The organism is Yimella sp. RIT 621, assembly GCF_004146205.1.
Lineage (GTDB): Bacteria > Actinomycetota > Actinomycetes > Actinomycetales > Dermatophilaceae > Yimella > Yimella lutea.
In genome coordinates, this window is sequence record NZ_SEIP01000018.1 from 1 (window position 1) to 49,846 (window position 49,846).

The 49,846-nt window shown below is 67.2% G+C and carries 52 protein-coding genes and 4 pseudogenes; 36 read left to right on the plus strand and 20 right to left on the minus strand.

What is annotated here, in order from left to right:
- The 3 genes from EU513_RS14265 to EU513_RS14275 all read left to right on the plus strand — a co-directional run.
- Positions 1–582: C40 family peptidase (locus EU513_RS14265; protein WP_129627124.1), on the plus strand; the 582-nt coding region annotated here is incomplete at its 5' end.
- A gap of 53 nt (positions 583–635) precedes the next feature.
- Entirely contained in the window at positions 636–1,844 is a 1,209-nt protein-coding gene (locus tag EU513_RS14270; protein ID WP_129627127.1) for a peptidoglycan DD-metalloendopeptidase family protein, read from the plus strand.
- A gap of 491 nt (positions 1,845–2,335) precedes the next feature.
- Entirely contained in the window at positions 2,336–4,888 is a 2,553-nt protein-coding gene (locus EU513_RS14275) for a replicative DNA helicase (protein ID WP_370447365.1), read from the plus strand.
- Between the two features lie 157 nt (positions 4,889–5,045).
- On the opposite strand, the gene EU513_RS14280 is transcribed toward EU513_RS14275, so the two are convergent.
- Positions 5,046–5,348: a hypothetical protein gene (locus EU513_RS14280; protein ID WP_115924042.1), complete on the minus strand. Its 303-nt coding sequence runs from the start codon at positions 5,346–5,348 to the stop codon at positions 5,046–5,048.
- Between the two features lie 75 nt (positions 5,349–5,423).
- Between EU513_RS14280 and EU513_RS14285 the strand changes: the two genes are divergently transcribed.
- The 4 genes and pseudogenes from EU513_RS14285 to EU513_RS16200 form a co-directional block, all read left to right on the plus strand.
- Complete coding sequence (locus EU513_RS14285) at positions 5,424–5,957, plus strand: orotate phosphoribosyltransferase (protein ID WP_129627130.1); 534 nt, start codon at positions 5,424–5,426, stop codon at positions 5,955–5,957.
- Positions 5,958–6,005: 48 nt separating this feature from the next.
- Positions 6,006–6,779 carry a bifunctional 2-polyprenyl-6-hydroxyphenol methylase/3-demethylubiquinol 3-O-methyltransferase UbiG gene (locus EU513_RS14290; RefSeq protein WP_129627133.1) on the plus strand — a complete coding sequence of 258 codons (774 nt, stop codon included), beginning with the start codon at positions 6,006–6,008 and terminating at the stop codon, positions 6,777–6,779.
- 10 nt (positions 6,780–6,789) lie between these two features.
- Entirely contained in the window at positions 6,790–7,365 is a 576-nt protein-coding gene (locus EU513_RS16195; RefSeq protein WP_205744793.1) for a hypothetical protein, read from the plus strand.
- Between the two features lie 15 nt (positions 7,366–7,380).
- Positions 7,381–7,926: pseudogene (locus EU513_RS16200) on the plus strand (sterol desaturase family protein); the annotation flags it as partial.
- A gap of 44 nt (positions 7,927–7,970) precedes the next feature.
- Here EU513_RS16200 and EU513_RS14300 read toward each other — a convergent pair.
- Genes EU513_RS14300 through EU513_RS14310 form a run of 3 tightly spaced genes read right to left on the minus strand, consistent with a single transcriptional unit; the run spans position 7,971 to position 10,477 of the window.
- Positions 7,971–8,612, minus strand: a complete 642-nt coding sequence (locus tag EU513_RS14300) for a DUF305 domain-containing protein (protein WP_129627136.1) — start codon at positions 8,610–8,612, stop codon at positions 7,971–7,973.
- Positions 8,613–8,666: 54 nt separating this feature from the next.
- On the minus strand, positions 8,667–9,770 hold the full coding sequence (locus EU513_RS14305) for an ATP-binding protein (RefSeq protein WP_129627139.1): 1,104 nt from the start codon (positions 9,768–9,770) through the stop codon (positions 8,667–8,669).
- Complete coding sequence (locus tag EU513_RS14310) at positions 9,767–10,477, minus strand: response regulator transcription factor (protein WP_129627142.1); 711 nt, start codon at positions 10,475–10,477, stop codon at positions 9,767–9,769. The genes EU513_RS14305 and EU513_RS14310 overlap by 4 nt, the downstream gene beginning before the upstream one ends.
- 157 nt (positions 10,478–10,634) lie before the next feature.
- Here EU513_RS14310 and EU513_RS14315 point away from each other — a divergent pair, with 157 nt between their 5' ends.
- From EU513_RS14315 to EU513_RS14350, 8 genes are all read left to right on the plus strand, one after another.
- Positions 10,635–12,845, plus strand: a complete 2,211-nt coding sequence (locus EU513_RS14315) for a heavy metal translocating P-type ATPase (RefSeq protein WP_240796074.1) — start codon at positions 10,635–10,637, stop codon at positions 12,843–12,845.
- Between the two features lie 40 nt (positions 12,846–12,885).
- Entirely contained in the window at positions 12,886–13,719 is an 834-nt protein-coding gene (locus tag EU513_RS14320) for an SDR family NAD(P)-dependent oxidoreductase (protein ID WP_205744795.1), read from the plus strand.
- A gap of 129 nt (positions 13,720–13,848) precedes the next feature.
- Positions 13,849–14,688: a chromosome condensation regulator gene (locus EU513_RS14325; protein ID WP_129627148.1), complete on the plus strand. Its 840-nt coding sequence runs from the start codon at positions 13,849–13,851 to the stop codon at positions 14,686–14,688.
- Positions 14,689–14,829: 141 nt separating this feature from the next.
- On the plus strand, positions 14,830–15,306 hold the full coding sequence (locus EU513_RS14330; RefSeq protein WP_205744797.1) for a MerR family transcriptional regulator: 477 nt from the start codon (positions 14,830–14,832) through the stop codon (positions 15,304–15,306).
- Positions 15,303–16,295 (plus strand): aldo/keto reductase, encoded by a 993-nt coding sequence (locus EU513_RS14335; protein ID WP_239702819.1) that lies wholly within the window; start codon positions 15,303–15,305, stop codon positions 16,293–16,295. The genes EU513_RS14330 and EU513_RS14335 overlap by 4 nt, the downstream gene beginning before the upstream one ends.
- Positions 16,295–16,783, plus strand: coding sequence for a cysteine hydrolase family protein (locus tag EU513_RS14340; RefSeq protein ID WP_129627151.1), 489 nt, complete (start codon positions 16,295–16,297; stop codon positions 16,781–16,783). Before EU513_RS14335 ends, EU513_RS14340 begins: the two co-directional genes overlap by 1 nt.
- Positions 16,784–16,851: 68 nt before the next feature.
- Positions 16,852–17,184, plus strand: a complete 333-nt coding sequence (locus tag EU513_RS14345) for a VOC family protein (RefSeq protein ID WP_129627154.1) — start codon at positions 16,852–16,854, stop codon at positions 17,182–17,184.
- Positions 17,185–17,231: 47 nt separating this feature from the next.
- The gene (locus EU513_RS14350) at positions 17,232–17,813 is read left to right on the plus strand and encodes a TIGR03086 family metal-binding protein (RefSeq protein WP_129627157.1); all 582 of its coding nucleotides are present in this window, start codon (positions 17,232–17,234) and stop codon (positions 17,811–17,813) included.
- A 45-nt stretch (positions 17,814–17,858) separates the two neighbouring features.
- On the opposite strand, the gene EU513_RS16205 is transcribed toward EU513_RS14350, so the two are convergent.
- Positions 17,859–19,028 carry a peptidoglycan-binding protein gene (locus EU513_RS16205; protein ID WP_205744798.1) on the minus strand — a complete coding sequence of 390 codons (1,170 nt, stop codon included), beginning with the start codon at positions 19,026–19,028 and terminating at the stop codon, positions 17,859–17,861.
- Positions 19,029–19,186: 158 nt separating this feature from the next.
- On the opposite strand from EU513_RS16205, the gene EU513_RS14360 reads away from it, so the two are divergent.
- The gene (locus EU513_RS14360; RefSeq protein ID WP_240796075.1) at positions 19,187–20,530 is read left to right on the plus strand and encodes an ISL3 family transposase; all 1,344 of its coding nucleotides are present in this window, start codon (positions 19,187–19,189) and stop codon (positions 20,528–20,530) included.
- A gap of 173 nt (positions 20,531–20,703) precedes the next feature.
- On the opposite strand, the gene EU513_RS14365 is transcribed toward EU513_RS14360, so the two are convergent.
- The 4 genes from EU513_RS14365 to EU513_RS14380 form a co-directional block, all read right to left on the minus strand.
- Positions 20,704–21,228, minus strand: coding sequence for a hypothetical protein (locus EU513_RS14365; protein WP_129627159.1), 525 nt, complete (start codon positions 21,226–21,228; stop codon positions 20,704–20,706).
- A 122-nt stretch (positions 21,229–21,350) separates the two neighbouring features.
- A complete protein-coding gene (locus EU513_RS14370; RefSeq protein ID WP_129627162.1) occupies positions 21,351–21,548 on the minus strand; it encodes a hypothetical protein in 198 nt (65 codons plus the stop codon).
- A 112-nt stretch (positions 21,549–21,660) separates the two neighbouring features.
- On the minus strand, positions 21,661–23,835 hold the full coding sequence (locus EU513_RS14375) for a heavy metal translocating P-type ATPase (protein ID WP_205744799.1): 2,175 nt from the start codon (positions 23,833–23,835) through the stop codon (positions 21,661–21,663).
- A gap of 32 nt (positions 23,836–23,867) precedes the next feature.
- Positions 23,868–24,464, minus strand: coding sequence for an MFS transporter (locus EU513_RS14380; RefSeq protein WP_168990299.1), 597 nt, complete (start codon positions 24,462–24,464; stop codon positions 23,868–23,870).
- 825 nt (positions 24,465–25,289) lie between these two features.
- On the opposite strand from EU513_RS14380, the pseudogene EU513_RS14385 reads away from it, so the two are divergent.
- Positions 25,290–25,705 (plus strand): annotated as a pseudogene (locus EU513_RS14385) (DUF305 domain-containing protein).
- 67 nt (positions 25,706–25,772) lie between these two features.
- On the plus strand, positions 25,773–26,339 hold the full coding sequence (locus tag EU513_RS14390; protein WP_129627168.1) for a DUF411 domain-containing protein: 567 nt from the start codon (positions 25,773–25,775) through the stop codon (positions 26,337–26,339).
- A gap of 464 nt (positions 26,340–26,803) precedes the next feature.
- On the opposite strand, the gene EU513_RS14395 is transcribed toward EU513_RS14390, so the two are convergent.
- The 6 genes from EU513_RS14395 to EU513_RS14420 form a co-directional block, all read right to left on the minus strand.
- The gene (locus EU513_RS14395) at positions 26,804–29,161 is read right to left on the minus strand and encodes a heavy metal translocating P-type ATPase (protein ID WP_129627172.1); all 2,358 of its coding nucleotides are present in this window, start codon (positions 29,159–29,161) and stop codon (positions 26,804–26,806) included.
- Between the two features lie 172 nt (positions 29,162–29,333).
- Positions 29,334–29,435, minus strand: a complete 102-nt coding sequence (locus EU513_RS16690; protein ID WP_115921514.1) for a heavy-metal-associated domain-containing protein — start codon at positions 29,433–29,435, stop codon at positions 29,334–29,336.
- 92 nt (positions 29,436–29,527) lie between these two features.
- Complete coding sequence (locus EU513_RS14405; RefSeq protein ID WP_129627175.1) at positions 29,528–29,806, minus strand: hypothetical protein; 279 nt, start codon at positions 29,804–29,806, stop codon at positions 29,528–29,530.
- A 121-nt stretch (positions 29,807–29,927) separates the two neighbouring features.
- Positions 29,928–30,839 (minus strand): F510_1955 family glycosylhydrolase, encoded by a 912-nt coding sequence (locus EU513_RS14410; RefSeq protein ID WP_115921513.1) that lies wholly within the window; start codon positions 30,837–30,839, stop codon positions 29,928–29,930.
- Positions 30,839–32,341 carry a multicopper oxidase family protein gene (locus EU513_RS14415; protein WP_168990300.1) on the minus strand — a complete coding sequence of 501 codons (1,503 nt, stop codon included), beginning with the start codon at positions 32,339–32,341 and terminating at the stop codon, positions 30,839–30,841. The genes EU513_RS14410 and EU513_RS14415 overlap by 1 nt, the downstream gene beginning before the upstream one ends.
- A 25-nt stretch (positions 32,342–32,366) precedes the next feature.
- Complete coding sequence (locus EU513_RS14420) at positions 32,367–32,606, minus strand: SHOCT domain-containing protein (protein WP_129627181.1); 240 nt, start codon at positions 32,604–32,606, stop codon at positions 32,367–32,369.
- A 163-nt stretch (positions 32,607–32,769) separates the two neighbouring features.
- Between EU513_RS14420 and EU513_RS14425 the strand changes: the two genes are divergently transcribed.
- From EU513_RS14425 to EU513_RS14440, 4 genes are all read left to right on the plus strand, one after another.
- Positions 32,770–33,492, plus strand: a complete 723-nt coding sequence (locus EU513_RS14425; protein WP_205744800.1) for a response regulator transcription factor — start codon at positions 32,770–32,772, stop codon at positions 33,490–33,492.
- Entirely contained in the window at positions 33,492–34,610 is a 1,119-nt protein-coding gene (locus tag EU513_RS14430; protein ID WP_129627184.1) for a cell wall metabolism sensor histidine kinase WalK, read from the plus strand. Before EU513_RS14425 ends, EU513_RS14430 begins: the two co-directional genes overlap by 1 nt.
- Positions 34,611–34,742: 132 nt before the next feature.
- The gene (locus tag EU513_RS14435) at positions 34,743–35,024 is read left to right on the plus strand and encodes a transposase (protein ID WP_129627187.1); all 282 of its coding nucleotides are present in this window, start codon (positions 34,743–34,745) and stop codon (positions 35,022–35,024) included.
- A gap of 41 nt (positions 35,025–35,065) precedes the next feature.
- The gene (locus EU513_RS14440) at positions 35,066–35,677 is read left to right on the plus strand and encodes an IS3 family transposase (RefSeq protein ID WP_239702932.1); all 612 of its coding nucleotides are present in this window, start codon (positions 35,066–35,068) and stop codon (positions 35,675–35,677) included.
- A gap of 601 nt (positions 35,678–36,278) precedes the next feature.
- Here EU513_RS14440 and istB read toward each other — a convergent pair.
- A complete protein-coding gene (gene istB, locus EU513_RS14445; RefSeq protein ID WP_129627193.1) occupies positions 36,279–37,094 on the minus strand; it encodes an IS21-like element helper ATPase IstB in 816 nt (271 codons plus the stop codon).
- The gene (istA, locus tag EU513_RS14450; RefSeq protein ID WP_129627254.1) at positions 37,094–38,359 is read right to left on the minus strand and encodes an IS21 family transposase; all 1,266 of its coding nucleotides are present in this window, start codon (positions 38,357–38,359) and stop codon (positions 37,094–37,096) included. The genes istB and istA overlap by 1 nt, the downstream gene beginning before the upstream one ends.
- Before the next feature lie 126 nt (positions 38,360–38,485).
- Here istA and EU513_RS14455 point away from each other — a divergent pair, with 126 nt between their 5' ends.
- The 5 genes from EU513_RS14455 (at position 38,486) to EU513_RS14475 (ending at position 41,791) form a co-directional block, all read left to right on the plus strand.
- Complete coding sequence (locus EU513_RS14455; RefSeq protein ID WP_129627196.1) at positions 38,486–39,757, plus strand: IS256 family transposase; 1,272 nt, start codon at positions 38,486–38,488, stop codon at positions 39,755–39,757.
- Positions 39,758–40,183: 426 nt separating this feature from the next.
- Positions 40,184–40,537 (plus strand): VOC family protein, encoded by a 354-nt coding sequence (locus EU513_RS14460; RefSeq protein WP_129627199.1) that lies wholly within the window; start codon positions 40,184–40,186, stop codon positions 40,535–40,537.
- 11 nt (positions 40,538–40,548) lie between these two features.
- A complete protein-coding gene (locus tag EU513_RS14465; RefSeq protein WP_129627202.1) occupies positions 40,549–40,887 on the plus strand; it encodes a helix-turn-helix transcriptional regulator in 339 nt (112 codons plus the stop codon).
- Positions 40,884–41,336, plus strand: a complete 453-nt coding sequence (locus EU513_RS14470; RefSeq protein WP_129627205.1) for an SRPBCC domain-containing protein — start codon at positions 40,884–40,886, stop codon at positions 41,334–41,336. Before EU513_RS14465 ends, EU513_RS14470 begins: the two co-directional genes overlap by 4 nt.
- A 77-nt stretch (positions 41,337–41,413) precedes the next feature.
- Complete coding sequence (locus EU513_RS14475) at positions 41,414–41,791, plus strand: DUF3052 family protein (RefSeq protein WP_129627208.1); 378 nt, start codon at positions 41,414–41,416, stop codon at positions 41,789–41,791.
- Between the two features lie 159 nt (positions 41,792–41,950).
- Here EU513_RS14475 and EU513_RS14480 read toward each other — a convergent pair whose 3' ends face one another.
- Complete coding sequence (locus EU513_RS14480; RefSeq protein ID WP_047312964.1) at positions 41,951–42,526, minus strand: TetR/AcrR family transcriptional regulator; 576 nt, start codon at positions 42,524–42,526, stop codon at positions 41,951–41,953.
- Between the two features lie 71 nt (positions 42,527–42,597).
- On the opposite strand from EU513_RS14480, the gene EU513_RS14485 reads away from it, so the two are divergent.
- A complete protein-coding gene (locus EU513_RS14485; RefSeq protein ID WP_129627211.1) occupies positions 42,598–43,005 on the plus strand; it encodes a VOC family protein in 408 nt (135 codons plus the stop codon).
- A gap of 89 nt (positions 43,006–43,094) precedes the next feature.
- Positions 43,095–43,355 (plus strand): annotated as a pseudogene (locus EU513_RS16480) (recombinase family protein); the annotation flags it as partial.
- A gap of 128 nt (positions 43,356–43,483) precedes the next feature.
- On the opposite strand, the gene EU513_RS16485 reads toward EU513_RS16480, so the two are convergent.
- Positions 43,484–43,921: a hypothetical protein gene (locus tag EU513_RS16485; protein ID WP_168990298.1), complete on the minus strand. Its 438-nt coding sequence runs from the start codon at positions 43,919–43,921 to the stop codon at positions 43,484–43,486.
- Between the two features lie 217 nt (positions 43,922–44,138).
- Between EU513_RS16485 and EU513_RS14495 the strand changes: the two genes are divergently transcribed.
- From EU513_RS14495 to EU513_RS16595, 5 genes are all read left to right on the plus strand, one after another.
- Positions 44,139–44,873 carry an ABC transporter ATP-binding protein gene (locus EU513_RS14495; protein ID WP_129627214.1) on the plus strand — a complete coding sequence of 245 codons (735 nt, stop codon included), beginning with the start codon at positions 44,139–44,141 and terminating at the stop codon, positions 44,871–44,873.
- A 187-nt stretch (positions 44,874–45,060) separates the two neighbouring features.
- Positions 45,061–45,678, plus strand: coding sequence for a hypothetical protein (locus EU513_RS14500; RefSeq protein ID WP_129627217.1), 618 nt, complete (start codon positions 45,061–45,063; stop codon positions 45,676–45,678).
- A 30-nt stretch (positions 45,679–45,708) separates the two neighbouring features.
- Positions 45,709–46,056, plus strand: a complete 348-nt coding sequence (locus EU513_RS14505; protein ID WP_129627220.1) for a hypothetical protein — start codon at positions 45,709–45,711, stop codon at positions 46,054–46,056.
- 41 nt (positions 46,057–46,097) lie between these two features.
- A complete protein-coding gene (locus EU513_RS14510) occupies positions 46,098–46,283 on the plus strand; it encodes a hypothetical protein (protein WP_129627223.1) in 186 nt (61 codons plus the stop codon).
- Between the two features lie 105 nt (positions 46,284–46,388).
- Positions 46,389–47,099 carry a LuxR C-terminal-related transcriptional regulator gene (locus tag EU513_RS16595; RefSeq protein WP_275578142.1) on the plus strand — a complete coding sequence of 237 codons (711 nt, stop codon included), beginning with the start codon at positions 46,389–46,391 and terminating at the stop codon, positions 47,097–47,099.
- 265 nt (positions 47,100–47,364) lie between these two features.
- Here the strand turns inward: EU513_RS16595 and EU513_RS14520 are convergent.
- Positions 47,365–48,366, minus strand: a pseudogene (locus EU513_RS14520) (ISL3 family transposase); the annotation flags it as partial.
- A 69-nt stretch (positions 48,367–48,435) separates the two neighbouring features.
- Between EU513_RS14520 and EU513_RS14525 the strand changes: the two are divergent.
- Positions 48,436–49,224, plus strand: a complete 789-nt coding sequence (locus EU513_RS14525; RefSeq protein WP_205744802.1) for a hypothetical protein — start codon at positions 48,436–48,438, stop codon at positions 49,222–49,224.
- An 11-nt stretch (positions 49,225–49,235) separates the two neighbouring features.
- On the plus strand, positions 49,236–49,846 hold a 611-nt coding region (locus EU513_RS14530), incomplete at its 3' end, for an ATP-binding protein (RefSeq protein ID WP_129627226.1).

The window sequence follows — 49,846 nt, forward strand, 5'->3', positions numbered from 1 at the left end:
ACCGTCCGCTTCGGCTCGACCGGTGCCGTGGTCGTCGAACTGCAAAAGCGCCTGGGTGGGAACGTTCTTGCCGACGGTGTCTTCGGCCCGGCAACGTTGGCCTCGGTCCGTGCGCTGCAGACGTCCAAGGGTCTGCCGGTCACCGGAGTCGTCGACGACGCGACCTGGGCGGCCATCGGTGGATTCCCCTGCGACATCGCACACCCCCCGACCACCCCCGAACCGCCGGCCGACGGCACGGTGGGCCAGCGCATCATCGACACCGCCAAGCAGTACCTCGGCATCCCGTACGTGTGGGGCGGAGCGACTCCTTCCGGCGGTTTCGACTGCTCGGGCCTGACGCAGTACGTGTATGCCAAAGTCGGTCTGTCGATCCCGCGCGTGGCCAGCGCGCAGCAGCGCTTCCTGACCAAGGTCAGCACGCCGCAGCCGGGTGACCTCGTCTTCTTCGGTTCGCCTGCTTACCACGTCGGTATCTGGGTGTCCGAAGGAAGGATGATCGCGGCTCCGTACCCGGGCCAGGTCGTTCGTCTGCAGCCGATCTACAACACCCCCACCGGTTTCGGCCGCTTCGTCAGCTGACGAGCCCCCCCGACTGCGAACCGTCGCGCCCGACCCCCGAAAGGCTGAACATCTTGCTCCGCACTTCCCCCGCACCCCGCCACTTGAAGCGACGCCCCAACCCGGCGGCCGGTGCCATCACCTCGCCCCGCCTGATGGCCGGAGTCGGTGTCGCCGTCACCGTCCCCACCGGTGCAGCTACGGTGCTGGCGCCAGCAGCAGAAGCGGCCGCTCCGACCGCTGCACCCGCGGCAACACCCAAGGCAGCACCCAAGGCAGCACCGTCGGTGATTCGCACGCCTGCGGCGCAGAACATCGTCTGGCTGTCGTTCGGTTCGGAGGGTGAGCTGGTCAAGACGCTGCAGCAGCGCCTGGGTGGGCTGGTCGTCGACGGATCGTTCGGACCGGCGACGCAGAGCCGTCTGATGTCCTACCAGGCGTCCAAGAATTTGTATGTGGACGGACGCGTCGGCCCGGTTACGTGGGCGGCGCTCGGTGGTTTTCCGGGCAAGGCCGGCGAGGGCAAGGTCTGCCGTGTCTCCACGCTGCGTTTCGGCAGCACGGGCGAACTGGTTCGCACCGCGCAGCAGCGCCTGGGTGGGCTGTCCGTCGACGGTTCGTTCGGTCCCGCCACGCTGGCCCGGGTGCGTGCCTACCAGGCGTCCAAGTCACTGCCTGTGACCGGCACCGTGGACTCGGCCACCTGGCGTGCACTCGACGGCTTCCCGTGTGTGGGTACCGGCGGTCCGACGACCGGGACCGGGGCAACGACCACTCCCGGCACCACGACTACGGACACGACCGGTCCGGTCACCCCGTCCGTCGGCGACCCGAGCGGCCCGTACCGCATGCCGTGGGCCAAGGGGGGCACGTTCAAGATCACCCAGGGTCCCGGTGGATCCTGGTCGCACCACACCTCCTACAACCGTCACGGCATCGATTTCGGCATGCCGGTCGGCACCCCGATCGTGGCCTCGCGTGCCGGCGTGGTGCAGGACACCGGGTACACCTCCATGGGCGGCGGCATGTACGTCCGGATCAAGGACGCCTCCGGCGCGTGCCAGGTGTACTTCCACCTGTCGGCGTACCGCGTCGTGGCCGGTCAGCCGATCGCGCAGGGACAGCCCATCGCGACGTCGGGTAACACCGGCAACTCCTCCGGTCCGCACCTGCACTTCGGCCTGATCGACTGCAACACCTGGCGCTCGCACTCGCTTCCGAACTCGGTGGAGCGTGGCACGAACTACACCAGTGGCGTCTTCGTCACCAGCACCAACGGCTGATTCCAGCCCCGGGTCACGGCCCGCACGACCAGCTATCCGGTCGTGCGGGCCGATTCGTGTTCGCGCCCTCAGAGGGGGGAACGGATTGTGTCTCACCCAGTGGTACAGCTGTGAACAATCTGTTTCTGCAGGTCAGTGCCGCCTCTCCACGTTATGCACAGGGTTGTCCACAGCCTGTGAGCAATGCTCCACAGCCGGTCACACACGTTGTCCCCAGGTTGCGCACAGGGCGGTGAGCCGACTGTTTGGCGGGTCGGTGAACCGCGTCGTACGGTTCCCTGTCAGTCCGGTGTCGAACAGCGCATGAGGTAGTTGTCGGTGGTGGCTGGTGCAGTGGTGTCGGGAGATCAGACCAGCAGGAAGCAGGGCATGTCGTGGACGATCTGAACCCGGCGTACGCCGACTCGGGTGGCTCCGACCACTCCGGCGGCAACGCGCCCGGCCTCGTTCCGCCGCAGGACCGGCACGCCGAGCAGTCGGTGATCGGCGGCATGCTGATCAGCAAGGACGCCATCGCCGACTCGGCGGAGGTCGTCAACGGCCGCGACTTCTACTTCCCGGCACACGAGATGATCTACGAAGCGGTCATCGACCTGTACGGACGCGGTGAACCGGCCGACGCGATCACCGTCGCCGACGAACTCGCCAAGCGTGGCGAGTTGCAGCGGGTCGGCGGCCAGCCCTACCTGCACGAGCTGATCCAGTCGGTGCCCACCGCGGCGAACGCCGGGTACTACGCGCAGATCGTCGCCGAGCGGGCGGTGCTGCGCCGACTGGTGGAGGCCGGCACCCGCATCGTGCAGATGGGACAGTCCGACGGCGGGGGAGACGTCGTCGACGTCATCAATGCGGCGCAGGCGGAGATCTTCGGGGTCACCGCCGGCAAGGACACCGAGGACTACGTGCGCCTGGGCGAGGTGGTCGAGCAGACCGCCGACGAGATCGAGGCCGCGTCCTCGCACGGCGGTCAGATGACCGGTGTGCCCACCGGCTTCCACGACCTCGACACCTTGACCAACGGTCTGCACCCGGGCCAGATGATCGTGATCGCCGCTCGGCCGGCTGTCGGCAAATCGACAATCGGTCTCGACATCGCGCGCGCTGCGTCGATCAAGAACAACATGACCTCGGTCATCTTCAGTCTGGAGATGAGCAAGGTGGAGATCTCGATGCGTCTGCTGTCGGCCGAGGCCGAGATCCAGTTGCAGCACATGCGCAAGGGCACGATGCGCGACGAGGACTGGGCCAAGCTCGCCAAGACGATGGGCCGCATCTCCGACGCTCCTTTGTTCATCGACGATTCACCGAACATGTCGCTGATGGAGATCCGGTCCAAGTGCCGCCGGTTGAAGGAGCGCAACAACCTCAAGCTCGTCGTCATCGACTACTTGCAACTGATGACGTCCGGCAAGAAGGTCGAATCGCGTCAGCAGGAGGTGTCGGAGTTCTCGCGTGCGCTGAAGCTGCTTGCCAAGGAACTCGAGGTACCGGTCATCGCGATCTCGCAGCTGAACCGTGGACCGGAGCAGCGCACCGACAAGCGTCCGCAGATGAGCGACCTTCGCGAATCGGGTTGTCTGACGGCCGACTCCCGCATCCTGCGCGCCGACACCGGGGCTGAGATCTCCATCGGTGAGTTGGCTGCATCGGGAGAGAAGGACGTCCCGGTCTGGGCCCTGGACGACCGGCAGCGTTTGGTCACTCGGACGATGACGCATGCGTTCTGCAGCGGTGTGAAGCCGGTCTTCCGCTTGACGTTGGCGTCCGGAAAAACGTTGCGGCTCACCGAGAACCACCCCCTCATGTCGTACGACGGGTGGCGCGCGCTGGGTGACCTCAAGGAAGGCGACCGGGTCGCCGTCCCGCGGCACGTGCCGGCGCCGGAGAGGTTCGAACCGTGGGACGACAATGCTCGGGTCATTCTGCTCGCGCATCTCATCGGCGACGGGTCCTTCGTGGAGGGTCAACCGCTGCGGTACGCGTCCATCGACGAGGCGAACCTGGAAGTGGTTTCTCAAGCGGCGCTGTCCGCTTTTGGGATCGTCTCGGTGCGGGACGAGTGCGCGGCTGCTCGCTGCACAGCCTTGCGACTTCGCGCGCCGTATCGGCTCGGTCATGGAAAGCGGAACCCGATCGCCGAATGGCTCGACGGACTCGGACTGTTCGGGCTTCGTAGCCACGAGAAATTCGTGCCCGAGTCGATGTTCCATGCTTCGAAGCGTCAGATCGCGTTGTTCATCAACCACATCTGGGCGACCGACGGATCGGTGACCGTCAACAAGTCGAAGTCGGGTGGGCGCATCTATTACGCCTCGACTTCGCGCCGGCTCGTGGACGACCTGAGCCAGTTGCTGCTGCGGTTCGGCATCTCGACGCGTACGCGGGCGACCCGCAAGGGCCACTACCGCGACGGGTACACGATCGAGGTCTCCGGATCGGACAGTCAGCGCCGATTCCTCCAGGAGATCGGGGTGCACGGTGCGCGGTCGGTTCAGGCGGCCGAGCTGCTCGGGATCATTCGTGAGAAGCAGAGCAACACCAACGTCGACACCGTGCCGGTGCAGGTCTGGGACACCGTCAAGCAGGTCATGTCTGATCAGGGGATGGCGCACCGTGAGTTCGCCGCGGCCATGGACTCGCAGTTCTGCGGGTCGACCATGTGGAAGCGCGCCCCGAGCCGCGAGCGCCTGGGCCGCGTTGCGGCAGTGCTGGATTCGGCAGACCTCGAACTGTTCGCGATCAACGACGTCATGTGGGACACCGTGAAGTCGGTCGAACTCGACGGTCTGGAGGAGACGTTCGACGCGACCGTGCTCGGCGCCCACAACTTCGTGGCGAACGGAATCAGCGTCCACAACTCCATCGAGCAGGACGCCGACATGGTCATCCTGTTGCACCGTGAAGACCAGACGAACAAGGAGTCCGAGCGCGTCGGCGAGGCGGACGTCATCGTGGCCAAGCACCGTAACGGCCCGACCGACACGATCACGGTGGCGTTCCAGGGCCACTACTCGCGATTCAAGGACATGGCGCAGAACTTCTGAGTTGTTGGTGGCCTGCCTGCCTTAGTGCCTTCACCGTGCCTCCGTCCGAAGGCGTTTGTGCAGGTCAGAGCGCTGATTCCCTCGAGAACTGCGCGATCAGCCCCTCACTTGGGTACCAGGGCAGGTACCCATCCCGCGGTCCGCTCGTCCGGCGTCGTCAGTCCGGCTCCGTGTAGCTGACAAGCTTGCCGGCGGCCTCGGCGTACGCAATCTCATCGCGAGTCGACTCGCCGACATACCCGCCGGGATTGACGATCAAGACCCTGTCGGCCAGGTCGATCTTGTGCCGGTGCAGGGCATCCAGCAGATCCTTCTGTTCCGGGCCAGGCACCTCGTCCATCTCGACCGGCGCGAGCACGATGGCTCCCCGGAGGCTCAGGTCACGACTCGCGGCGCGCATCTCGCTCGCGAACCTCGCCGATCCGCAGAGGCAGACGATCTCAGGACGAGTGGTGGTCATCGCGTCCAACGGCCGAGGCCCGCCGAGCCGGCGCTGGAAAGCGTGAGCCCAGGCGCCGTGCCGGATGATCAAGACATGCCTAACGACGTCCGAACCCTCGCAGCCGACATCGACGCCACCTGCCGAATTCGTGGGACCTTCACCCTGCGCAGCGGAATCGTCACCGACGAGTACTTCGACAAGTACCGATTCGAGGGCGACCCTCACCTGCTGCGTCGGGTCGCCGAGGCGATGGTGCCGCTCCTTCCCGCCGACACGCAGGTGCTGGGCGGGTTGGAGTTGGCCGGAGTTCCGATCGCGACGATGATCAGCTCCCTGACAGGGCTGCCCGCGGTGTTCGTCCGGAAGGAGGCCAAGACGTACGGCACCTGCAAGCTGGCCGAGGGCGGCGACTTCAGCGGCCGCACCGTCACGTTGATCGAGGACATCGTCACCACCGGTGGAGCCGCTCGAAACGCCGCAGTTGCGCTGCGCGAGCTCGGTGCAACCGTCCACACGGTGGTCTGCGCGATCGACCGCTCCGAGCCCGCGCAGAACGTGCTCGGCGACATCGGACTGACCACGATCTCGGTCATGACGAAGGCAGACCTCGACGAGGCCGAAGCCTGAACGAACGTGAGGCTCGGCCAGCTGAACCGCGTCCGACATGATGTGGCGATGACTCACAGCACCGCCGATTCAGGCGACTCGAGCCGGACGTGGGAGCAGCTCTCCACCGGGTTCGAGCAGGCCCGGGCCCGCGAGGACTCGCTCGATCGACTCGTCGAGTGGCCGGCGCAGCGCGAGTTGCTCGGCGACGTGACCGGTCTGGCGGTGCTCGACGCCGGCTGCGGCAACGGCGCGAAGATAGCGCAGTTGGCCAACGAGGGCGCCGCCGCGTGCGTCGGCGTCGACATCAGCGGCAACTTCATCGCGCCGCCGCCGGGTGTTGAGTTCATCCAGGGCGACCTGTCCGACCTGTCGGTGCTGCCGGGCCTGGCCGGCCGGCGATTCGACCGCGTCCTGTTCCTGCAGTCGTTCGGCTACGCCACCGATCCGGTGCACGCGCTACGGGTGGCCGCCTCGATGCTCACCGACGACGGCTTCATCCTGCTGACTCGCACCCAGCCCGTCCGATACGCGATCGAGCGGGCCGAACAGAACGGCACCTCCCTCGGGCAGGAGTACTTCGCCACCGAGAGCTTCGCCTACCGACACGCGAACTGGGACGAGAACGTCACGCTGACCAAGCGTCCGTACACGATGTCCGACCTGCTCAATACGTTCAGCGCCGCGGGGCTGTGGATCGAAACGACCGTCGAACCGCAGCTGTCCGCGGAGGTCGCGCAGCGCTACCCGCACAAGCAGGCCGTGCTGAACAAGTACCTCGGCATCCTGATGTTCAAGCTGCGCCCGTTGCCGCGGGTGTCCGGCTTGCGAACCAACGACTGAGGACGGACGCATGAAGCTGGACCTGACCGTGCTTGCCATCCCGGGTTTCATCGGGGCGATGGCCGCCGAATATGCCTGGCAGAGAACGCATCCCGTCGCGCCCGGCACCCGCGCAGGCGACTACGAGTTCAAGGACACGATGGCCAGCCTGTCGATGGGTGTCGGCAGCCTGGTCGCGCCGTACGTCTCGAACGCGCTCATCGCGCGGCCCCTCGGACGGCGCGGCAAGGCGGCCAAGACGGTGATGGCGCTCGCGATCGGCGCGACGGCCGTGACGGCCGCGGTCGACGTCGTCCGCAAACTGCGCAGCGACGACTTCGGCGAGGCCGGCGTGGCCGACTGGGACACCCGCGCCCTCCAGCAGCCGGCACCCACGACGGACGCACCTCCGGTGAAACCCGTGCTGCACCGCATCACCGGTGCGATCGGCGCCGTTGCGGTGGCATCGACGGCACTCGTCGTCGCCACCGAATGGGGCGCGCGCACGACCGGTCAGAAGCTGTTCGACGTCAGCCCGCTCGACCTCGGCGACAGCGCCGTCGTCGCGACGCTGGCCGTGCTCGGGTGGGACTTCATCTACTACTGAAACCACCGCTTCGACCACGAGGTGCGGTGGATGTGGGCGATGCACGAGGTGCATCACTCGAGCGAGCGCTACAACCTGTCGACCGCGCTACGGCAGCCGTGGGGCGAGACGATCACCCTCTACGTGCCGTACAGCCTGCTCGCCCTGGTGGGCGTGCGCCCGAGCCACATCATGAACGCGCGCGCGATCAACCTGATCTACCAGTTCTGGATCCACACCGAGGCGGTGCGTTCGATCGGCCTGCTCGAACGGGTGCTCAACACCCCGTCGCACCACCGCGTGCACCACGGCACCAACAGCGAATACCTCGACCGCAACCACGGCAGCATCCTCATCGTCTGGGACAAGCTGTTCGGCACCTTCGAGGCCGAGAACGCGCAGCCCGTCTACGGACTCACCACCAACATCGACACCTTCAACCCGCTGCGCATCGCCGGTCACGAGTGGGCCGACATGTTCGCCGATGTCAGCTCCGCCGACAACTGGGCCGACCGCTGGTCGTACCTGCTGCGCGGGCCGGGCTGGGCCTACGACAAGCGCAAGGCGCGACTGGCTGCCTAGGTCACGAAGGTGGTTGCCTGCTGGTCGGATCCATCCGCAAGAGCTCAGGCCGCGGGGGTCTTCAGCAAGTCCTGCATCGTGCGGATCTCGGCGTTCTGAGCCTTGATGATCGAGTCGGCAAGGCTGCTGACCTCCGGGTTGTCGGTGGTCTTCTTGACGTCGGACGACATCGTGACCGCGCCTTGGTGGTGCTTGACCATCATCGTCAGCCACATCCGGTCGAACGCCGGGCCTGTCGCCTTGCCGAGCATGTCCATGTCCTGCTGCGACATCATTCCGGTCATGTCGCCCGTGCCGCTCATGCCGCTCATGCTGCTCATGTCGTGGCCCGAGTGATCGCCGCCGGTCGGCACGGTCGCGCCCCACGACTGCAGCCACCCGGTCATCGTGTTGATCTCGGGATCCTGTGCCTTCTTGATGGCGGCCGCGAGGCGGGTGACGTCGGCCGAGACGCCCTGCCGGTTGAGCGCCATGTCGGCCATCTGCACCGCCTGGCGGTGGTGCGGGATCATCTGCTGCGCGAACCTGATGTCACCTTGCCTGCCGGCTGCAGTCGCCGGTGACGTGGCCGAGGACATCATCGATCCGTGCCCCGCGGAGTGGCTGCTGTCGTCGCTTCCGCATGCTGTGAGCGTGAGTGCGAGCACAGCGGCGCCGGCGAGGGTGATCGTCGAAAGGTGTTTCATACCAACAAGACTCGTCCACCGATCTGACGTGCGGGTCGAGGTTCTATGGAGCTTTCATGGAGTTGGCAGGGTGATCCGAAAGCGTGCGCCCGTGCCGAACCCGTTGCTGTGCGCCGTGATCGACCCGCCGTGCGCGAGCACCACCGAACGACAGATCGCGAGGCCGATGCCCGCGCCTCCGTGGTCTCGGTCGCGCGCGGTGTCGGTGCGGTAGAACCGTTCGAAAACGTGCGCCAGGTGGTCCTCGCCGATGCCGTCGCCGTCGTCGGCCATCTCGATCGACACTGCCTGGGGCTCGGGTCGGACGGTGACCCGGATTCGTCCGCCGTCCGCTGTGTGTCGCTCCGCGTTGTCGAGCAGGTTCGTCAGCACCTGCTGCAGGCGCAGGCGATCGCCGCGTAGCGTCGTCCCGGACGGCGCGGACACGTCCAGCGTGAGGCCGCGCGCTCTGAGGTGTTCTTGGCGAGGGCCAGTGACCGAAGCGAGCAGCTCGGCGACGTCGATCGGGTTGCGTTCGAGGGTGATCGCGGATTCGTCCGCCCGCGAGATTGCGTTGATATCTCTCGTGAGCCGGTCGAGACGGGTCACCTGTTCGCGCAGCACGGCCGTGAGTTCGTGACCGCTCGTCACGTCGTCGTCGGCCGCGTCGAGGTAGACCTGAATCGTGGCGAGCGGTGTGCGTAACTCGTGGCCGAGATCGGAGAGCATCTGCTGGCGCACCTGCTCGGTGCTGGCGAGCTGGGCCGACATTCGATTGAACGCTGTGCCGACCGCAGCAAGCTCGCTCAGGCGGGTCGGCTGCGCGACCGTTGCCCCGTAGTGGCCGTCCGCGAGACGCGTGGCGGCTGAGGCGAGGTCCTGCAGTGGGCCGGTCAGTCGTCGGCCAAGGACGACGGTGACCAGGCCGGCGGCAGCGATGGCTGCGAGGAGTGCGGCCCCCAAGGTGAGGAGCCCCGCGGACCGGAATGCCTCCTCGACGTGGTCGAAGGTGGACCCCGAGGTGTCGGATCCGGCGAGATGCAGATGTTCATGGAACAGGGGCGGGCCGATCACCGCGGCGGCCACCGTGGCGACGACCGCAGTGACACACAGGACAACGGCCTGAGCGATCAGCAGCCAGGTCACCAGGCTTCGAGATCGGCTGCCGACAGTCCTCATGATCCGCTGCCCGCTCGGTAACCGACGCCGCGCACCGTTTCGATGAAGCGTGGATTGGACGCGTCGTCGCCCAGCTTTCGACGCAGGTGCGCGATGTGGGTGTCGACGAGGTGCTCATCGCCCACCCAGTCCACGCCCCAGATGGCTTCGATGAGCGCTCGGCGGTCGAACGCACGTCGTGGTTGGCCCAAGAACGTTGCGAGCAAGTCAAATTCGGTGCGAGTGAGTTGGATCTGCGAGTCGGCGAGGCGTACCTCGCGCGCGTGAGTGTCGACGGTGAGGTCGCCCAGTCGCAGCGTTGCCGCGACTTGTGTGGATGCACCGCGCGGACGACGCAGGAGCACACCCACTCGTGCGACCAGTTCGCGGACGCTGAAAGGCTTGGTCATGTAGTCGTCGGCGCCCACCGAGAGGCCGATCAGGGTGTCGGTCTCGTCGTCCCGAGCGGTGACCATCAAGACCATGCATTCCGAGAAGGTGCGCACCCGACGACATACCTCGACGCCGTCCAGGCCGGGCAGCCCGAGATCGAGAACGATGACATCGGGCACCCAGTCGCGCGCGGCCGAGACGGCGTCGGTGCCGGTGTGTTCCACGCGCACCCGATGCCCTGCGCGATCGAGGTAATTGGCGATCATGCCGGCCAGGGCCTTTTCGTCGTCAACGACGAGAACCCGCGTCCGGTGGTCATTCGGGGGCGCCTTCATCGGGCCAGTCTCGACCACGGTCGGGTCCGTGGGGGAAGGACCGTGCCGAAGCGATCGACACGTCACACGATCTTCGTGAAATCTCCATGGTTCTCGGGAATGGTGTCGAGCGGTCGTTGGTTGCACGAGGCATGACCAAATACCCCCAGGGGGTATTATGCGAGAGGATGACATGAGTACGGAACCGCAGAACGCCGGCCATGAACACCACGGCGCCGTCAGTGCCGAGCAGTCGAGCCAAGAACACGCCGGTCACGCTGGGCATGCCGACCACGCTGGGCATGGTGGCCATGGCGGCCACGGCGGCCACGGCGGTCACGGCGGTCACGGCGGTCACGGCGGTCACGGCGGTCACGGCGGTCACGGCGACCATGTCGCGATGTTCCGGAGGCTCTTCTGGGGCTCGCTCGTCGTTGCGATTCCCACCGTTCTCCTGTCGCGGATGTTCGCCGACCTCGTCGGCTACGACCTGCCGCACAACGCCCTGATCGACGCCGCCCCGCCGGTGCTCGGCACCGTCCTCTATGTGTGGTTCGGGCGGCCGTTCCTGACCGGTGCCGTCGGCGAGGTCAAGGCGCGTCAGCCCGGCATGATGCTGCTCGTCGCGCTGGCGATCACGGTCGCGTTCGTTGCGTCGTGGGGCGCGACTCTCGGGCTGCTGCCGCACCATCTCGACTTCTGGTGGGAGCTCGCGCTGCTGGTCGTGATCATGCTGCTGGGTCACTGGATCGAGATGCGGTCGCTGGCCCGCACGACGTCGGCTCTCGACTCGCTCGCGGCGTTGCTGCCCGACGAGGCCGAGCGTGTCGACGGCGACGAGATCTCCACCGTTTCGCCGTCCGACCTGCGGGCCGGCGACATCGTCGTCGTCCGCCCGGGCGGCAGCGTGCCGGCCGACGGACGCGTCGTGCAGGGTTCGGCGGCGATGGACGAAGCGATGATCACCGGTGAGTCGCGCACCGTGCGCCGCGAGGTCGGCGACGCGGTGGTGGCCGGCACGATCGCGACCGACTCCGGTCTGCGGGTCGAGGTGACGGCGACGGGCGACCGGACGACGCTCGCCGGCATCCAGAAGTTGGTGGCCGACGCACAGGCGTCGGGTTCGCGGGCGCAGCGGCTGGCCGACACGGCTGCCGGTTGGCTGTTCTGGTTCGCGCTCGGCTCGGCCCTGATCACCTTCGTGGTGTGGGCCCTCGTTGGCCTGCCCGACGACGGCGTCGTGCGCACGATCACCGTGCTCGTCATCGCCTGCCCGCACGCTCTCGGCCTGGCCATTCCGTTGGTGATCTCGATCGCCACCGAGCGCGCCGCGCGCGCCGGCGTGCTGGTGAAGGACCGCCTCGCGATGGAGTCGATGCGTTCGGTCGACACCGTCCTCTTCGACAAGACCGGCACGCTCACCAAGGGCCAGCCGACGGTCACCGCTGTGCAGCCCGCCGACTTGCAACCGCTCTCCGCCGACGACCTGTTGGCGCTGGCTGCGGCGGCCGAGGCCGACTCCGAACACCCACTCGCCCACGCGATCGTGCGGGCCGCCGAGCAGCACGAGCTCACCGTGCCGAAGGCCGACGGTTTCACCTCCCACCCCGCAGTCGGAGTGTCGGCGGACGTCGACGGACGCACCGTCCGCGTCGGTGGGCCGGCCCTGCTCGATCAGATCGGCGGCGACGAACTCGCCGTCGCGGACGACTGGCGCGAGGAGGGCGCGATCATCCTGCACGTCGTCGTCGACGGTGCGGTGGCCGGTGCGTTGCGCCTGGCCGACGAGATCCGCGAAGAGTCGCGCACCGCGGTGCAAGCGCTGCACGAGCGCAGTGTGCAGGTCGTCATGATCACCGGCGACGCCGAGGCGGTCGCGCACTCCGTGGGCGCCGAGCTCGGCATCGACCGAGTCTTCGCCGGCGTCCGCCCCGAGGACAAGGCGTCGAAGGTGGCCGAGTTGCAGGGCGAGGGACGGAAGGTCGCCATGGTCGGCGACGGCGTCAACGACGCGCCCGCACTGGCCACGGCCGACGTCGGCATCGCGATCGGTGCCGGCACCGACGTGGCGATCGGTTCGGCGGGCATCATCCTGGCGTCCGACGATCCGCGCTCGGTGCTGTCGGTGATCGAGCTGTCGCGTGCGACGTACCGCAAGAGCGTGCAGAACCTCGCGTGGGGCGCCGGTTACAACCTGGTCGCCGTGCCGCTCGCGGCCGGTGTGCTCGCGCCCATCGGTTTCGTGATGCCGATGTCGGTCGGGGCATTGCTGATGTCGGCCTCGACGGTCGTGGTCGCGCTCAACGCTCAGCTGCTGCGCAGGCTCGACCTGCGCCCCGGCTCGACGGCGCCCCAGAAGCACCAGCCGGAGGCGGCCGCGCGGCACTAGGTTGATCGGAGTCCGCACCCGCCCGGCTCGAGGAGTTCGCGTGACCACCACCGCAGTCGTCACCGGAGCGTCGTCCGGGATGGGTCTGTTCGCCGCTGTCGAGTTGGCCAAGCGCGGCCTCGACGTCGTCGGCACGGTGCGTGACACCGCCCGCGCGAGCGCTCTGCTCGAGGCCGCCGACGAAGCCGGGGTGTCGGTGAGCATCGCCGAACTCGAGGTCACCGACCCCGCCGCGGGCGACCGCCTCGCGGCCATCGCCGCCGAACACGACGGCATCGACGTGCTGATCAACAACGCCGGACGCGGCTGCGTCGGCACCGCCGAAGACCTCACGATGGACGAGATCGAAGCCCAACTCGCGGTCAACTACCTCGGCCCGGTGCGCCTCACCAAGGCGGTGCTGCCCGCCATGCGCGAGCGCGGACAGGGGCGCATCCTCACCGTCACCAGCGTCGGCGGCGTGGTGGGTCAGCCGTTCGCCGACGCCTACTGCGGGGCGAAGTTCGCGGTCGAGGGCTTCATGCAGTCGCTCGCCGTCGTCGCCCGCGAGGTCGGCGTCTGGGTGAGCGTCGTCGAACCGGCCGCGGTCGCCAGCTCGTTCGTCGACAACGCCGCCCGCACCGCGAGCGAGGGGCCGTACGCCGCGCTGCTCGACGCCTACCTGGCCCGCACCAAGGTGTCGTTCGCCGCCGCACAGCAGGCCGCCGACGCCGGACGCGCCATCGCCGACGCCGCGACCTCCGACACCTACCGCTTCCGCTGGCAGACCTCCGAGGCCGCCGAACGGTTCGCCAGCATCTCGCTCGCCGACCTCGACGGCAGCCGCGTGCAGGGCGTGACCGCCGGGTGGATCGCACCGAGCGGCTCGGCCTGACACTCGCCGACCTCGACCGCTGCCCTCCTGACCGAATCCGCGCGACAGATGGTCGCTTGTGCCGGTCGAAAGCGACCATCTGTCGCGCCGATTCGAGGGGTGGCTGCGGCCGGCTGACAGGATCGAGTGGTGACCACCATCGCCGTCGGATGCCGCCACTCGGTCGGCGTGCGCCGCGACGGAACCGTGCTGGCCGTCGGGCACGGGGGAGCCGGTGAGCTCGACGTCGGCGACTGGACCACCGTGCAAGCCGTCGCCGCCGGCAACGTGCACACCTTCCGCAACACCGGGCGGTCGCACACCGTCGGGCTGATCGCCGACGGCACGGTGCGCGCCACCGGTTGGAACGGCGACGGCCAGTGCGATGTGGGTTTCTGGTCGAACGTCGTCGGTGTCGCGGCCGGATGGCGGCGCACGCTCGCGGTGCTGGCCGACGGCACCGTCCGAGCCACCGGACGCCGCGACGAAGGCGCATGCGATGTCGACGACTGGGCCGACATCGTGGCTGCGTCGTGCGGCGACTGGCATTCGGTGGGGCTACGGTCCGACGGCTCGGCGGTCGCCGTCGGCGCCGACCGCCGCGGACAGTGCGCGGTCGAGACGTGGCGCGACCTGGCCGCAGTGGCAGCCGGCTACCTGCACACCCTCGGACTCACTCGAGCCGGTCGCGTGGTGGCCGCGGGCGCTCCGTCGGCCGGTTTGCGCGAGGTGCACGAGTGGCGCGACGTCACCGCGATCGCAGCCGGCAGCCACCACTGCGTCGCACTCACATCGTCCGGACGCGTCGTCGCGGCCGGTGACAACAGCGCCGGGCAGTGCGACGTCGGCGACTGGACCGGCATCGTCGCGATCGCCGCCGGATCGCAGCACACCATCGGCCGGCGCAGCGACGGCACCGCGCTCGCGGCCGGCTGCGGAGATGACGGCCGGTGCGACGTGGCGGGGTGGACCGACCTGCGCCTGCCCTGACCCGCCCGCCCTCCTCACCGAATCCGCGCGACAGATGGTCGTTTGCGCCGGGCACAAGCGGCCACCTGTCGCGCCGAATCCAGGGTATGGGCGCTGCAGGTTACTTGCGCTGGAGTGCACTCCAGCACGTACGTTCGACGCATGGAGCTCGTCGAGGCAACCGAAGACCGAGAGATCGGCATCGCGGAGATGGCGCAGATGTCGGGTCTGACCCCGGACACGCTGCGCTGGTACGAGAAGGAAGGCATGCTGCCGCCGGTCGGTCGCGGCGTCGACGGACGGCGCGCCTACAGCGGTCGTGACCGTGACCTCGTCCGGTTGCTGGCCGCACTGCGTGCGACCGGTATGCCGACCTCGCTGATGAAGGAGTTCGTCGCGTTGATCGCCGAGGGCGCTGCGAGTCACGGCCGTCGCATCGACGTCCTGCAGGAGTCGCGCGAACGCCTGGAATCGCGCCGCCGCGAGATCGACGAAGCGCTGGCCGCTCTCGACGCCAAGGTCGACCACTATCGGCAGCTGATCGACGCCGGCCTCGACTGCGACAACCGTCCCGTTGCGGCGTCGGTGCGCCGACTCCAACGCTCCACCGACCGCACACTCACCAAGGAGATCTCTTGAACACCAGGCGAATTCCCGCCTTGAGTCGCGACACGGCTGCGATCGGTCTCGGCTGCATGGGCATGTCGTGGGCCTACAACACGCCCGAGTCGGCCGACCCGCGCGCGGCCGCCGTCGTGATCCACGGCGCGCTCGACCGCGGGATCACCCTGCTCGACACCAGCGACGCCTACGCGGCCGGCCACAACGAGCAACTCGTCGGGCAAGCAATCGCCGGACGCCGCGACGAGGCGATCGTCGCGACCAAGGGTGGGCTCGTCTCCAGTTACGTCGACGGCAAGCCGCACCTCGAGCGCAACGGCCGACCCGACCATCTGCGCGCCGCGATCGATGCCAGCCTGGAGCGCCTCGGCGTCGACCGGATCGACCTCTATTACCTGCACCGGGTCGACCGCTCCGTTCCGCTCGAGGAGAGCTGGGGTGCTCTTGCCGACGCGGAGGCGTCCGGGAAGGTGGCGGCGATCGGTCTGAGCGAGGTCACGGTCGAGCAGGCCGACCTGGCCCACCGGCTCCACCCGGTGGCGGCGGTCCAGTCGGAGCTGTCGCTCTGGACCCGCGACGCGCTGGGTGAGGGCACGAACTCCGACGGCGCGAGCAGCGGCGATGTCGTCTCGTGGTGTGCCGATCACGACGCTGTCTTCGTGCCGTTCTCCCCACTCGGACGCGGCTTCCTCACGGGCAAGCTCGACGTGAATACGTTGCCCGACAACGATTTTCGAGCAGGTCTGCCGCGCTTCTCGGGTGACAGCGCGCGCCAGAACGAGCGCATCGTCGAGGTCGTACGGGACGTCGCGCGCCGGCACTCCTGCAGCCCGGCGACGATCGCGCTCGCGTGGGTGTTGGCGCAGGGCGAACACGTGATCCCGATCCCCGGCACGACGAAGCTCGGCCGACTCGACGAAAACCTGGCCGCGGCCGCGATCGACCTGACGGAGCAAGACCTGCAGTCGCTGGACAACCTGCCGGCAGCAACGGGATCGCGCTACTGATGGGCGCTACGGCGCTGCTCGAGGTCGACTTCCAAGGCTGGATCGTCGACCTCGCGCACGACCGCACAGTGACGAAACGGGCAAGAGCCACCAGGGACCATTGGCGAGCACAGGGCGCGTCGGTGTTCTGCCTGCGCTACCTCGATGCTGGTGACGGACCGAGGGCCGATCCGACGAGTCGCGACGCCGCGTTCGACCCGGCGCTGGCGCCCGAGCCCGGCGACATCGTGCTCAGCAAGGCGACGCGCAACGCGTTCGACAACCCTGACCTGCATGCCAACCTGCAACTGCGCGCCGTCCGCAATGTCGTCATCGACGGACTGCTCACCGACCACGGCGTTTTCGTCGCCGCAATCTCGGCTCATCGACTCGGTTACGACGTGACCGTGGTGGGTGATGCGTGCGCGTCGTCGACCCTCCGCGATCACGATCGTGCGCTGGCGGCGATGCGCGCCGAGGGCATCCGAGTCGCTCCGGCCGCGCGCTGACCGAATCCGCGCGGATTCGAGGATGCGTCGGCTGACCGCGCGCCGGTCGACGGTGGGAGCATCGACGGATGGAAGCCGACCTCTTCGCCGGTGTCGCCGTGAGTGACCGCGACCGTGCCGTCGAGTGGTTCGACCGGTTGCTGGGCGAGGTCGAGTCGTTCGAGCCGAACAGCGACGAATGGGTCTGGACCATCGCCGAACATAGGCACCTCTACGTCGACGTCCGCCCCGAGCAGGCGGGGCACTCGATGGTCACCCTGTTCGTCGACGACCTCGACCGGTTCGTGCAGGAAGCAACCGCGCGCGGTGTCGAGCCGGAGTCGCAGGAGATGTACGACAACGGGGTGCGCAAGACCATCTACCGCGACCCCGACGGCAACGAGATCGGCGTCGGCGGCTGAACCGCGAGGCCTGTTGCGATCGTGCTCGCTGTGGGAGCGTGGGCGTCATGGACACTCGGCCCGACCTGCTCCCGTCCGCCCACCGCCTCACCGGTCTGCTCGACGGAGTCACCGATGATCACCTCGCGCGGCCCACGCCGTGCGAAGGGCGCACCGTCTCCCAGTTGCTCGCCCACATCGACGGCCTCACCGCGGCTTTCCGTGCCGCCGCCGACAAGGACTTCGGTCCGCTCACCGACACCAACCCGGACGCGGGCGGCTGGCCCGAGGCGCCGTCCGGCTGGCGCGAGCAGATCCCGGCCCGCGCCGACGCCCTCGCGCAGGCCTGGGTCGCGCCCGACGCATGGGACGGCATGACCAGGGCCGGCGGAGTCGAGTTGCCCGCCGAGGTCATGGGATTGGTCGCCCTCGGTGAAGTGACGCTGCACGGGTGGGATCTCGCCAAGGCCACCGGCCAGAACTTCGACGTCGACGACGCGACGCTCGCCGTCCTGTCGGGCTACGTGCAGGGCTTCGACACCGGCGGCACGCCGGGCATCTTCGGTCCGGCGGTGGAGGTCGGCGACGACGCCACCGAGTTAGACCGGGTGCTCGCGCGGGCCGGGCGCGACCCGCAGTGGCAGGCCTAGGGCTCGGAGCCGGCACGGCCCCGAGCCCCGTTGCGGCACAAGCGATCAGCCCGCCAGCATTCCGCTGACCAGCGCCTGCCAGGTGAGGGTGCCGCACACGCCGTCCGCCGTGATGTTCGGGACGTCGGCGTGCACCGCCTGCTGGAAGGCCCGCACCGCGCTCTGCGTGAGTGGGCCGTACTGCCCGTCGACCGCGAGTTCGGTGGCCGGGTTGCCCGACAGGTTGCGGAAGTTGATCTCCACCTGCACTCCCTTGACGGCCGAGCCGCGGCTGCCCGACCGGCACGTGATGATCACGTGCGACCAGGTGATCGGGCCGACGATGCCGTCGACGGCGAGACCGGCACCCTGCTGGAAGTGCCGCACCGCTGCGTCGGTCAGCGCACCGAACGAGCCGTCGGCGGTCAAGGTCGCACCGTGCGCGTTGAGCAGACGCTGCAGCGTCGGCACAGGATGACCGTTCGCGCCGCGGCGCAGCACGGGCCACGGCTGCAGGTTGCTCGGGACCACCGTCGTCGGCTGCCGCACCCACGCCTCGTGGGTGATGTTGACCATCGACGGGTGGTCGATGATGCCGATCGAGTTCCAGGTGAACAACGCGTACGCGGGTGCGTTCGGGTCGACACCTGCGGGCACGGCCACGTGCAACTGCGACGCGAGCCAACCGGTCGTGCCGTAGCCGAACAGCGACACGCAGTGGTCCTCGTTCGAGTCGGGCTGGAAGCCCGTGCCGAACCACCCGTTGCTGCCGCCGGTGGTCAGCCAGGCGGTGTCGAGCTGGTCGGCCGCGACACCGATCTTCACCGGGCCCTGGGTGATCGCGCCGCGCAGCGCTGACGCGTTCGTCCAGTCGACCGCGAGGTGAGCGCCGTCGTCGTAGACGGTGCTGCCGCGACGGAAACCGTCGTGCTGCATCCAGGTGAGTACGTCGGGCAGGTACGCACCCTCGAGCACACCGTGCGAGGTCGCCCAGCCGATCACCTCGGCGTCGGTGATGAAGATCTCCGGGTTGTGGCATGCCTTGGCGAACGCCTCCTCGGCGGTCACGCAGTCGCCGTGAACATCGTTGCCCCACATGGAAATCTGGGCCGGCACAGTGAGGAACTGCAGCGGCGCGGCCACCGGCGGCGCGAACGCCCGGGCGGCGGCGAGCACGTGCCGCGGGGTCGGGAGAGCACCGCGTCGGCGGGCGGGTGCGGCGGTCTGGTCGGACATCGTGAATCCCCTTTCGGTGCCTCGTGATCGAGGCACGACTGGCTCTTCGCCGTTGAGCGTGGGTGAGTAGGCGGCGCGCCGAGTGGGGTGCGGTGGGTGTGGGTCGAGGTCCTTGAGGATCAGAGGACTTCTACCTCCCTGACCGCAAGGACCTCGACATGGATGAGCCTACGTTCTGCTGCGGCGCTGCCGGCGGCTACTGCGACCGGTGTGACCTGCTCGTTGATCTGCCCGGGTTGCACGTGATCGGCGTTGAGCACGACACCGCCGGCCGGGTGGTCGTGACGGTCGAGTCAGCACCAGGACCGGTCGGGTGCCCGGCATGCGGGGTGGTCGCGATCGGGCACGGCCGGGACGTGGTGACCTTGGTCGACGCACCCTGTTTCGGGCGACCGGTCCGGGTGCGGTGGCGTAAGCGACGCTGGCGATGCCTGGAACCTTCCTGTCCCCGCACGGTGTTCGTCGAACAGGACGACCGGGTTGCGGCGCCACGGGCCAAGCTGACCACGCGTGCGTGTTGGTGGGCGATCGCTCAGATCCGACGTGAGCACGCCAGTGTCAACGGGATCCGCCGGCAGCTCGGCACCGGGTGGCGCACGGGGTGGCGCACCGTGTGGGAATCGATCCGGCCCCTGCTGCAAGCAGCTGCCGACGACCCGGCCCGATTCGACGGCGTCACGATCCTGGGTGTTGACGAGCATGTCTGGCACCACGTCAGCACCAAGCCAGTCGAGCACGGCGGCCGTGGCCCGAAAGAACTGACCGGGATGGTCGACCTGACCCCGGATGCCAACGGGCACAACCGAACTCGCCTGCTCGACCTCGTCCCGGGGCGGTCCGGGAAGGTGTACACCGACTGGCTCACCGACCGCGGCGAAGACTTTCGTGACCGAGTGCAGGTCGCGACGTTGGACCCGTTCCACGGGTACAAGAACGCGATCGATGATCGTCTCGAGGACGCCCGCGCGGTGCTGGACGCGTTCCACGTCGTCAAGCTCGCCACCCACATGGTCGATGAGGTCCGCCGCCGGGTTCAGCAGCAACTCCACGGGCACCGAGGCCGTCGTGACGACCCGTTGTACCGGATCCGGAACATCCTGCGAGCCGGGCAGGAGAACCTGACCGACCGGCAACGCGCACGTCTCGCCGCGGCGTTCACCGCGCACGAGGCGCACGTCGAGGTTGAACTCGCGTGGCAGTGCGCGCAGCAGGTCCGATCCGTGTACCACCAGCCCACGCACGCGGCCGGCCGCAAGATCGCCGAACAAGTACTGGACACCTTCACCACCTGCCCGATCGGTGAGGTCGCCCGCCTGGGCCGCACCCTGAACCAGTGGCGTACCGAGTTCCTCGGCTACTTCGACACCCATGGCGCGAGCAACGGCGGCACCGAAGCCATGAACGGGCTCATCGAACTCCACCGCCGTATCGCCCGCGGCTTCCGCAACCGCGACAACTACCGCCTGCGCATGCTCCTCATCGGCGGCGGGCTGAACCTATGACCCACGCTCAACGGCGAAGAGCCAGATTGGCTGGGCCGAGTGAGACGATGCAATTTGGTCAATCTTCAAGGCGTGTCATCGTCAGTCCTCGCTGCATCTCGACAGCTGTTGTCGAGAAGCGCCCTAAATTAGAGCAAGTCGACTTCTATCTAAGATGCGAGGGCCCGAGGGCACTAGGGTGGCAGACTTCTGGTGCTCGGACGCCGCGCGGGCAGGGGGCTACTGCCGACCGCGTCTCCTTCGGCCGGGTCTGTCGGCGGCGTCAGCAGGAGGGAGCGCCGACTGCCTTCAGCGTGGAGGTCGTCGTCGAGTTGCTGCGGTACAGCGTGGTCGAGCCGGCCTTGCGGTAGATGACCGACACGTCGGTGATGGTGGAGCGGGCCTGGCATCCGCACGAACAGCACCAAGGACTGCCCATCGTCGGAGCGCGTCCGCGCGGGACGCAACGGTGCCGGCGCCCGGCGAACCTCACCGGAGTCGAAAGCGTCCACCATGTCCGGCGTCGGCCACTGATTCAGGACGCCGACGGCGTGTGCCGGCTCGGCCAGCCACGTTGACTCGACGGCGGCTCCGCCGGTCGCGGTGACGTGCGCGTCGACGATCGTGACGGGATCGTCGGTGACGTTCGCGAGTGCCTCGCCGTAGACGATCTTCTCGGTTGTCGTGGACGGGGACGCAGGTCGTTCGACCGACGGCACTCATCGCGACGTCGTTGCCGTCACGGATCGTGTTGTGCGTGCGCCACCAGAGCAGAGCGGCTGCGACCAAGGTCGCCGCGACAGCTGCGGCGACAGCTAAGACCTGACGGCGCCGCACGCGCTCATCTACGACGCGCAACGTAGACGTTCCCGGAGCCGTTGTTGGGCTTGTCTCGGGTGCCACAGAGACGGACCGACTTGCCCCGGAAGTTGAAGTGGACTGTCACGCTGCGTGTGTACCCGCTCTCGGCCGAGACGTTCAGGCCCAAGGGGGACAGGTCGACCCCGCCGGTGTTGCGCCAGGCCCGGTAGTTGTCCATGCTCTCTTGGCTGCCCTTGAGGTACGGAGTGCACTTCCACGCCGCGGGCGCCTTGGCCGCGGTGCCGGCGCTGTTGCCGGTCGGCTTGGCGGTGCATTGCTGGTGAGCCGATTCACTCGTCGGTGTCGCGGCCCAGGAGTTTTGCGGTGCTGCGTGCCGGGGTCAGGTCGAGGCGCCGCAGGAGCTGGGCGTTCAGGGCGACTACGACGGTGGAGGCCGACATGAGGATCGCGCCGACGCTCATCGGAAGGACGAAGCCGACCGGGGCGAGAACGCCCGCAGCCAGTGGCACGGAGATGAGGTTGTACCCAGCGGCCCACCACAGGTTCTGCTTCATCTTGCGGTAGGAGGCTCGCGAGAGGTCGATGACCGAGAGCACCGAGCGCGGGTCGGAGCTGGCGAGGATCACGCCCGCGGAGCCGATGGCCACGTCGGTGCCGGCGCCGATGGCGATGCCGACGTCGGCTTGGGCCAGGGCGGGGGCGTCGTTGACGCCGTCGCCGACCATGGCGACCTTTCGCCCTTCGTCCTGCAGCTCGGTGACCTTGGCGGCCTTGTCCTGCGGGCGGACGCCGGCGAACACCCGGTCGATACCCAACTCGGTCGCGACGGTCTCGGCCACGGCCTGGGCGTCTCCGGTGATCATCACGACTTGGGCGCCTGCGGCGTGCAGGGCGTCGACGGCGTCGCGGGACTCAGCGCGGACCTCGTCGGCCAGGCGAAGGGCGCCGATGACCCCGCCGTCGGCGAGGACGTGGAGAATGATCGCTCCCTCCTCGCGCCAGGTATGGGCGACGGGCAGCTCCGCCAGGTCGTGGTGCTCGAGCAGGTAGGGGCCACCGACCTCGATCACCGTGCCGTCGACGCTCGCCCGCACCCCCACTGCCGGGGATGAGGAGAAGTCACCGGCGCGCGGGACCTCAAGCTCGCGGGCGCGAGCGGCACCGACGATGGCCCGGGCCAGCGGGTGCTCACTGTCGGCCTCGGCGGCTGCCGCCAGCGCGAGGATCTGGTCCTGGTCGTGACCGCCGTGTGCCTCGATGCCGGTGACGGTGGGCTCGCCCTTGGTGAGGGTGCCGGTCTTGTCGAAGAGGACAGTATCGACGGTGCGCATCGACTCCAGCGACAGGCGGTCCTTGACGAGCACGCCACCGCGGGCGGCCCGCTCGGTGGCGATGGAGACCACCAGCGGGATGGCCAGCCCGAGGGCGTGGGGGCAGGCGATGACGAGGACGGTGATCGTGCGCACCACCGCGATGTCGGGCAGTCCCTGCACCGACCAGACGAGGGCCGTGATCGCAGCGGCGCCGAGGGCGAACCAGAAGAGCCAGGCTGCGGCGGTGTCGGCGATGCGCTGGGCGCGGGAGGAGGAGGCCTGGGCGTCGGTCACGAGCTTCTGGATGCCGGCCAGGGCGGTGTCGTCACCGGTGGCGGTGACCTCGACGCGCAGGCTGGAGTCGGTGGCCACGGTGCCGGCGACGACGTACTCCCCCTTCTCGCGGCGCACGGTCTTGGACTCGCCGGTGACCATGGACTCGTCCATGCTGGCCGAGCCCTCGACGATCCGTCCGTCGGCGGGCACGGACGCCCCGGGGCGGACGATGGTGACGTCGCCGACCACCAAGTCGGCCGGTGCGACGGTGACGACCTCGTCGCCGTCCACCTTCTCGGCCTCATCCGGCAGGAGCGCGGCCAGGGAGTCCAGTGCGGAGGTGGTCTGGGCCAGCGAACGCATCTCGATCCAGTGGCCCAGCAGCATGATGACCACCAGGAGGGCCAGCTCCCACCAGAAGTTCAGCTCGTGGTCGAGCACGCCCAGGCTCGCGCCCCAGGAGGCGATGAAGGCCACGGTGATGGCCAGGCCGATCAGGAGCATCATCCCCGGCTGGCGAGTGCGAATCTCCGCCACGGCGCCGGTGAGGAAAGGCCGGCTGCCCCACAGGTACATGACCGTGCCGAGAGCGGGCGAGACCCACGACGCCCAGCCTCCGTCGGGCAGGTCGTAGCCGATGAGGTCGGCGAACATGTTGTTGAAGCCGACGACCGGGACCGCCAGCACAAGCATGATCCAGAACAGGCGGCGGAACTTCCCGACGTGGTCGCCGTGCCCCTCGTGTCCTTCGTGGCCGCGGTGCTCGCCGTGGCTGTGCTCAGCGTCGTGGCCTGCCTTCCGCGGCTGGTGATCACGCGGATGACGCCCGTGCACGTGGTCGGTCGCGTGGGCTTCGGGGTGGCTCTCGTGCGTGTCCCCTTCAGGCGCGAACTGGTGGTCTTGGTTGGCGCTCATGCCTGCAAACCTATACCCCCTAGGGGTATAGGTCAATGCGTGGCCACGCTCCCCGAAAGGCAGGCGTCGGGGGCGGAGCCACACGGAACTGGGTGCGCCGACCGCCCGGAGCGGGGGATGGTCAGCCCCGCGACGACGGCGGCGGCCAGGGCGGCGGTGGCGGCCACGAGGAAGGCGTTCTGGAAGCCGGAGCCATCACCGCCTACGAGGCTGGCCGCAGCCATGCTGGAGACGGTGGCGACACCGATGGAGGCCCCGAACTCGTAGAAGGTGCTCAGCAGGCCCGAGGCGACGCCGGCCTCGGCGGGCTCGATCCGGCCGAGGGCAGTGGCCGAGGCGACCACGAACAGTGCGCCGATGCCCAGGGCGCCGACCGAGACCCCTGCCACCGTGGCCGGGGTGGTGGGCCACAGTGCCGGGACGAGCAGGCCCGCGGCGGCGATGCCCATTCCGCCCACGCCGAGCCGCTTGGCCCCCATGGTTGCGATGAGCCGGCCGCCGAGGTTGGCGCCCAGCATCGTGGCGACCACGTCGAGCGGATCGAAGGGGTCAGCGATGTCAGCGTCGACATCCCCAACGGGCGACTGACCGTCCACTCCACGCCCACGGTCACCGACGAGGCCGTGCACGCAGCGATCGAGCAGGCTTGCTACACGATCGCAGCCAGCGCCTGACCGTGCCCACAGCCTTCTCGCCGCCGACATCCCACGACAGGCGACTCATAGAATGTGGGCCATGACCCCCGACCACAGCGCGCGCACGCAGTTGGTGGCACGCTTCAGCCCCATGGGGTACTGGTTCTGGGGCTGGCCACCGTGGTGGTCGCCGAAATCCTTGCCATGCACGGATTCTCCGTGGCCATCACATGCCGGGCGAGGCCCCACGCAGCAGGTGGACTCGAGCACGAGCCACCAAACGCATCAAGACCCAGCGAGCTCGGGCGCACATTCATGTCCGTCCCCCGGCTGCGACGAGCACGGCTCGATGGCCGCGATGTGCTTGTTCATGCTGCTGTGGCTGGTGACCCTCGTGCCACGGCGCGGTGGCTTCTCGTGGCGATGGCAACCCCCGTGGGTGACCTGGCTCGCTGCCCAGTCACCACCCCCAGCGGGGCACCTGTCACGCGTTTCGTTGATTCGGCTGTGCATCAGCCGAACGTCAACAGGCCTCTCGCGTCCGACCACGCCACACCGGCGTCGCCGGACGCAGTCCTGCCCGATCAACGACACCAGGCGAAGGAACCGCGATTTCGCATGCGCAAGAACACCATCACCAAGACATTGGCGCCCGCCGCGGCAGCCACCCTCATCGTCAGCGGCTGCTCCCAGGGCAGTAGCAGCCACGACTCCCACGGCGGCAGCGAGAGCGGCAGCAGCCAGGTGTCGGCACAGTTCAACGACGCCGACGTCACCTACGCCGAAGGCATGATCATGCATCACCAGCAGGCCGTGGAGATGTCCGACATCATCCTCGACAAGTCTGGGGTCAACCCCGACGTGGTGAAGATGGCCAAGCAGATCAAGAAGGCCCAAGGGCCAGAGATCAAGGAGATGCAGACCTGGCTCAAGGACTGGGGTCAGGACGACTCTGGCCAAAAGGGCCACGGTGGTGACTCCGGCTCCGGAGACGAGATGAGCCATGACGGCATGGCAGCCCCGAGGACATCAAGAAGCTCAAGGCAGCCGACGGCGAACAAGCCTCCACGCTGTTCCTCGACCAGATGATCGAGCACCACCAAGGCGCCGTGAAGATGGCCAAGGACCACCGCCGGGACGGGGAGAACCCCGACGCGGTGGAGCTGTCCAAGAACGTCATCAGCGACCAGAACGCCGAGATCAAGGAGAAGCGCACCATGCGCGACTCGCTCTGACTGCTCCCAACGGGCCCGGCCGGCTGTACGCCGGCCGGGCCCCCCACACAAAGAAGGTCCTGATCCAATGTTCACCAGTTCACCCACCCCCCAACAGATCAGCCGGCGCACCCTCCTCCTGGCCAGCATCGGGTCGGCGTCCTTGCTGACCGCCTGCGCGGACGAGGGCCCGGCACCCACCGCGAAAGAGACGTCGTTGCCCGCGAAGGTCGCCGACTACGGAGTCGACCCGGCACAACTGGTGATGACTGTGTACAAGGATGCCTCCTGCGGGTGCTGCAGCGGATGGGTCGACCATGCCGAAGAAAACGGGTTCACAATCACCACCGAGCACCCCGAAGCCCTCCACGAGGTCTGGGAACGCCATGACATCGCCTTGGACATGCAGTCCTGCCACCTGTCGCTCACCTCCGACGGAGACGTCTTCGTCGGACACGTCCCGGCACGATTCGTCCTGAAGTACCTAGCCGACCCACCGACGGGCGCACGCGGCCTGAGCGTGCCAGCCATGCCTGTCGGGACGCCCGGCATGGAGCAGGACGACGAGTTCGACCCCTACAAGGTCATGCTGCTCACCGACGGCGAACCAAGGGTCTTCGCCGACGTGAGGAAGGCATCGCAACAGCGGACGTAACATGACCGACCAAAGGTTGCCCAGGTGGAAGGAGCCAGCGCCCGCGACACTCGCAGATCGCGGGGCGCGGGGCGCTGGTGTGTGCCCACCATGCAACCGTGGTGGAGCCGAACAGCCCACGTGACGCGGCAGGCCCCGTAGAGGCCTACTTTGCACAGCCGCGGAATGCAGGACGATTCGTGCAAAGTGGGACGCGTGTCGTGTGCAGTCTTCGCTGCATCTCGACAGATGCAGCCAAGACTGCACGATGTCGTGCGGCGTACGTTGCCGAGATCGGCCCGCTCGGTGGGGTCGTGCAAGATCGCCCGCGAGTGATCTGGAGAGGTCACCTCCTATATGAGGCCAGAAGAGCGCGTTCCTCGCAGCCAGCTCGCCGTCGTGAACGACCTGCGAACAGTCGTCGGGGTGACAGTCCGGTAACGGTGCTTCTGGACTGACGCGCCAGTCCTCGAGTTTGCTGAGGGTCAGTCGATGGTTTGTGCGCGGAGGCGTAGGGCGTTGGCGATGACGCTGACGCTGGAGAGGGCCATGGCGGCTGCGGCGATGATGGGTGAGAGCAGGAGCCCGAAGACGGGGTAGAGGACGCCGGCGGCGATGGGGATGCCGAGGGCGTTGTAGACGAACGCGAAGAACAGGTTCTGTCGGATGTTGCGCATGGTTTTCTCGGAGAGTTCGCGTGCACGGACGATACCGGTGAGGTCGCCCTTGAGGAGGGTGACTCCAGCGCTCTCCATGGCGACGTCGGTGCCCGATCCCATCGCGATGCCCACGTCAGCGGCAGCCAGTGCGGGGGCATCGTTGACGCCGTCGCCAGCCATCGCGACCACGCGGCCTTCGCTCCGGAGCTTGGTGACGATGTCGCTCTTGTGGTCGGGCAGGACTTCAGCTTCGACCTGGTCGATGCCGAGCGTCTTGGCCACAGCGTGGGCGGTGACGCGGTTGTCGCCGGTGAGCATGACGATCCGGATGCCTTCCTCCCGCAGTGTCTTTAGCGCGGCGGGCGTGGTGGCCTTGATGGGGTCTGCGATCGCGAAGAGGCCTACGAGCCGGCCATCGGCTCCCATGTAGATGACGGTGGCTCCGTCGCCGCGCAGCTCATCGGCACGGTCCTTGAGGCCGGTGGTGTCGATGTGGTGGGAGTCGAGGAAGTCGGAGCTGCCGAGGACCAGGACCTGTCCTTCGACGGTGCCTATGACGCCGCGGCCGACTGGTGAGTCGAAGTCTGTGACGTCGGGGATGGGCAGGCTCCGGGCGGTGGCGGCTTCGACGATGGCCAGGGCGAGCGGATGCTCGGAGGCACGCTCGACGCCGGCGGCGAGGCGCAACAGGTCGTCCTGGGAGTGTTCGCTGGTGGTGACGATGTTGGTGACGGTGGGCCGGCCCTCGGTGAGCGTTCCAGTCTTGTCGACCACGAGTGTGTCGACCTTCTCCATACGCTCGAGGGCTTCGGCGTTCTTGATGAGCACACCCAGTCCCGCGCCGCGTCCGACGCCGACCATGATCGACATGGGAGTGGCCAGCCCGAGCGCGCAGGGGCAGGCGATGATCAGGACCGCGACGGCGACGATGAGCGCGTGCGCGAGTTTGGGGTCGGGTCCGACCAGCGCCCACACGATGAACGCGACGACGGCGATGACGATGACGGCCGGCACGAAGATGCCAGCGACTTTGTCGGCCATGCGCTGGATGGGGGCGCGGGAGCGTTGCGCGTCGGCGACCATGGCGACGATCCGGGCGAGCATGGTGTCGCGGCCGACCTTCTCGGCGCGCATGATCAGGGCGCCGCTGCCGTTGATGGTGCCGCCGATGACGGTGTCTCCGCTTGTCTTGGTCACGGGCATGGATTCCCCGGTGACCAGGGACTCGTCGACTGCTGAGCGGCCTTCCTCGACTGTCCCGTCGACAGGCACGGCCTCGCCGGGGCGGACCCGCAGCCGGTCCCCGAGTTGGACCGTGTCCAGAGAGATCTCTTCCTCGTCGCCACTGTCCGTGATGCGGCGGGCGGTCTTCGGTGTCAGATCCAGCAGGGCCTTGATGGCTCCGGAGGTCTGTTCGCGGGCACGCAGCTCGAGGACTTGCCCGAGCAGGACCAGGGTGGTGATGACGGCAGCGGCCTCGAAGTAGACATCGACGGTGCCTGCGTCGCCGCGGAAGGAGGCGGGGAAGATCCCGGGCGCGACGGTCGCGATGACGCTGAACAGCCACGCGATTCCAGTGCCCATCGCGATGAGGGTGAACATGTTCAGGTTGCGGGTGCGGACCGAGGCCCAGCCGCGCACGAAGAAGGGCCACCCGGCCCACAGCACCACCGGCGTTGCCAGGATGAGTTGGAGCCAGACGGAGGCACGCGCGGAGATCAGGTCATGCAGGAAGGGGACGAAGTGGCGGCCCATCTCGAGGATCACGATCGGGATGGTCAAGGCGGTGGCGACCCAGAAGCGGCGGGTCATGTCGGCAAGTTCCGGGCTGGGACCGGTGTCGGCGGTGACGGTGACCGGCTCGAGAGCCATCCCGCAGATCGGGCACGACCCAGGACCGGGACGGCGGATCTCGGGGTGCATCGGGCACGTCCACTCGGCAACGTCTTCGTTCACGTCTTGGTTGCGCGAGGCCGCGTCGTCGGAGTCTTGTGGGGGCGCGAGGAAGCTGGCCGGGTCGCCCTGAAAGCGGTCGCGGCAACGCTCAGAGCAGAAGTGGTATGGCGTGCCCTCGTGATCGAGGGTCAGCGCCGTGTTGGGATCGACCTGCATCCGGCACACAGGGTCGGTCACGGAATGGCTGGTCTTGGTGACGCTCTGGTGGTGCTCATGGTCGTGCTGCATGTCCAGGTTCTCCTCCGGCAGAACTCGTGCCGCCCGTTGTGGTCGCCACGGCTAGGCGTGGGTCAGTTGCGGCGGGCGGTGTAGCCGCCTCGACGACGGCGCTGACGACAGCGTCGTTCGGAGACGTGACCACTAGTAGTGATGATCAGTTCGCCGGTGGCGGCGCTGACGGTCAGGCTTGCACGCCTGGCAGTGCGGAGACCTTGTCGCGGACGCTGCTCTCGCAGTGGCCACAGGTCATTCCAGTGACGGCATACGTCTGGGTGGAGTTCATCAGGTCTGGCCTCTTCTGTAGGTGACGCCCTCCCAACAAGCATACCCCCTAGGGGTATTCCCTGATGTTGGGTCGTGGGGCGGTTGGGGTTCTCACGGCTTGTGCTCGTGGTTGGTGCCGTGGTTCATCCAGGCCATCATCACGCCCATCATGAGCAGGCAGCCCATTGCGTAGAGCAGGCCGCCGGCGCCGAGCCGGCCGGTCGTGATCAAGGTGCCCACGAGCAGCAGCATGGGCACGCACATGAGCCACATCAGCCAGTGGTGGCCGCTGCGGCGACCGGGCTCAGTGGGGGATGACTCGGTGGGGGTCGGCTCGGCGGGTGGGGTGAGGGGTGCGTAGGTCGGGTTCGGGGTGTTCTGCTGTTGCATGGCTGCTCCCTTGGTCTCGGTTGCGGTGCTCGGGGCTGTCCCCGGGTGCTTTCAGCCTGCGAGGTCGATGTGGCCCTCGGGTCGTGGTTCGGTGAAGATCTGGTCTAGGTCTATGCGGGCTTCACAAGAGCTTCTCGACGGTGGCGCCCCCGTCGGCGGTGCGCAGTACTGCGCCGTCGGCGACGAGGATGGTTTCGATCTGGCCGTCGGTGCCGCGTTGGGCGAACAGGGCCTGTGGAGCTCCGATGCGCTTGGGTTGCAGGGTCCAGGTCGCTCCGGTGTCGTTGCTGGTCGCGATCTGGCCGTTCGTGGTGGCGATCACGATGGTTTGCTCGTCGGCCCACGCAGCGAGCAGGGCCGTCGCGGGTGGGGTCAGGCCCTTCCAGGAGCGGCCGTCGTCGGTGCTGTGGAGGAGCCCGGTTTCGGTGGTGGCGAGTAGTGCTCCGGTTTGCGGTGACGCGGCCAAGGTGCGGGGGGCAGCCGGGATGGTGCGGGTGGTCCAGGTCTCGCCGTCGGTGGTGCTGCGAAGAGTGCCATCGAAGCCGACCACGCTGGTTGGGCTTGAGGTGAGGGCGTGGAAGTCGGACTCTCCGCCTCGAGAGCTGACGCGCCACGTGCGACCGGAGTCGGTGGAGGTGATGAGCCCGACCGGCTGGGGCAGGTCGACGCCTGCGCCGGGGTGCCCTGAGGCGTAGTAGGTGCCGTCCGGGGCGACGGTGAAACCCATCAGGTCGATGACCGGTCCGTTCTGTAGGAGTTCGCCGTTGGCGTGGCGGAAGAGTCCCTCGTGGGTGGCCAGGAGTAGGTCACCGGTCTTGGGGTCGCGGGCGACAGCGTGGATGTGGGTGATCGCGACCGGCGGTTGGTTGGCTGCTGATGCGGTGGAGGTTGACCCTCCTCCGGCCACGGTGGGGGTCGCGATGGACGTCGTATTGCCGGTGGGTGTGGTCGTGGCGCCACACGCGGCCAGAATCGTCGTGGTCACGAGTACGCCCCCTGCGACGAGGACGCGGCGTCGGGTGGTGGTGATCATCAGCGGTACTCCAGGGCGATCATCATGCCCGCTTCTGCGTGGTAGATGTTGTGGCAGTGGATCATCCAGTCGCCGGCGTTGTCGGCGTCGAGGTCGATCGCGAAGGACTGCATGGGCGCCATCAGCACGGTGTCCTTGCGCAGCCCCGAGGGCAGGGCGAAAGTGTGCCCGTGCAGGTGCAGCGGGTGGGTCATCATCGTCATGTTGGTGGCGTTGATCCGCAGCCGTTGCCCAGCCCTGACGGTCAGTGGCTCGTTCTCGCCGTACTTGGCGCCGTTCATGCCCCACTGGTAGGGCTTCATCGAGCCTTGCAGGGCCAGGTCGACGGTGGCGTCCGGCTCCTTGCCCGGCAGCTTGGCTGCTTCGGTCGGGCGCAACTGTGAGCCGATGAGGACCTGGCCAGCCAACTCGCTGGGGTCAGCGGCAACCGGAGGAGCAGCGCCGGCGCCGGTACGGACCACGGCCATGGCCTGGCCGCCACTGGTCTTGCCGAACGGTCGGGCCACAAGGGGGAAGGCGCCGTCAGCGAGGGTGACGATGGCGTCGTACCGCTCGCCCATCCCGATGTAGAAGGCGCCCACCTCGGTGGGCTCGACCGCGTGCCCGTCACTGTGGGTGATGGTGAGCCGGTGCCCACCAAGGGCCACGGTGAAGATGGTGTCGGAAGCCGCGTTGATGACCCGCAGCCGCACCTTCTGGCCCGGCTTGGCGGCCAGCACGTCCGGGTCGGTCGGGGGTTTGCCGTTGATCAAGAACAGCGGATAGGTGACGTCGCCGGCGTCACCCCAGGGTCCGGTCCCCATCGACATCCGACTCATCGAGCCGTGGTCCATGCCACCCATTCCGCCCATGCCGCCTCCGTTGGCGGGGCCACCGTCGGCGATCAGCTTCTTGAACACCTCGTCGGGGGTGGTGCCGGTGCCATCGATCCAGTCGTCCAGAACCACAACCCATTCGGCGTCGTAGCGGCCGGGGTCGGTGGGGTCGTCGATGATCATTGGGGCGTACAGGCCGCGGTCGAGTTGGACCCCGACGTGGGGGTGGAAGAAGTAGGTTCCCGGATCCGGGGCGGTGAACTCGTACACGAACTTGCCGCCGGTCTTGACCGGATCCTGGGTGAGGCCGGGGACGCCGTCGGCGGCGTTTGGCAGTCGGATGCCGTGCCAGTGGATCGTGGTGTCTGCGGGGAGCTGGTTGTCGAGCGTGAGGCGCAGGAAGTCACCTGCGGTCGCTCGCACCAACGGGCCGGGAAGCGCACCGTCGTAGGCCCACGTCGCCACCGTCCGCCCGCCCAGGTCAAGGCTGACCGGTCGGGCGGTCAACGTCTTCTCGAGCACCTTCTGTCCCGGTGAGGGGGAGACTGGCGTCGGGGGGCCGAAGGTGCGCGACGGGATAACCCCCGTCCCTGACGAACTGGAGGTGCAGGCGGCCAACGTTGCGGTCGAGGCCAGGCCGAGCCCGCCGAGGAGGACGTTGCGGCGGGAGAGCAGGGGCGAAGTCATGATGCCTTTCATTGGGTGGTCGCTGTCAGTGGCCATCGACGATGAGGCGGCGGCGTTGTTCGTACTCCTCCAGGCTCACCTCGCCGCGGACCAGGCTCTCCTTGAGGAGAGTGAGCGGATCCGGTCGGGCCGATTCCTGCCTGACGCGCGCGGCCGGGAGCAGGGCCCGGATCACCAGCACAATGACGACCCAGAAGGCGAGGGCGCCGCCGCCCATCACGAGCCACATCCACCAGCCCATCCCGGTCCCGTTGCCCCACATCATGAGCGCCCTCCCTTCCCGTCGTCGTGGCGCGCTGCACCGTCACGATCCACAGTGCAACTCGACCCTCAAGACCGGACCGCGGCGAGGTTGAGGTTTGACGAAGATCTACCCCGGCACCGTCAGAGAGGTCGTGGCGTGGGCGGCGGGCAGGGACACTGTCAGGGTGAGCACGACACCACCACCGGGCGCTCGAGTCCTGATCATCGAGGACGAAACAACGCTGGCCGGAATGATCGCCGCCTACGTCTCCCGCGCTGGCTACGACTCCAGTGTGGTCCGCACCGGCCCAGACGGCGTCCAAGCCGCGCGTGATCTAGCACCCGATGTCGTGATCCTGGACTTGGGCCTCCCCGGGCTGGACGGCATCGAAGTGTGCCGTCAGCTCCGCACCTTCACCGACTGCTACGTCATCGTCGTCACCGCCCGAAAGGACGAGATCGACACCCTCATCGGGTTGTCCGTCGGCGCGGACGACTACATCACCAAACCGTTCAGCGTCCGCGAACTGGTCGCACGAGTCCAAGCGGTACTTCGACGACCCCGCACCGGATCCACCACCGCCTCCGGGACCGCCCGTAGTGAACCGACCAGGGTGTTCGGTGCACTACGTGTCGACCCGGACGGCCAGCGTGTGCACATGGGCGACGTCGAGGTGGCCCTCACCCCCACCGAACGGGACCTGCTCATGGCTCTGGCGCGCCGTCCGTCGATGGCGTTCTCCCGGCGCCAGCTCATTGACGACATCTGGGGACCGGACTGGGTTGGCGACGAGCACCTCGTCGATGTTCACGTTGCTCACCTGCGCCGCAAACTCGGCGACGACCCCGAAACTGGCAGATACATCACCACGGTCCGAGGCGTGGGCTATCGGATGGGACAAGGGTGATGGCGCCAGCGCGCACCAACAGCGCTGGGCTGGCGACCCGCCTCCTGGCTGGACAGGCCATCGTGCTGGTCGCCGGTGCCCTCACTGTCGGCCTGGTCGCCGCCATGATCGGCCCACCCATCTTCCACCAGCACCTCGTCGAGTCCGGCCACCAACAGAACTCGCCTGAGCTCGTCCATATCGAGACGGCCTACCGCGATGCGTCCTTGATCTCCGTCGGGGTCGGTCTTCTGATCTCGCTGATCGCTGCCGGCGCGGTGACATGGTTCCTCAACCGACGGCTCCGCCGCCCTCTCGAACAGGTGACCACTGCTGCAATGGAACTCACCCGTGGGCACTACTCCACGCGCGTGCCGACCAGCGCCTCAGGCACCGAACTGGAGACCCTCGCAACCGCGTTCAACACGATGGCCAGCAGGCTCGAAGGAATCGAGGACACCCGTCGACGGATGCTGTCAGACCTCGCCCATGAACTCCGCACACCGATCGCGACCCTGAGCGCTTACCACGAAGGGCTCCACGACGGCATCGCCGCCCTCGGGCCAGAATCTCGCGCGGCGCTGGAGGAGCAAACCCGCCGGCTGGCGCGCCTCGCCGACGACATCGACGAGGTCTCCACAGCCGAGGAGGGCCGACTCGCGCTCGACCTCCGCCCACACCACGTCAGGGATCTTCTCTGGGCGGCCCACGAGGGCATGCGTGACGCCTTTGCCGCCAAGGGGATCAACCTCGTCGTCGAGCCACCAACCGCCACAGGGCTCGATGTCCACGTCGATCGAAACCGCATCGGACAGGTTCTGACCAATCTCCTCACCAATGCACTCCGCCACACCCCCCCAGGAGGAACCGTCATCCTGGCGGCCAACCGCCAAGGTGAAGAAGCGGCAATCTCCGTGATCGACGACGGCGACGGAATGACCCCCGAACAACTCGAGCACGCCTTCGAACGGTTCTATCGAGGTGACGCCGCCCGCACCCGCGACCGCACAGGTTCAGGTATCGGGCTGACCATCAGCAAAGCTCTCATCGACGCCCACCATGGAAGCATCTCCGCCAACAGTGACGGCCAGGGAGAAGGCACACGCCTCATACTCACCCTCCCACTCCCCGGGCGTTAGCCAATATTCAAGACTCGACTCCGGGGATCGCCTCCCCTCCGCAGCCGCACGGCCTGACTCGGCAATGACCTGTCCTGAGGTTTCCGGGCACCGATCTTGAGGGGATGATCCTCTCGGGAAGGAGTACAGGAGATGCCTGCACCGAAGTCGCCGGAGTTCCGGCAGCGCGCCGTGGAGTTAGCGCGTTTGAGGGAGAAGCCAATCGCCCAGATCGCCAAGGACCTCTCGATCAGTGAGTCATGCCTGAGGCGGTGGATGGACCAAGCCGATATCGACGCCGGCCACGGCCTGACCAAGGACGAGCGGGCCGAGCTGGTCCGGCTGCGCCGGGAGACTCGAGTCCAGGCGATGGAGATCGAGATCCTCAAGCGGGCCTCGGCGTACTTCGCGCGGGAGAACGTGCTCCCAAAATAGGGTTCCGGTTCGTCCACGAACTCGCCGCTCAGGGCTTGCCTGTGGCGGTGACGTGCCGGGTGTTGAAGGTCTCCACCTCGGGCTACTACGAGTGGCGTACCCGTGGCCCGAGCAGCCGTGACCTTGAGGACGCGCACCTGCTCGACGCGATCATCGCCGTCCACGCTGATGCCCGTGGCACGTACGGGGTCCGTCGTGTCCATGCTGAGCTCACCCTCGGTCAGGACCGCCGCTGCGGCCGGCAACGCGTGGAACGGCTCATGCGGGTCCACGGGCTGCAGGGTGTGCACCGCCGCAGGTGGCGGCACGCGAAACGCTCCGAGGCGGTGTTCGAGGACCACGTGCAACGCAAGTTCGTCGCGGACGCCCCGAACAGGTTGTGGGTCACCGACATCACCCAGCACCGCACCAGCGAGGGATGGGTCTACTGCGCGGCGGTGATCGACGTGCATTCCCGCCGCTGCGTGGGCTGGTCCATCGCTGACCACCTGCGCACCGAGCTGGTCGTCGACGCCCTCGACATGGCGCGATGGCAACGCAAACCCGTTGGGACCACGGTGCATTCGGACAGAGGAGCCCAATACACCTTGTGGTACATAACTCGACCACGCGAATGCGTCGACTCGTTGACCTGCATGAATGCTGCAACGTGACCACGATGAGAACAGTTCTCACACCGGACAAGTGTCCAATCTGTGCAATCGCAATGCCCAATGAGAGCCAAAACGAGGCCCCACTTTGATCGAATCGCCGTTTGATCAAAGTTCGCTGCATCTCGACAGCTGCTGCTGTCGAGATGCAGGAAAGATGAGCAGAATTGGAAGTCTGCTCATCTCCGACCGCTTTCAGCCCCATTTGACGCCACTATGAGAGCGGGAATGAGTGGCGACAGCAGATGAGGATGATTCTCACTGCATCTGATGGCTGGCATTCATGCACGTCAAACGCGTGCGGGCCTCTCGATCCGTGGTTATGTCAAGTTACTTTCGCGTATAGCCTGTGAACGATTTTCGATGGGACCGATTGCGGGAGTCGAGCACGGGAGGATGAGCGAGGTTGATTCCGATACCAAGCAGGCCACCCGTCGTGATCCACACCTGGCGATAGCATCCGCCGGGTGGTGATGTTTCTGGCTGGCGGCGGTACTGCTGTTCAGGAGGGCCGCGTCTGGGAGGCCGCCTTCTCCGATGTCGCAACTGTCAACGGTGGCTGAAAACTGACCCCCTCACGGCAATCGAAAACGGACCCCCTCGGTTACTGGTTTTCTTCGGTGACGGCCGCGGGGACGCGGCCGAGTTCTCGGTTCTTCAGCCGGTAGGAGTCGCCCTTGAGGGCGATGACCTCGGCGTGGTGGACGAGCCGGTCGATCATCGCGGCGGCGACGGTGTCGTCGCCGAAGACCTCGCCCCAGCGGGCGAAGTTCTTGTTCGACGTGACGATCAGGCTGGCCCGTTCGTAGCGGGATGAGACGAGTTGGAAGAACAGGTTGGCGGCTTCGGGTTCGAAGGGGATGTAGCCGACCTCGTCGATGACCAGCACGGGGTAGCGGACCAGTCGACGCAGTTCGTCTTGCAGCTTGCCGGCGTGGTGGGCCTCGGCGAGTCGGTCGACCCACTGGGACGCGGTCGCGAACAGGACCCGGTGGCCGGCTTGGCAGGCCCGGATCGCGAGTCCGGTGGCCAGGTGGGTCTTCCCGGTTCCTGGCGGTCCGAGGAGGACGACGTTCTCCTTGGCGGCGACGAAGTCCAGGGTGCCCAGGTGCGCGATGGTCTCGCGTTTCAGGTCGCGGGCGTGGTCGTAGTCGAAGTCCTCCAAGCTCTTCCTGGAGGGGAACCGGGCGGCCCGGATTCGTCCCTCGCCGCCGTGGGACTCTCGTGCTGACACTACGCGTTGCAGGCAGGCAGCGAGGAACTCCTCATGCGTCCAGGCTTCCTCGCGGGCGCGTTCGGCGAGCCGTTCGACCGACTCGCGCAGGGTCGGTGCCTTCAACGCCCGGGTCAGGTACTCCAGCTCGCTGGTGACATCGCGTCCTGTCCTCGGGGCTGTCTTCGTGGTGGTGCGCGCAGCCATCACGACACCTCCTCATCCACAAGCTCGTCAACGAGTCCGAGGATCTGGTCGTAGACACCGAGCGATCGGACCTCGACCTCCTCGCCGGTGACCGCCTCCGCGACCGGCCGCAACAAGTCGCCGCGGCCTTGCCGCAGCAACTTGGCGGCCACGGTGTGCTCGAAGTCGGTGATGGTCTGGTGCTGGGCCCATACCCGCGCATGGTCGGCCACGATCGCGCCCTCACACGTCACCCACACCCGTTCCAGGTCGGCGTGGATCTCGATCCGGCGTCCGACCACGGCCGGATGGACCGAATAGTCGTTCGAGTCGAGCCGGACGTAGTGGTCGCGTGGAAGCCGCATCGTCTTGCGCCAGCCGACCTCGGGCGGCACCGGTGGCAGCGACATCATCGCGGCGCGGTCCGCGGCGACCCGGTCACCGGGGCTGCAGCCCAGCACCCGCATCCGACGGGCGTTGGCCCGCGCGAAGAACTCAGCCAACTGAGTGTTGAAGTCCTCTGGCGAGGTGAACGTGCGACCGGAGAGGAACGACTTTTCCAGGTAGTCGTGGAGCCGCTCGAGCATTCCCTTGGCTTCAGGGTCGGCAGGCTTGCAGATGTAGACCTTGGTGCCGAGCACGCCCCGGAACGCCTGACAATCGCCGGTGAGTTCGGGTTGGCGTGCACGCCACCGACCAACCGCTCCTTCGCCGTCCCACACCAGTGTCTTCGGCACCCCCTGCAACTGGGTCGACACCAGCTGCCACCAGCCGGCGTAGAGATCCGCAGCCTCCCGGGACGGGATCAACAAGCCGCCCGACCACCGCGAATAGCCAGTCACCGTGGTCATCACCGGCAACCGCTTCGCCGTCCTGGTCTGCCCGAACCCGACCGGGAGCTCGATGTCGGGAAACCAGAAGTCGAACTGCGCCAACTCGCCCGGCTCATACGTCGTGCGCGACGCCGGGTCCGGCGGCAAGTACACCGGCCGCAGATCGCTGACCCGGGTCCGCAGGATCCGGATCGAGTGCTCCCACCCGATCCGCTCGGCTACCACCGTGGCGGGCATCGTCGGCGTGACCCGCAACAGTTCACGGATCTGCGGCTCGACCGCATCGACCAACGACCCACGCACCGCCCGCTCGTAACGCGGCGGGCCCTCATCACGCAGCGCCTTGCGCACCGTGTTCTTCGAGATCCCCATCGATCTGGCGATCACCTTGATCGGCACTCCATCCGCGCGGTGCAACCGCCGGATCTCAGCCCAGTCCTCCACTGCCAACACTCCGCATCTAGTTGAGTCCAGCAGAGTGGTGTACGAGTCGGTGGCCGTGTCGCTCATGACGTGAGCGGCGGTCACCGGTGATTCTTCGAGAGATCTTCCACAACCGCCTCGAAGAAGGAGCACACGATGACCGCCGGACCCCACGATATTGACCCTGCCCGGTTTCTGCAGGACCAGCTCACCCAGGCCTCACCGGATCTGATGAGGGACATGCTGTCCACGTTCATCAACGCACTGCTGTCGGCGCAGGCCGACAGCGTGTGTGGCGCGGAGTACGGCACCCGCGACCCGGACCGGGTCAACTCCCGTAACGGATACCGCCACCGCGAGCTGGACACCCGGGTCGGCACCATCGATGTCGCGATCCCGAAACTGCGTGAGGGCAGCATGTTCCCCGGGTGGTTGTTGGAGCGACACCGCCGCGCCGAGCAGGCCCTGACGACCGTGGTCGCGACCTGCTACCTGCTCGGGGTCAGCACCCGCCGAATGGACAAACTCGTCCAAACGTTGGGGATCACTGGCCTGTCCAAGTCACAAGTCAGCGTGATGGCCCAAGAGTTGGATGCGCAGGTCGAGGCGTTCCGCACCCGCCCGTTGGACGCCGGCCCGTATACCTTCGTCGCCGCCGACGCGCTCACGATGAAAGTGCGAGAGAACAAACGCGTGGTCAAGATCGCGGTCATGATCGCGACCGGTGTCAACGCCGACGGGTACCGCGAAATCCTTGGCGTGCATACGAGTTCGACCGAGTCCGGCCCCGGGTGGCTCAGCTTCTTCCGGGACCTGGTCGCCCGCGGCTTGACCAGCGCCGGCCCCGTCGGGCTGGTTACCTCCGACGCGCACGCCGGCTTGATCGAAGCGATCGGTGCCACCTTGCCCGGCACGAGCTGGCAACGATGCCGTACCCACTACGCCGCGAACCTGATGTCCGCGACTCCGAAGTCGTCGTGGCCCTGGGTGAAGGCGTTGCTGCATTCGGTGTACGACCAGCCCGAGGCCGAAGCCGTGCACGCCCAGTTCGACCGAATCCACGACACCCTCGTCGACAAGCTCCCCGCGGTCGCGGAGCACCTCGAGGCCGCCCGGGAGGACATCCTCGCGTTCACCACCTTCCCCAAGGCCTGCTGGCGTCAGATCTGGTCCAACAACCCCAACGAACGCCTGAACCGAGAAGTCCGACGCCGCACCGACGTCGTCGGGATCTTCCCCGACCGCGGAGCGGTCATCCGACTCGTCGGAGCCGTCCTGGCCGAGCAGCACGATGAATGGATCGAGATGCGTCGCTACCTCGGCCTCGACCTGCTCAAACAATGCCGAGCCGCACTCACCAACACCACCGACACCTACACCGACACCGACCAAGCAGACAACACCATCATCGGCGCCATCAGCGCCTAACCAGTCGACAACCGAGGAATCACCCTCGTACACCACGCATCAGGACTTGACCCCGCATCTCCTGCCTCGACGTCGAGGACAGGCTCTCGGAGAGGGTCAACTTTCAGTTGCCGTTTGGGGGTCAGTTTTCACGTGCCGTTGACACATGCCAGTTGACTTCAATACTCGTCGTCGTTTGGAGAGTGAGGACGATCTCGTGCGCCTGGTCCGGGCGGTGATTCTGTCGAGTTCACCTGACACCACTTGTCGTTCTCGTTCGACACCATGCCTGGCGGCGAGAAGATGGATATCGCTGAGCGGTGACACCGCTGGGGGCTGGGGGTCGATCAGTAGGTCCAACAGGCAGTAGGTCCAGCAGGCTGCTGCTTCGCGTCTCTGAGCGCACTGAGTTTGACGTGTAGGTTTTTTCCTACGTAAGGTGCAAGCATGGCTATCAACACAGTGAAGACAGTGACCGTATTCGTCTCCGACCAGGACCGTGCGCACGACTTCTATGTCGACGCGCTCGGGCTCGAAGTGAAGACCGACCAGACCTTCGGCGAGAACCGTTGGCTTGAGGTAGGTGCCCCGAGCGGCACCACCCTCGTGTTGCACAAGCCGTTCCCCGGAATGAGTGCCGGCGGCGGGCAGGGCACTTTGTTCGCCAGCTCCGACCTCGACGCTGACGTCGCACGCCTGCAGGAGGCAGGCGTGGTCGTCGACGGACCGAACGACATGCCGTGGGGTCGGCAGGCCACCTTCTCAGACCCGGACGGCAACGGCTTCGTACTGCAGGGCTAAGGCGACGCGCTGTGCCTCGGCGATTCAAGAGTGGACCGCTGGACGAGGTGTTCGGCGCTCTCGCCAACCCCACTCGTCGTGACATCCTCGACGCGCTGCTGGGCGGTGAGCACACCGCCGGGGAACTCGCAGGGAAGTTCGACATGGCCCGTCCCAGCGTCTCCGAGCACCTCCGCTCGCTGCGCGAGTCGGGACTTGTGGACGAGCGACAGGAAGGCAGGCACCGCTTCTACCGTGTCACGGGTGAACCGTTGGTCGAGCTGATCGACTGGCTCACACCGTATGAGCGCTTCTGGCGCGACCGGATGACCGCGCTCGGCGGCGTTCTCGATGAGATGGATGAAGAATGACCACACATGACGACCTGACTCGGATCGAGGTTGACCAGTACTTCCAGCATCCGCCGCCCAAGGTGTGGCGTGCGCTCACGACCCCGGAGCTCATGGCCCAGTGGCTGATGCCCAACGACTTCGAACCTGTCGTGGGCCACAAGTTCACCTTCAGGGCACGTCCGGTGGCGCAGACCGGTTTCTCCGGACAGATCTCATGCCAGGTGCTCGACATGCGACCCCAGAAGATGGTGCGGATCAGCTGGGCCGACGCTGAGAACACTGACGGGATGGCGACCACGGTCACCTGGACGCTGCAGCCTGAGGGGAAGGGCACCCGCCTGTTCCTGGAGCACGCTGGCTTCGATCTCGACGACCCCACGCAGCAACTCGCCCGGAAGTTCATGAACGGCGGCTGGCGAAGCCACGTCCTGCGCCGATTGAGCGAACTGCTCCAGCACCTGCGGTGACCGGACCGAATCGACCCGCACCGCCCGACCACGGCTGACACATGTCAGGGAACGAATAAGAACAAGGAAGGCCAACCATGGCACGCACTATCGCGGAGAAGCTCCAGATCAAGCCCGGTACCGAGCTGCTGCTCGGCCGTTCCTCGCCCGAGCACCGAGGGCTACTCGACCCCCTCCCCGAGGACGTCACCGTCATCGACGGGATAGACCGCGACACCACCGACGTCGTGGTGATGTTCGCCCATGATCGCGACGAACTCGACACGCTGCTGAACAGCGTGTTTCCGCTGCTCTCGTCGCCGAAGGCCGTCTGGATCGGCTACCCCAAAGGCAACAAGGCCGACATCAACCGCGACAGCATCTGGAAGCGCGCCGAGGAGTCCGGCTGGACCCTCAACGGCAACATCTCGCTCTCCGACAACTGGTCGTCGGTTCGCCTCAAGCCCATGAACTGACCGAGGCACGACATGACGTTAGGACGGACGGAACCGACGCCGAGTGCGGACATCGCGATCCAGGCGCGAGGTCTACGGATTGAGTACCCCAAGCGCACGGTGTTCGAGACATTGGACATGAGCGCTCCCGCCGGAAGGATCACAGCGGTCCTGGGACGGTCACGCCATCGCGGCGGCGATGAGCCGGTCGAGCGCGGCGTGTGCTTGCTCTCGCGCGGTTGCGGGGGTGTCGTGCTGCGCGATCCACAGTGCGGCGTCGTTCATCGCTCCGGACAGCTGCGCCGCCATCGCCTCGATGAGCTCGGCGGGGGCGCCTGCGTCCCGAAGCGCCTCCCGCAGCTGTGCCCCGGAGTTCTCGGCGTCGAGGCGCCGCCACTCCTCCCATCCGATCACAGACGGCGCGTCGATCAGGAGGATCCGCACGGCCGGAGCCGCGGTGATCGCATCGAGGAACGCGTGCGAGCCGGACCGCAGCTGCTCCACCGCGCCCGCCTCGCGGTCGGCAGTTGCCACCACCGCCGCGGCAACCTGCGTCTGGAGTCTCGCGGCGACCGCACGGAACAGTCCCGGCTTGCTGCGGTAGTGGTGATAGACCGCGCCCCGGGTCACCCCCGCGGCCCGGGCGACGTCATCGAGCGAGACACTGGCGAAGCCGCCGGCTGCGAACAGCGCGGTCGCGGCATCCAGGACTTGCTCGGCGGTCAAAGCAGCATCCGCAGCGGAGGCACGCGGCATGAACTCTTCCTTTACGTACGTTGTGCATGTACTCTTCCCTTACATCCTCAGTGTACGTAAAGGAGAACGTCATGTCCGTCACCAGCTTCTACCCCGTCGTCACCTCGCACGACGTCGCCGCTGCGACCGCCTTCTACCGCGACGCCCTCGGCTTCGAGGTCACCTACGAATCCGACTGGTACGTCAGCCTGCGCCTCGGAACCTTCGAGCTTGCCGTCCTCGCCTACCAGCACGAGACCATCCCCGCCGACTACCGCGCTCTCCCGCAGGGGGTAATCCTCAACCTTGAAGTGGATGACGTCGACGCCGTCCACGACCGGCTCACCGGCAAGGCCGGTCTGGAGCCCCTCCTCACCCTCCGCGATGAGGACTTCGGACAGCGACACTTCATCGTCGCCGCCCCCGACGGAGTCCTCTTGGACGTCATCCAACCCATCGCGCCGAGCGCCGCATATGCCGACGCCTACCTCGAAGGCTGACGAGCGCTGATGGTAGCCCGCATCGTGCTCCTCCGCGCGGCGAGCCTCCACACACCACGGACACTCGATCGCTCAGCGCACCAGGGGGTGTGCACGAGCCGTTCGGTGTCCTGGCCCGGGCCTCCACCGCCGAGAAGGACCTCACCGCTCAACACGACGGGCTCCTCTCCCTCGGTATCCAGGCAGAACACATCTACGTCGACCACGGTCTCACTGGCACCAGCCGAGCCCGACCAGGGCTCGGAGGGGCGATGGCCGCCGTCCGCCGCGGTGACACGCTCATGGTCAGCAAACTCGACCGCCTGACCCGGTCTCTACCCGACGACTGGGACATCGCCGACGAGCTCACCGCCAAGGGAGTCGCCCCCAGCCTGTCGCGGACGCCCCAACCGGCCACCGACCCACCCGTCGCACCGCGCCCGGGCGGTGGCATCGAGGTTGAGCAGCGGCGAAAGCTCACGGGCAAGGGAGCCCATTCCTATCCATCGGCGCGCTCGAGCGCCCGCATTCGGGCAGCCGCCGCGGCCCCGACGGCGAGCACGACGCTGAGGACGCCGTCCCACAGCACGAGATCGCTCGCCCCCGGCACTGCGTATCCGATGAGGAGACCGCCGATCACCAGCGCCAGCTTGCTGCTCAGCGCGATGACCCAGACGGCCAGCAGTCCGGGACGGACTGCAAGGAGGGCAAAGAGTGCGGCCCACGTCATAAGCCCGACCGTGCGCCACAGCTCGGCGACGAGAACCTCCACGGAGGCGGATGGCAACGCGGCGGCACTCGATATTGCCGCCACCAGTGCGAGCACGGCGGCCACGACCGCAGCGGCTTGAGCAATCATCCGGTAGCGACCCATCGCGCCAGGATTACGCACCAAGATGAACAGCAGGTCGCTCGGGCGTACTGCGAGGGAGAGCACCGAACCGGTGGACTGCGACGCATGTGCCGATCCCTGGTTTCGACGTAGCGGCCGAGGGCTACGTGGGTAGACCGGTTCTGGGCCACTGCGTTCACGCTGGTCAAAGGCGTGTCACGAAGGTGACAGACCTTCGTGATGACGGGTGACAGACGTTCGTGACAGGTGGCACCAACGGAAGACGCTAGTCGCATTCGGCGCTGCCTGGTGCTGTGGAGTCATGATCGAAACACAGCAGCTGACTAAACGGGTCCGAGCAGTCACGGCCGTCGATGATCTCTCCATCACCGCTCCTGACGGACAGGTGACGGGTTTCGTGGGTCCGAACGGATCGGGTAAGACAACGACTATGCGGATGGTCGTCGGTCTGGACCAGCCCACCTTCGGAGAGGCCACGGTCGATCGGCGACACCTGCGCGACCATCCTGCGCCGCAGCGGGTGGTCGGTGTCATGCTCGACTCGAAGGGCGCCCCCGATGGCATGACGGCCCGGGCGCATCTGCGCTGGCTTGCCGCCGCCGGTCGTATCCCTTTGGCGCGCGCCGATCATCTCCTTGAGAAGGTCGGCTTGGGCTCGGTCATGTCACGGCGGATCGGCGCGATGGCTATGGGGATGCGGCAACGCCTGGGCATCGCCGCCGCGCTGCTGGGTGACCCCGGAACGGTCATCCTCGACGAGCCCGTCAATGGACTCGATCCGGATGGGGTGCGCTGGGTGCGCCATCTGATGCGCGACCTCGCGGCGGAGGGCAGGTGTGTGCTGGTCTCCAGCCACTTGATGGCCGAGATGCAGCAGACCGCCGACCGCGTGGTGGTGATCGGCGCCGGGAGGCTGCTTGACCAGTTCGACATCAGCGACCTGGAGGACGGCACAAGCCTCGAGGACGCCTACCTGCGCCTGACGGCTGGCGCTGTTGAGTACCGCGCAGGTTCGGACGAAGGGAATCACGCATGACCACGGTTGCGTCTGCGCCCACTACTCCCGTACCGGGATTCATGGACGTTCTGTCCGCGGAGCGGCGCAAGCTGCTTGCGCTGCGTCTGCATCCGATCGGTATCGTCTTGATCCTGGCGGTCAGCGTTGGCGTCGGGTGTTCATGACGCTCATCGGGGACAGCTCGACCCTTGCCGATGCTCAGTCGGTGAGCGACTACGCCGTCATCTTCTACAGCTCTGGGTTGACGACCTGGGCCTTCGTCTACCTGGCGGCGAACTTCGTCGCCATCGAGTTCCACGGGATCGGCCAGTCCACCTTCGTCGCCACCGCACGCCGGACAAGAGTGCTGGCGGCCAAGCTTGTAATCATCGGCACCGGGGGCTTGGTCGTGGGGCTGATTGCCTCGGTGACGACCACCGCCGCAACGCAGGGCATGCTCGCACTGCAGGGATATGAGCTGCTTGACCTCACCGACCCCGGCCTCATCCGCGCCGTCGTGGTACTGGTCGGCGCATCGATGGCGGTGCAAGGACTGATCGGCGCCGCATTCGCGGTCCTGACCCGATCAGCGGTGGCAGCCGTGGTGACCACCGGCCTGATCTCGCTCGTGCCGGTAAGCATGGCGACGTTTCTGGGCGAGTGGTACTCCGAGCACATCCCGCGATGGCTGCCAGGAGCGGCGGTGGAGAGCCTCGCCGGCGTGGCCGCCCCCGAGTCATACGGGTATCTCCCGCTGCCGCTGGCCGCCACGGCCGTGATCGCGTGGCTCGCCATCCTGCTGACAGCCGCAGTCCTGCGGCTGCCCCGCATGGACATCCGCTGACCCGCACCATCGAAACGAAGGAGCACCACCATGGCAAGAATCGACTTCAGACCCGACGCCACCGTCGAGCAGGTCATGAGGACAGTCCGAGAGACGTTTCAGTCCCGCGACTACCTGTGGGAGCAAACTGACGCCGAGAACGCCGTGGCGAGCGAGGGTGGCAAACCAGTCCGTACCGCAGCGCTTCCGGTCTCCCAACGGGTCAGGGTGAGCATCACCATCAACGCCAAGAAGCACAAGCTGACGTTGACGCTGGAATCCATCGGTGCCGCCTACAGCGCGGCCGGCGGCGGATGGTTTTATATCCAGCTCGCCTCCAGCTACCGGAAGATGGTCAAGGCAGTACGCGAAGACCTCGCCGCGGCTGCTTTGCGGTGACCGATCCAGGAGCGAGATCATGGACGTGGAGGGAGGTCACCGTGAGCGCACGACTCGAACGCGAACAGGCCTGGCCGCTGCTCGGCTTGGCCGCGTTCAGCCTGCTCGGTGCCAGCATCGGCGTCGCAGCGATCCCCTCCGCATGGCCCGCCATCATGGCGATGACACTTGCTCAGCTCGCGGTGACCGCGCTAGGGCTGCTCTCTCCACGCCAGCCCGTACTGTGAGCCTTCGCCGTCGCGGCCGTCTCGCTGGGCTCGGTAATCCTGGACTCACGGCTGTCCGAATTAGCCTACAGCGGCGCGATCCCCTGGACCAGCCTGGGTACAGCGATGGCGGCGTTGAACCTCTACCGTCGAGCGGCCGACTGGATCGCGATCTGGGCCGGCACAGCCGCTCTCGTGCTCAGTTCGGTCAGCCTCGTCATAGTCAGCATCCAGGCGGCAGTACCGCTGACGAGCGCCGTCTTGGCCGCCAGCGTGCCCTTCCTCATCGGGGTCATCATCGCCTTGATGCTCCACCTCGGCGACGCCCGCAATGATCGCGTCCACCGCTCCGAACTCGCCATCACAGCCGGCGACCCCAAGGATCAACCGGCACCGGCACCCGGCAGCCTCGGCGCAACCAGGCGCGCGCTCGCCATCGTCGCCCTCCGCAGCGACGAACTGGTCACCTCGACCGAGGACGAGCCGGCACGTCGTACCGCGGCCGACCTGCGTGACCTCGCCAGACGGGCACTCACCGACACAGGCTCAGGCGAGCACAGCATCGCCCGCATCGAACTGCACCCCGCCACGAACAGCGCTGACGCCGAGCTCTCGCCAACGAACCGAGCAGTCGCGCCCATGCCAGAACTCCCGGACCGCGAACGCGAAATCCTCCGGCTCGTGGCGACCGGAGCAACCAACGCCGCCATCGGTCGCAGCCTCTACCTCAGCGAGGCCACCGTCAAACAGTACGTGTCCAGGCTCATGCGAAAGTTCGATCGAGAAAACCGCACTCAGCTCGCAATCATGGCCGTCCGCTGGTTCGACGGCGTTTAGGAGCCACGAACCACCACCACAAGAACTTCTCACAACACCAGGCGTCAGTGTCCTCATTCGGATTGACGGCGGGGAACCGTCTCGTCATCAACGGCATTCTTCAGCTGACTCGTTCCCCTTGACATCACGCTCGGCGCGAATCCACGCCGCGCAAGAAGGGTCCGATCAAACGCGGCAGCAGGCGATTTCGAGTGCGCCCACTATCGCCCTAGTCGCCATCGGGGGCGCTTGCTCAGGGCACGAATCTAGGTGGCAATCGGGCTCTTCAGAGTTGAGTGTGGGGTGAGGCGTCGAGTCCTCCGGTGATGAGGAGCATTCGGAGGCGGTAGTGCTCGAAGTTGCGGAAGCCGCGAGCGATGCGGCGACCGAGTTCGATGATCCCGTTGATGGCCTCTGTCCCGTCGTTGCTCGCGCCGTCGGTATCGAAGTAGGCCAAGAATGCTGTCCGCCAGCGGCGTAGGGTCTTCCCGAGCCTGGCGATCTCGGGGATCGGGCAGGACGGCAGCCTCGCGATGAGCTGCTCGGCGAGGCGTCGGCCCTGGGCGGGCGTGGGCTGGTGGAAAACGTCTCGGAGGTCCTGGGCGCACTGGTAGGCGACCTCGACCGCGATGTGATCGGGATGGGCCGCGAATGCGCTGGCCAGCCGGTTCTGCTGGCGCGGCGTGAGGCGTTCTCGTCCGGCGCGGAGAACATGGCGGATCCCGTAGAGAGGCTCGCCCTTGCGGCCTCGATGGCCGAGGGTCTCTTGCTGGATCCGGCGGCGGACGTCATCGACCGCAGCCCCGCCGAGCTTGACGATGTGGAAGGCGTCCAGCACGCAGGTGGCGTCCTCGAGCTGGTCATCGATCGCGTTCTTGTGGAACGGATCCAACGTCGCGATCTCGACCCGCTGGCGAAACCCTTCGCCCCGTTCATCCAGCCAATCGCGATAGACCGTCCCTGACCGGCCAGGGACGAGGTCCAGCAGCCGCGCTGTCGGGTGAGGTCCGCGGGTCAGGTCGACCATCCCGGTGAGTTCCTTCGGACCGCGCCGGCGCGGATCGCGGTGGTGCCAGACGTGCTCGTCCACGCCCAGGACCTGAACGCCCTCGAACCTGGATGGATCGTCCGCGGCCCGGGCCAGGACGGGCTGGACCTAAGACCAGAGCGTGTTCCAGGTGGTGCCGAGCTGGCGGGCAAGGCCCTGGACCGTCGCTCCCTCGCGGCGGAGCTGGCTGATCGCCCACCGGATCGCACGGGTGCTGAGAAGGGCGGCGTCGAGGGCGACATCGGCTGGTTCCGGCGGAACCACCTCGTCCCCATCCCCGAAGTCGACTCCATCGAGGAGCTCAACGCGATGGTCGACGCATGGGACCGCTCAGCCGACGATCGCCGGATCTCGTCGCGTGCGCACACCATCGGAGAGCACTTCGCAGCCGAGCAGCCACTCCTGGCTTTCCTGCCGGTTGAGGAGTTCGAGACCGGCCGCTGGTTCACCCCTCGGGTAGACAGGTTCGCTCAGGTCAGCGTCCGGATGAACAAGTACTCCGTGCCCGCCCGCTACGTCGGCCGCCAGGTCAGAGTCCTGCTGCATGCTAGCGAGCTGGTCGTCTACGACGGCCAGACAGTGGTGGCGCGCCACGAGCGGCTGATGACCAAGAGTGGCGTCCAGCTCGACCTGGACCACTACCTCGAGGTCCTCTTCCGCAAGCCCAGAGCCCTCCCCGGAGCCACCGCCCTTGAGCAAGCCCGGAAGGCAGGCCGATTCACCCCGATCCACGACGAATGGTGGGCCGCAGCATGCAAGACCCACGGCGACGCCGACGGCACCCGCGCCCTAATCGAGGTTCTGCTGCTGCACCGACACCTCGCGCACGAACATGTCGTCGCGGGACTCGCCGCCGCTCTGCGAGCGGGAGGCCACACTGCAGACGTCGTCGCCCTGGAAGCCCGCAAGGCCGAAGACAGCACCCACGACAACGGCGGCGCATTCGACACCGCGGACTCGACTCGAAGCGACACCACCGGGATCGCGTCGCTCACCGAGCGACGACTGCGCAAGCCCTTGCCCGTCGATACCCGACCGCTGCCGACCGTCGACCAGTACGACCAGTTGCTACACCGCCCCTCACGCGTCCAGGAATGAAGGAGCCCCGCATGACCCGCCGCCGAGGAATGACCGAAGAAGCCGCCGACTCATCCATCGACCAGGCGTGCCGCATGCTGCGGCTGCCGACCATCCGCCAAGGCTTCGCCGACGGTGCCGACCGGGCCGCCGCCGAGCAGATGTCCTACCGAGGGTTCCTCGCCGAGCTCCTCCTCGCCGAGCTCCTCCTCGCCGAGTGCGACGACCGAGCACGACGCCGCTCAGAACGACGGATCAAAGCCGCGAAGTTCCCCCGAGAGAAGTCGCTGCGAGCCTTCGACTTCGACGCCAACCCCAACATCGACCCCGCCACCATTCACACCCTGGCCAAGTGCGACTGGGTCAAGAAGGGCCAGCCCCTCTGCCTCATCGGCGACTCCGGCACCGGCAAGTCCCACCTGCTCATCGCTCTGGGCACCGAGGTCGCCATGGCCGGCTACCGGGTCAAGTACACCCTGGCCACCAAGCTCGCCAACGAGCTCGTCGAGGCCGCCGACGAGAAGACCCTCTCCAAGACCATCGCCCGATACGGACGCGTTGACTTGCTCTGCATCGACGAACTCGGCTACATGCAGCTCGACCGCCGCGGAGCAGAACTCCTCTTCCAGGTCCTCACCGAACG

Bases quoted from the DNA above. Each gene is read 5' to 3' on its own strand.
- EU513_RS14275 (WP_370447365.1), top strand. From the start codon at position 2,336: ATGCTGATCAGCAAGGACGCCATCGCCGACTCGGCGGAGGTCGTCAAC.
- EU513_RS14280 (WP_115924042.1), bottom strand. From the start codon at position 5,348: ATGACCACCACTCGTCCTGAGATCGTCTGCCTCTGCGGATCGGCGAGG.
- EU513_RS14285 (WP_129627130.1), top strand. From the start codon at position 5,424: ATGCCTAACGACGTCCGAACCCTCGCAGCCGACATCGACGCCACCTGC.
- EU513_RS14290 (WP_129627133.1), top strand. From the start codon at position 6,006: ATGACTCACAGCACCGCCGATTCAGGCGACTCGAGCCGGACGTGGGAG.
- EU513_RS16195 (WP_205744793.1), top strand. From the start codon at position 6,790: ATGAAGCTGGACCTGACCGTGCTTGCCATCCCGGGTTTCATCGGGGCG.
- EU513_RS14300 (WP_129627136.1), bottom strand. From the start codon at position 8,612: ATGAAACACCTTTCGACGATCACCCTCGCCGGCGCCGCTGTGCTCGCA.
- EU513_RS14305 (WP_129627139.1), bottom strand. From the start codon at position 9,770: ATGAGGACTGTCGGCAGCCGATCTCGAAGCCTGGTGACCTGGCTGCTG.
- EU513_RS14310 (WP_129627142.1), bottom strand. From the start codon at position 10,477: ATGAAGGCGCCCCCGAATGACCACCGGACGCGGGTTCTCGTCGTTGAC.
- EU513_RS14315 (WP_240796074.1), top strand. From the start codon at position 10,635: ATGCGAGAGGATGACATGAGTACGGAACCGCAGAACGCCGGCCATGAA.
- EU513_RS14330 (WP_205744797.1), top strand. From the start codon at position 14,830: ATGGAGCTCGTCGAGGCAACCGAAGACCGAGAGATCGGCATCGCGGAG.
- EU513_RS14340 (WP_129627151.1), top strand. From the start codon at position 16,295: ATGGGCGCTACGGCGCTGCTCGAGGTCGACTTCCAAGGCTGGATCGTC.
- EU513_RS14345 (WP_129627154.1), top strand. From the start codon at position 16,852: ATGGAAGCCGACCTCTTCGCCGGTGTCGCCGTGAGTGACCGCGACCGT.
- EU513_RS14350 (WP_129627157.1), top strand. From the start codon at position 17,232: ATGGACACTCGGCCCGACCTGCTCCCGTCCGCCCACCGCCTCACCGGT.
- EU513_RS16205 (WP_205744798.1), bottom strand. From the start codon at position 19,028: ATGTCCGACCAGACCGCCGCACCCGCCCGCCGACGCGGTGCTCTCCCG.
- EU513_RS14360 (WP_240796075.1), top strand. From the start codon at position 19,187: ATGGATGAGCCTACGTTCTGCTGCGGCGCTGCCGGCGGCTACTGCGAC.
- EU513_RS14370 (WP_129627162.1), bottom strand. From the start codon at position 21,548: ATGGACAACTACCGGGCCTGGCGCAACACCGGCGGGGTCGACCTGTCC.
- EU513_RS14375 (WP_205744799.1), bottom strand. From the start codon at position 23,835: ATGAGCGCCAACCAAGACCACCAGTTCGCGCCTGAAGGGGACACGCAC.
- EU513_RS14390 (WP_129627168.1), top strand. From the start codon at position 25,773: ATGTTCACCAGTTCACCCACCCCCCAACAGATCAGCCGGCGCACCCTC.
- EU513_RS14395 (WP_129627172.1), bottom strand. From the start codon at position 29,161: ATGCAGCACGACCATGAGCACCACCAGAGCGTCACCAAGACCAGCCAT.
- EU513_RS16690 (WP_115921514.1), bottom strand. From the start codon at position 29,435: ATGAACTCCACCCAGACGTATGCCGTCACTGGAATGACCTGTGGCCAC.
- EU513_RS14405 (WP_129627175.1), bottom strand. From the start codon at position 29,806: ATGCAACAGCAGAACACCCCGAACCCGACCTACGCACCCCTCACCCCA.
- EU513_RS14410 (WP_115921513.1), bottom strand. From the start codon at position 30,839: ATGATCACCACCACCCGACGCCGCGTCCTCGTCGCAGGGGGCGTACTC.
- EU513_RS14415 (WP_168990300.1), bottom strand. From the start codon at position 32,341: ATGACTTCGCCCCTGCTCTCCCGCCGCAACGTCCTCCTCGGCGGGCTC.
- EU513_RS14420 (WP_129627181.1), bottom strand. From the start codon at position 32,606: ATGATGTGGGGCAACGGGACCGGGATGGGCTGGTGGATGTGGCTCGTG.
- EU513_RS14430 (WP_129627184.1), top strand. From the start codon at position 33,492: ATGGCGCCAGCGCGCACCAACAGCGCTGGGCTGGCGACCCGCCTCCTG.
- EU513_RS14435 (WP_129627187.1), top strand. From the start codon at position 34,743: ATGCCTGCACCGAAGTCGCCGGAGTTCCGGCAGCGCGCCGTGGAGTTA.
- istB (WP_129627193.1), bottom strand. From the start codon at position 37,094: ATGGCTGCGCGCACCACCACGAAGACAGCCCCGAGGACAGGACGCGAT.
- EU513_RS14455 (WP_129627196.1), top strand. From the start codon at position 38,486: ATGACCGCCGGACCCCACGATATTGACCCTGCCCGGTTTCTGCAGGAC.
- EU513_RS14460 (WP_129627199.1), top strand. From the start codon at position 40,184: ATGGCTATCAACACAGTGAAGACAGTGACCGTATTCGTCTCCGACCAG.
- EU513_RS14470 (WP_129627205.1), top strand. From the start codon at position 40,884: ATGACCACACATGACGACCTGACTCGGATCGAGGTTGACCAGTACTTC.
- EU513_RS14475 (WP_129627208.1), top strand. From the start codon at position 41,414: ATGGCACGCACTATCGCGGAGAAGCTCCAGATCAAGCCCGGTACCGAG.
- EU513_RS14480 (WP_047312964.1), bottom strand. From the start codon at position 42,526: ATGCCGCGTGCCTCCGCTGCGGATGCTGCTTTGACCGCCGAGCAAGTC.
- EU513_RS14485 (WP_129627211.1), top strand. From the start codon at position 42,598: ATGTCCGTCACCAGCTTCTACCCCGTCGTCACCTCGCACGACGTCGCC.
- EU513_RS14495 (WP_129627214.1), top strand. From the start codon at position 44,139: ATGATCGAAACACAGCAGCTGACTAAACGGGTCCGAGCAGTCACGGCC.
- EU513_RS14505 (WP_129627220.1), top strand. From the start codon at position 45,709: ATGGCAAGAATCGACTTCAGACCCGACGCCACCGTCGAGCAGGTCATG.
- EU513_RS16595 (WP_275578142.1), top strand. From the start codon at position 46,389: ATGGCGGCGTTGAACCTCTACCGTCGAGCGGCCGACTGGATCGCGATC.
- EU513_RS14525 (WP_205744802.1), top strand. From the start codon at position 48,436: ATGGTCGACGCATGGGACCGCTCAGCCGACGATCGCCGGATCTCGTCG.